The 57671-nt window shown below is 46.0% G+C and carries 42 protein-coding genes and 1 riboswitch (1 of these 43 running past the window's edge); of the genes, 26 read left to right on the forward strand and 16 right to left on the reverse strand.

Going from position 1 to position 57671, the window contains the following annotated elements:
- Nucleotides 1-289: 289 nt before the first annotated feature.
- The 7 genes from QUA36_RS15625 to QUA36_RS15655 all read left to right on the forward strand — a co-directional run bounded on the left by QUA36_RS15625 (nucleotide 290) and on the right by QUA36_RS15655 (nucleotide 8604).
- Nucleotides 290-427, forward strand: a complete 138-nt coding sequence (locus tag QUA36_RS15625; RefSeq protein WP_333458310.1) for a hypothetical protein — start codon at nucleotides 290-292, stop codon at nucleotides 425-427.
- 558 nt (nucleotides 428-985) lie between these two features.
- Nucleotides 986-1267, forward strand: a complete 282-nt coding sequence (locus QUA36_RS15630; RefSeq protein ID WP_333160977.1) for a 4a-hydroxytetrahydrobiopterin dehydratase — start codon at nucleotides 986-988, stop codon at nucleotides 1265-1267.
- A gap of 141 nt (nucleotides 1268-1408) precedes the next feature.
- Nucleotides 1409-3058 (forward strand): HD domain-containing phosphohydrolase, encoded by a 1650-nt coding sequence (locus QUA36_RS15635; RefSeq protein WP_333160975.1) that lies wholly within the window; start codon nucleotides 1409-1411, stop codon nucleotides 3056-3058.
- Nucleotides 3059-3351: 293 nt separating this feature from the next.
- On the forward strand, nucleotides 3352-5622 hold the full coding sequence (locus tag QUA36_RS15640) for an iron uptake porin (protein WP_333160973.1): 2271 nt from the start codon (nucleotides 3352-3354) through the stop codon (nucleotides 5620-5622).
- Between the two features lie 393 nt (nucleotides 5623-6015).
- Complete coding sequence (locus QUA36_RS15645; protein ID WP_015176708.1) at nucleotides 6016-6456, forward strand: RrF2 family transcriptional regulator; 441 nt, start codon at nucleotides 6016-6018, stop codon at nucleotides 6454-6456.
- 58 nt (nucleotides 6457-6514) lie between these two features.
- Nucleotides 6515-7477 (forward strand): cysteine synthase A, encoded by a 963-nt coding sequence (cysK, locus tag QUA36_RS15650; protein ID WP_333458311.1) that lies wholly within the window; start codon nucleotides 6515-6517, stop codon nucleotides 7475-7477.
- 446 nt (nucleotides 7478-7923) lie between these two features.
- A complete protein-coding gene (locus QUA36_RS15655) occupies nucleotides 7924-8604 on the forward strand; it encodes a J domain-containing protein (RefSeq protein WP_333458312.1) in 681 nt (226 codons plus the stop codon).
- Between the two features lie 181 nt (nucleotides 8605-8785).
- Here QUA36_RS15655 and QUA36_RS15660 read toward each other — a convergent pair whose 3' ends face one another.
- Nucleotides 8786-10285, reverse strand: coding sequence for a cyclic nucleotide-binding domain-containing protein (locus QUA36_RS15660; RefSeq protein WP_333458313.1), 1500 nt, complete (start codon nucleotides 10283-10285; stop codon nucleotides 8786-8788).
- 439 nt (nucleotides 10286-10724) lie between these two features.
- Between QUA36_RS15660 and QUA36_RS15665 the strand changes: the two genes are divergently transcribed.
- From QUA36_RS15665 to thiC, 7 genes are all read left to right on the forward strand, one after another.
- Nucleotides 10725-11597: a 6-carboxytetrahydropterin synthase gene (locus QUA36_RS15665; RefSeq protein ID WP_333458314.1), complete on the forward strand. Its 873-nt coding sequence runs from the start codon at nucleotides 10725-10727 to the stop codon at nucleotides 11595-11597.
- Between the two features lie 213 nt (nucleotides 11598-11810).
- A complete protein-coding gene (locus QUA36_RS15670) occupies nucleotides 11811-14048 on the forward strand; it encodes a tetratricopeptide repeat protein (RefSeq protein ID WP_333458315.1) in 2238 nt (745 codons plus the stop codon).
- A gap of 291 nt (nucleotides 14049-14339) precedes the next feature.
- Nucleotides 14340-14900: a Uma2 family endonuclease gene (locus tag QUA36_RS15675; protein ID WP_333458316.1), complete on the forward strand. Its 561-nt coding sequence runs from the start codon at nucleotides 14340-14342 to the stop codon at nucleotides 14898-14900.
- 304 nt (nucleotides 14901-15204) lie between these two features.
- A complete protein-coding gene (locus QUA36_RS15680) occupies nucleotides 15205-18135 on the forward strand; it encodes a dynamin family protein (protein WP_333458317.1) in 2931 nt (976 codons plus the stop codon).
- A 79-nt stretch (nucleotides 18136-18214) separates the two neighbouring features.
- Entirely contained in the window at nucleotides 18215-18469 is a 255-nt protein-coding gene (locus QUA36_RS15685) for an HNH endonuclease (protein WP_333458318.1), read from the forward strand.
- A 12-nt stretch (nucleotides 18470-18481) separates the two neighbouring features.
- Complete coding sequence (locus QUA36_RS15690; RefSeq protein ID WP_333458319.1) at nucleotides 18482-19165, forward strand: hypothetical protein; 684 nt, start codon at nucleotides 18482-18484, stop codon at nucleotides 19163-19165.
- A gap of 266 nt (nucleotides 19166-19431) precedes the next feature.
- A riboswitch (TPP riboswitch) is annotated at nucleotides 19432-19528 on the forward strand.
- A gap of 7 nt (nucleotides 19529-19535) precedes the next feature.
- A complete protein-coding gene (gene thiC / locus QUA36_RS15695) occupies nucleotides 19536-20909 on the forward strand; it encodes a phosphomethylpyrimidine synthase ThiC (RefSeq protein ID WP_333458320.1) in 1374 nt (457 codons plus the stop codon).
- A gap of 396 nt (nucleotides 20910-21305) precedes the next feature.
- Here thiC and QUA36_RS15700 read toward each other — a convergent pair whose 3' ends face one another.
- The 4 genes from QUA36_RS15700 to pyrE all read right to left on the reverse strand — a co-directional run bounded on the left by QUA36_RS15700 (nucleotide 21306) and on the right by pyrE (nucleotide 24419).
- Nucleotides 21306-21467, reverse strand: a complete 162-nt coding sequence (locus QUA36_RS15700; RefSeq protein ID WP_333055191.1) for a DNA cytosine methyltransferase — start codon at nucleotides 21465-21467, stop codon at nucleotides 21306-21308.
- 172 nt (nucleotides 21468-21639) lie between these two features.
- Nucleotides 21640-22092, reverse strand: coding sequence for a hypothetical protein (locus QUA36_RS15705; protein WP_333458321.1), 453 nt, complete (start codon nucleotides 22090-22092; stop codon nucleotides 21640-21642).
- Between the two features lie 350 nt (nucleotides 22093-22442).
- Entirely contained in the window at nucleotides 22443-23729 is a 1287-nt protein-coding gene (gene dcm, locus QUA36_RS15710; RefSeq protein WP_333458322.1) for a DNA (cytosine-5-)-methyltransferase, read from the reverse strand.
- Between the two features lie 114 nt (nucleotides 23730-23843).
- A complete protein-coding gene (pyrE, locus tag QUA36_RS15715) occupies nucleotides 23844-24419 on the reverse strand; it encodes an orotate phosphoribosyltransferase (protein ID WP_333458323.1) in 576 nt (191 codons plus the stop codon).
- 84 nt (nucleotides 24420-24503) lie between these two features.
- Here pyrE and QUA36_RS15720 point away from each other — a divergent pair, with 84 nt between their 5' ends.
- Entirely contained in the window at nucleotides 24504-25031 is a 528-nt protein-coding gene (locus QUA36_RS15720) for a hypothetical protein (RefSeq protein ID WP_333160948.1), read from the forward strand.
- A 181-nt stretch (nucleotides 25032-25212) separates the two neighbouring features.
- On the opposite strand, the gene QUA36_RS15725 is transcribed toward QUA36_RS15720, so the two are convergent.
- Nucleotides 25213-25956, reverse strand: a complete 744-nt coding sequence (locus QUA36_RS15725; RefSeq protein WP_333453728.1) for a pentapeptide repeat-containing protein — start codon at nucleotides 25954-25956, stop codon at nucleotides 25213-25215.
- Nucleotides 25957-25976: 20 nt separating this feature from the next.
- On the reverse strand, nucleotides 25977-26621 hold the full coding sequence (locus QUA36_RS15730) for a hypothetical protein (protein ID WP_333160944.1): 645 nt from the start codon (nucleotides 26619-26621) through the stop codon (nucleotides 25977-25979).
- Between the two features lie 322 nt (nucleotides 26622-26943).
- Here QUA36_RS15730 and QUA36_RS15735 point away from each other — a divergent pair, with 322 nt between their 5' ends.
- On the forward strand, nucleotides 26944-27255 hold the full coding sequence (locus QUA36_RS15735; RefSeq protein ID WP_333160942.1) for a WGxxGxxG family protein: 312 nt from the start codon (nucleotides 26944-26946) through the stop codon (nucleotides 27253-27255).
- Nucleotides 27256-27642: 387 nt separating this feature from the next.
- Here QUA36_RS15735 and QUA36_RS15740 read toward each other — a convergent pair whose 3' ends face one another.
- The 3 genes from QUA36_RS15740 to QUA36_RS15750 form a co-directional block, all read right to left on the reverse strand.
- Complete coding sequence (locus QUA36_RS15740) at nucleotides 27643-33000, reverse strand: PAS domain S-box protein (protein WP_333458324.1); 5358 nt, start codon at nucleotides 32998-33000, stop codon at nucleotides 27643-27645.
- A 438-nt stretch (nucleotides 33001-33438) separates the two neighbouring features.
- On the reverse strand, nucleotides 33439-34068 hold the full coding sequence (locus QUA36_RS15745) for a DUF4276 family protein (protein WP_333458325.1): 630 nt from the start codon (nucleotides 34066-34068) through the stop codon (nucleotides 33439-33441).
- Complete coding sequence (locus QUA36_RS15750) at nucleotides 34035-35189, reverse strand: AAA family ATPase (RefSeq protein ID WP_333458326.1); 1155 nt, start codon at nucleotides 35187-35189, stop codon at nucleotides 34035-34037. Before QUA36_RS15750 ends, QUA36_RS15745 begins: the two co-directional genes overlap by 34 nt.
- Before the next feature lie 32 nt (nucleotides 35190-35221).
- Here QUA36_RS15750 and QUA36_RS15755 point away from each other — a divergent pair, with 32 nt between their 5' ends.
- Nucleotides 35222-36025 (forward strand): creatininase family protein, encoded by an 804-nt coding sequence (locus QUA36_RS15755; protein ID WP_333160933.1) that lies wholly within the window; start codon nucleotides 35222-35224, stop codon nucleotides 36023-36025.
- A gap of 81 nt (nucleotides 36026-36106) precedes the next feature.
- Entirely contained in the window at nucleotides 36107-36862 is a 756-nt protein-coding gene (locus QUA36_RS15760) for a DUF561 domain-containing protein (RefSeq protein WP_333149087.1), read from the forward strand.
- A 212-nt stretch (nucleotides 36863-37074) separates the two neighbouring features.
- Here the strand turns inward: QUA36_RS15760 and QUA36_RS15765 are convergent, their stop codons facing one another.
- Nucleotides 37075-37752 (reverse strand): calcium-binding protein, encoded by a 678-nt coding sequence (locus QUA36_RS15765; protein ID WP_333458327.1) that lies wholly within the window; start codon nucleotides 37750-37752, stop codon nucleotides 37075-37077.
- 80 nt (nucleotides 37753-37832) lie between these two features.
- Here QUA36_RS15765 and QUA36_RS15770 point away from each other — a divergent pair, with 80 nt between their 5' ends.
- The 3 genes from QUA36_RS15770 to dprA all read left to right on the forward strand — a co-directional run bounded on the left by QUA36_RS15770 (nucleotide 37833) and on the right by dprA (nucleotide 40677).
- The gene (locus QUA36_RS15770) at nucleotides 37833-38480 is read left to right on the forward strand and encodes a DUF2301 domain-containing membrane protein (protein WP_333458328.1); all 648 of its coding nucleotides are present in this window, start codon (nucleotides 37833-37835) and stop codon (nucleotides 38478-38480) included.
- A 127-nt stretch (nucleotides 38481-38607) separates the two neighbouring features.
- Entirely contained in the window at nucleotides 38608-39261 is a 654-nt protein-coding gene (locus QUA36_RS15775; protein WP_333458329.1) for a YdcF family protein, read from the forward strand.
- 264 nt (nucleotides 39262-39525) lie between these two features.
- On the forward strand, nucleotides 39526-40677 hold the full coding sequence (dprA, locus tag QUA36_RS15780) for a DNA-processing protein DprA (RefSeq protein ID WP_333458330.1): 1152 nt from the start codon (nucleotides 39526-39528) through the stop codon (nucleotides 40675-40677).
- Between the two features lie 271 nt (nucleotides 40678-40948).
- Here dprA and QUA36_RS15785 read toward each other — a convergent pair whose 3' ends face one another.
- From QUA36_RS15785 to QUA36_RS15800, 4 genes are all read right to left on the reverse strand, one after another.
- A complete protein-coding gene (locus QUA36_RS15785) occupies nucleotides 40949-48637 on the reverse strand; it encodes a S8 family serine peptidase (protein WP_333458331.1) in 7689 nt (2562 codons plus the stop codon).
- Between the two features lie 455 nt (nucleotides 48638-49092).
- Nucleotides 49093-49971 (reverse strand): inositol monophosphatase family protein, encoded by an 879-nt coding sequence (locus QUA36_RS15790; protein ID WP_333458332.1) that lies wholly within the window; start codon nucleotides 49969-49971, stop codon nucleotides 49093-49095.
- Between the two features lie 98 nt (nucleotides 49972-50069).
- Nucleotides 50070-51194 carry a cupin-like domain-containing protein gene (locus tag QUA36_RS15795; protein WP_333458333.1) on the reverse strand — a complete coding sequence of 375 codons (1125 nt, stop codon included), beginning with the start codon at nucleotides 51192-51194 and terminating at the stop codon, nucleotides 50070-50072.
- 232 nt (nucleotides 51195-51426) lie between these two features.
- Nucleotides 51427-52284, reverse strand: a complete 858-nt coding sequence (locus QUA36_RS15800) for a PfkB family carbohydrate kinase (RefSeq protein ID WP_333458334.1) — start codon at nucleotides 52282-52284, stop codon at nucleotides 51427-51429.
- A gap of 49 nt (nucleotides 52285-52333) precedes the next feature.
- On the opposite strand from QUA36_RS15800, the gene rsmI reads away from it, so the two are divergent.
- Together rsmI and QUA36_RS15810 are read left to right on the forward strand one after the other, a co-directional pair.
- Nucleotides 52334-53215, forward strand: a complete 882-nt coding sequence (gene rsmI / locus QUA36_RS15805) for a 16S rRNA (cytidine(1402)-2'-O)-methyltransferase (RefSeq protein ID WP_333458335.1) — start codon at nucleotides 52334-52336, stop codon at nucleotides 53213-53215.
- A 77-nt stretch (nucleotides 53216-53292) separates the two neighbouring features.
- Nucleotides 53293-54510, forward strand: a complete 1218-nt coding sequence (locus QUA36_RS15810) for a glycosyltransferase (protein WP_333458336.1) — start codon at nucleotides 53293-53295, stop codon at nucleotides 54508-54510.
- A gap of 175 nt (nucleotides 54511-54685) precedes the next feature.
- Here the strand turns inward: QUA36_RS15810 and QUA36_RS15815 are convergent, their stop codons facing one another.
- Complete coding sequence (locus QUA36_RS15815) at nucleotides 54686-55678, reverse strand: DNA cytosine methyltransferase (RefSeq protein WP_333458337.1); 993 nt, start codon at nucleotides 55676-55678, stop codon at nucleotides 54686-54688.
- A 151-nt stretch (nucleotides 55679-55829) separates the two neighbouring features.
- Between QUA36_RS15815 and QUA36_RS15820 the strand changes: the two genes are divergently transcribed.
- From QUA36_RS15820 to QUA36_RS15830, 3 genes are all read left to right on the forward strand, one after another.
- Entirely contained in the window at nucleotides 55830-57095 is a 1266-nt protein-coding gene (locus QUA36_RS15820) for a folylpolyglutamate synthase/dihydrofolate synthase family protein (protein ID WP_333458338.1), read from the forward strand.
- A 235-nt stretch (nucleotides 57096-57330) separates the two neighbouring features.
- A complete protein-coding gene (locus tag QUA36_RS15825) occupies nucleotides 57331-57618 on the forward strand; it encodes a hypothetical protein (protein WP_333458339.1) in 288 nt (95 codons plus the stop codon).
- Nucleotides 57618-57671, forward strand: the 5' end (the start) of a protein-coding gene (locus QUA36_RS15830; RefSeq protein WP_333454734.1) for an Imm30 family immunity protein. It continues 399 nt past the right edge of the window; the window shows 54 of its 453 coding nt (coding positions 1-54); the start codon lies at nucleotides 57618-57620; its stop codon lies off the right edge, out of view. The genes QUA36_RS15825 and QUA36_RS15830 overlap by 1 nt, the downstream gene beginning before the upstream one ends.

The raw sequence follows: 57671 nt of genomic DNA on the forward strand, positions 1-57671 counted from the left end.
CGTGCTTGGATGGCTCCGACAGACCAACCCCACGAAAACTTCATCTTCCCTGAAGAAGTTCTGCCTCGCGGTAACGCTCTGTAATTAGCGCGAAACATCAAAATTTCCAACATTTTAAAAGGGTAAGATAAAGCAGTTTAGGCTTTACCCTTAATGCTTAAAAAGCTCCCGCCACCAGGCAGGAGCTTTTTGTTTCCAGGAGTTGAGCGAATTAGCGCCCTAAAAAAAGTTGATTTTGTACAAAAACCAACTCTGCCTGTAGCTAGAAAAACTTGTGTCTTTATATCTCGTGAACTCTCCTATCTGGCAAGAAATCGATCTGCCTTTCCCAGCCGCCAGAGTTGCAATGAACCTGATAGCCACACAGCGCGGATTTTGGAGAACATATCCGCAAATGGCTGAAACTTCGATCGCCCGATTGCTGTAGAGATCGATCAAAGACCTTGCAGCAGCAGTAATTTGCCCTCATCTTACAAAAATCTCAATTTGCATCCCCCACTTCTAATTCCTTGTGTTATTCTAATAATTGTGAATACTAGAATGATACTCAGAACGCAAGTTCTTCTGGTAACGCTGGCAATGGCTAGCGCACAAATCATCACCTTAAATCTTGTATTTAGGTGATGTGCGTTCCAATATTAAGCCATTTAGCTAAATCTGGAGGTGATGCCCATGATAGAAAGTAGTAAACGCATGGGTCATCAGATTGGAAACTACCGGCTGTGCGCCGGGGCCGCTCACTAGCAGTCAGCCGTCGTCTCCAACGGGAAACGACTTCCACGGGGAACCAGGCTGAGCTAGGGATTCTCCCGGCAGTCAGGTTCTAATCTGAAGACCCGCTAGACCGCTCTCACCTCAAATAGTGTTAAATCTTGAGTATTAAAACTTGAGACTAAACGCTATTGGTGAGAGCGGATAGTTTTTGGTCAGGGTTTCTACACGTTGGCAGTTAATCTGCCATTCCTAATCCCAAAGAAAAAAAATTATGGCTGAGCTAATTAACAATACTGAAATTCAAGAGCGCGCCAGTCAATTGTCAGGCTGGACGGTTGAAGGTAAACAACTGCGGTGTACCCGTTTATTTAAAGATTTTATCGAAGCGATCACCTTTGTCAATAAGTTGGTAGCCCCCTCAGAAGCCGCAGCACATCACCCCGATATAGAAATTTCCTACAACAAAGTTACACTTAACTTGACAACTCACGATGCCGGAGGGTTAACTGAGAAAGACTTTGCGCTAGCCCAAGAAATTTCTACGCTAGATTAAAAGAGTGCCCGCTGGCCCAACAAGAGTCCCCGCTAGAGAAAAGCTCGCAAATAAAAAATCGACTTGGGGTTAGAATCGGGTGCTAAAAAGTCGAGAGGCCAAACGTTCAATGTATAAAAGGCTATTCCCCATCATCCGACCATGATCGTATTTGAAAAGCCAGAGTTCAAGAACGAGTCTGCTGCCGAAAAAACCGATCTGATAGAAAAGCTTTTAGATATTGGCGCGGCTCTGTCGAGCGCCCAAGATTTGGGCGACTTGTTAAACTTAATTTTATCCAAAAGTAGGGAAATTACATACAGCGATGCTGGCAGCGTTTACTTAGTAGATCACAGCGACGAAAAATCTAAGCTGCTGTTCAAGGTAGCCCAAAACGCTTCTAAACCGAGACTGTCGTTTAAAGAGTTTGCCCTGCCACTGACAGATAAAAGCTTGGCGGGATACGTGGCAATTACAGGTCAAAGTTTGAACCTGTCTGATGCCTACGACTTACCCGTCGGCGTACCCTATCGGCTAGATACCAGTTTTGACAGGGATATTGATTACCGCACTTGCTCGGTAATGGTACTGCCGATGCAAAACCGACAGGGAGAGACAATAGGTGTACTGCAACTGATCAACCGGAAAACAAAGGCAGATACGGTGCTGACAGCAGACAATGCCTGGGAATCGACGCAGCAGTATTCGGAGTGGGAAGAAAGGATAGTTCGATCGCTCGCTTCTCAAGCAGCAATCTCGATCGAGCGCAATCAACTCCAAGACAGCATAGAAAATTTGTTCGAGGGCTTCGTCAAAGCCTCGGTGCAAGTCATAGAAGCCAGAGACCCCTGTACCTACGGCCATTCAGAACGAGTAGCAGCCCTCACAGTACGCCTGTCAGAAGAAGTAAACACTGTCACCAGCGGACGGCTGCGCTCTATTTACTTTAACAACCGCCAAATTCAAGAACTTCGCTACGCCGCCCTGCTGCACGATTTTGGCAAAATAGGAGTGCCCGAAGCAGTTTTGACCAAACAGAAAAAGCTTTACCCCGCACAGCTAGAAATCATTCGCCACCGCTTTGGCTTAGCTCTGCGGACGATGGAAATGGAATGCGTCCAGTCTAAGTATAAATACTTGCTGGAGCATTCTGCCTACCGAAAACACCCGAGCCAGGAGCCAGAGTGCGCTCACTGCCAGGACATCGAACAGCTAGACACTAAGCTAGCAGAAGCGAAAACCAGATTAGCAGAATACTGGGAAGTGCTGCTAGAGGCAAACGAGCCTCACATTTTGGCAGCAGAACCCCTAGCTCAACTGCAAGAGATTGCTCGACAAACTTATAGAGATATAGATGGGGCAAGGAAACCCCTGCTGAACTCAGACGAGATCGTGCAATTGATGGTGTCGAGGGGCAACCTGACGCCGGAAGAACGATCGGAAATAGAATCTCATGTAATTCACACTTACGAGTTTCTCAAACAAATTCCTTGGACAAAGGATTTAAAAAATGTTCCAGACATTGCCTACGGACATCACGAAAAACTCGACGGTACAGGCTATCCGCGAGGTTTAAACAAGTCAGAAATTCCAATTCAAGCGCAATTGATGACGATCGCCGATATCTACGACGCCCTGACAGCAGGCGATCGCCCCTACAAGCGAGCTCTGCGGACAGAGGCAGCGATGAAAATTTTGCGACAAGAAGCAGCTCACAATAAAATAAACGCCGATTTGTTAGAACTGTTCGATCATCGCCAAGTCTTTAGCGTCCTCGGACACAACTTGGATGTTAAAGTCGAATCAGCCTAGACGAGTCGGTCGTGCTGTGCTAAAAAGTAAATAAGGCGATCAGGTGCTATCTAGTGTCAGCCGTCAAATCAATCCCAAACCCAGTCCTGGTATGGTTTTGACGCAGTTGAGTAGAGGTTAAAAAACAGGCTCTATGCAGCCGTCAGTCACATCTATATACTCGGTCAGCCCGAAAGAATCAAAAGAAAAAGTGAATTTTAGGTCTCTTTTTAGAGTATGCTAGTTGAGCAACAACTGACCACATAGAAGACTAGAAAAGTTTCTCTGTAATCGGTGTGAGGATGAGAGTGAATATGTCGAAATTTTTGTGGAGTTACCTATTAATCAGCCCAGCAGTCTTAGGAGCTACCCTAGTAGTTTCTTCGAGCGCGATGGCAGCAGACGCTCAGCAGGCTGCTGATGCGCTCCAGCCAGCGGCAGCCAAAGCTGAAACCGCTGAAACCTCAGAAGCGAAACTAAATGCTTTAGCTGCTGTTTCCGAAACAACTGCCGCCAAAGCTGAAACCGCTGAAACCTCAGAAGCGAAACTAAATGCTTTAGCTGCTGTTTCCGAAACAACTGCCGCCTCCGAGCCAGTAGAAGAAATTTCCCAAGTCGCTGGCAGCGAAACTCCGGCAGCGATGGCAGATTTGGCCACGGCTGCAACTGAAAGTGCGATCGTCGGAGCCAACACAGCCCCTGCTGAGGCAGTGCCCCAAGCGGCATCACAACCTACAAGTGAATCTTTAGCTGCAGTTGAGCCAACAGTTGCTCAACCAGTAGAAAATTCGGCCCCTGCAGCGCAACTAGAAATTCCAGCCCCGGCAGCTACCGCTCTCCCAGAGCAAATCGGTGCAGTTCAATTAGAAACTCCAGCCCCGGCAGTGGCAGAGTCGATCGAACAAAGTTTGCCACAACCGGCTGAATCTTTAGCTCAAACTGCCACACCACAAGAGCAAAACCCAGCCGCCACATTAGAACAGCTCAACGAGTACAGCAGCGAAGGTGCTGCCGGCGGCGAAACTCAAGGTCAAGTCACCTCTGTTTCCCAACTTTCCGACGTGCGGCCTACAGACTGGGCCTTCCAAGCATTGCAATCCCTAGTCGAGCGCTACGGCTGTATTGCTGGTTATCCTGACGGCACCTTCCGTGGCAACCGGGCAATGACTCGCTACGAATTTGCAGCCGGTTTAAATGCTTGCTTAGACAAGGTGAGCGAGCTAATTAGAGGCGGCACGGGCAACTTCGCTACGAGAGATGACTTGGCAGCCCTCCAACGGCTCCAAGAAGAATTTGCAGCGGAACTGGCAACCCTGCGCGGTCGCGTCGATGCTCTGGAAGCTCGGACATCCGAACTCGAAGCCAACCAATTCTCCACCACTACCAAGCTGACTGGGGAAGCTATTTTCGCTCTCAGCGACGACTTTAGTAGCGACATTAGCGTTTTTGGCAGAGACGGCGAAAGAATCGGCAGCAACAATAACGAAACTGTCTTCCAACAACGGGTGCGTCTCAATTTAAATACGAGCTTCACCGGCAGAGACTTGCTGCTGACCAGGCTTCAAGTCGGCAACGGTCAAAGATTCAACCTTGGGGCTACCAGCGAAGGCACTCAAACTTGGAACGTAGTCGGCAGAACCGACAACGTTGTTGCCCTCGACACCTTGCTATACAAGTTCCCCGTCGGTCAGCGACTGAACGTTAGCCTGATAGCCAACGCTGGCGTTTGGGACGACATTATGCCGACTGTCAACCCTTATTTTGAAGACTTTGACGGTGGTAACGGATCACTGAGCGCCTTTGGACAGCGCAACCCAATCTACCGCTTGGGCGGTGGTGCAGGTATCGGCTTTGACTATGCCTTCGGCGGCAGGGGCTTACTGGGCGGCGTGTTCGGCCCAACTTCTCTGTCATTTGGTTATTTGGCGTCAAATGCAGCCAGTCCGGTTAAGGGTGCTGGCTTGTTGAACGGCGACTACGCGGCGATGGGTCAGTTGACTTTTACTCCTGGACGCAACTTGCAAGTTGCTTTCAACTATAACCACGGTTACTTTAATCGAGGTAACTTTGGCTTTGACAACGGTTTGGGAAATGGAATCGACAACCTCGGCGGTTTCACAGGTACCGGCGTGGCTAATTCTCTCAACGGTTTGAGCGAAGGCTTTGATGGCTTCAATGCTCGCAAAGTTGTCACCAACTCCTACGGGGCTCAGGCTTCGTTGCGACTGAGCCCGAGATTTATCCTTGGCGGCTGGGCTGGTTTAACCAATGCCCGCATTCTCGGCATCGGCGATGCGAGAATCTGGAACTACGCTGTTACCTTGGCTTTGCCCGATTTAGGGAAAGAAGGCAACTTGCTAGGGCTCGTGGTAGGTCGTGAGCCTTACTTGGATAAACTTGAAGCTGCAAGCAGTTTGCGGAGCTTCCGCAACGATGATTCGTATCACGTTGAAGGGTTCTACAAGTTTCAGCTCTCGGACAACATTTCTGTTACTCCGGGCGTGATTTGGGTGACAAATCCTAATCAAGATGACCGTAATGATGACATCATCATTGGTACTCTGAGAACTACTTTCACTTTCTAAGAGCGGGTTAGAGGAGGCAGGGAGGTTATACCCTCTCTGCTGGCCACTCTAAAGGCCAAGTTTAGCCCTGCCTAGCGCAGGGCTTTTTTGTTTGCGGGACGAAGGGGGCGTCAAGAATATATTAAAAATTAAAAATTATCAGTCATAAAGGCAGACAACCAATTTCTTGAGATCAGGCTGTGGTGGAAGGGGAGGGAGTCGAAACGAGAAACTGGGTTGGTTGGGTTCAGATTGCCGATCGTTCCAAGGATGAAGTGATGAAAGTCGATTAAGTTCAGTGGAAAACCGGGGTATAATAAAAGGTAAAGTTAGAAGTTAGAATTGGGAACTCAACATTGAGGAGAATTTTAACATCTGACTTCGGAGTTGATAATTCTGGTATTGGAAGCAATTATGGTAGAACTCTCCTGTAAAAGCGAATACGCAATCTTAGCTTTGCTGGAGCTTGCCGATTGCTACGATGAAGGCGAGCCTCTGCAAATTCGCCAGATAGCGGCTCAGCAAAATATTCCAGATCGATATTTAGAGCAGTTGCTGGCTACCATGAGACGCTGCGGGCTGATTCGTAGCCAGCGAGGAGCTAAGGGAGGTTATATCTTGGCGAGGGAACCCTGGAAAATTACACTCCTAGAAATTATCAACTGTCTCGAAGGCTCAGAGTTTGATCGCTCTGAAAAAGACTCGCCTGCTCAAACTGTAGAAAGTGCGGTGATTTGGGAAGTTTGGCAAGAAGCTCGATCAATTGCCAACTCAGTTTTGCAAAAATATACGCTACAGGATCTGTGCGAAAAGCGCAATGGCAGACGGCAGCTCGATATCATGTATTACATCTAGTTAAAATATTGCCAACTAGGAATTAACATTTACTTTCAACCACAAACTGACAAAGATTATGCGTATTGCTGGCGACATTACAGAATTGGTAGGGCGGACGCCTCTGGTGCAACTCAACCGCATTCCCCAAGCCGAAGGCTGCTTGGCTCGGATTGTGGTAAAACTTGAAGGCATGAATCCGGCAGCATCGGTGAAAGACCGCATCGGTGTCAGTATGATCAATCAAGCCGAGGCAGAAGGCCTGATTACTCCAGGCAAAACGGTTTTAGTTGAACCGACTTCTGGCAATACCGGAATTGCTCTGGCAATGGTGGCTGCGGCTAAGGGCTACCAGTTGATTTTGACGATGCCGGATACGATGAGCACGGAACGCCGATCGATGCTGCGAGCTTACGGGGCCCAACTAGAACTGACTCCCGGAATTGAGGGCATGAGCGGCTGCATCCGCCGTGCTCAAGAGATTGTGGACAAAACTCCCAATGCGTATATGTTGCAGCAGTTTCGGAATCCAGCGAACCCCCAGGTTCACCGTTCGACAACGGCTGAGGAAATTTGGGAAGATACAGATGGCGAGGTGGATTTCCTGATTTCCGGAGTCGGAACGGGCGGTACGATTACGGGTGTCGCAGAGGTGATTAAGTCGCGGAAACCCGGGTTTAAGGCGATCGCCGTTGAGCCAGCTAACAGTCAGGTACTCTCTGGCGGAAAGCCAGGGCCTCACAAAATTCAAGGTATCGGTGCTGGTTTTGTGCCGCCGGTGCTGAATGTGAATTCGATCGACGAAATTATAGTTGTTACGGATGACGAGTCGATCGCCTACAGCCGCCGCTTGGCCAGAGAAGAAGGACTGTTGTCCGGTATTTCCAGCGGTGCGGCCCTATGTGCGGCCGTGAAAGTCGGCAAGCGTCCCGAAAATGCAGGGAAATTGATTGTGATGATTCAGCCTAGCTTTGGCGAACGCTATCTGAGCACTCCCTTGTTCCAAGATCCAGAACTCAATATGGCGATGGCCCTCAACTAGGCTAGCCTCCGGTCCAAGTAGCAGAAACTGAGAGCAGGGCGTACACTGTACGCCCTGCTTGGCTTTTGAGTTTAAAGAATTGTGATAGGTTGTAGCTCCCTCGATCGCGAATGATGCCGAATTTCTGAATACGCTTTTTTTTTGAACCGCTTTGGGCACGTTAACGAAGTGGGCGCTGAGGGTTCTGGTGGCGAACCAAGAGAAAAGAAAAGAAGGAGCTAACTGTTGGCGGGAGGAGCGCTATAGGAGTCCTCAATGTCGATCGGCTTACCGCTTCCAAAGCCTCAATGTTTTTCTAAAATAGATTTATGATAAGTTGAAAACTGAGGTTTTTTACTGACAATTTTTGACATTTATATCATATAAATACTTAAAAAATTAGCAAATAATGATATTTTTGTCAAGCACTTTTTCACATATAATCCAGATTTCAAGGAAATAACAGCGTGTCTTCCGTTATCAATCACTACAAAACCCTAAAGATTAGCCCAACCGCAACACAAGCCGAGATTAAACAAGCATACCGCCGTTTAGTCAAATTATTTCATCCAGACAGCCGCAGCGACACAGCGGGTCACGAAGAAATTGTCCGCCTCAATGCAGCCTATGAAATATTAGGAGACGCCCAGCACAGACAATCTTACGATCGCCAATTTTCCGAGCAAACCGAACAGCAATCACCAGCCGCACCAAACGTCAGCCGCCAGCAAACACAAACAGCACGGGACGCTGACGAACAAATGGAACAGTGGCTTATTAAAGTATACAAACCCGTCAATAGAATGCTCAACAGCATCTTGAAGCCACTTAAAAAAGAAATAGACGAATTGTCAGCAGATCCGTTTGATGACGAACTGATAGAAAAGTTTCAACTTTATATCGAAACCAGCCGCGAGTTCCTCAAAAAAGCTCATAACTTTCTTACCTCAATGCCCAATCCATCTAATGTAGCCGGAGTTGCGGCCCATCTCTACTACTGTATCAATCAAGTCGGAGACGGCATAGAAGAATTGTATTTATTTACCCTCAATTATGACGATCGCCACTTGCACACAGGTCAAGAACTATTTAGAATTGCCGCTAGACTGCGGCGGGAAGCGCAGGAGGAATTAAAAATTAAAAGTTAAAAAAGCAGATTGTTCCGGGAGCCTCTCACTTTTGCAGGCAAGCTAGAAATTGGAGTGAGGAGCCACGAGCCACGAGCCAGGAGGAAAGAGCAAGAAGGAAGAAGAAAGGAGCCAGAAAAAGTGTTTTTACAAATATGAGATGCTCCCATTGTTCCCTCTTCCCTCTTCCTTCTTCCTTCTTTCAAATTCCAAAAAGAACTTGAATGCGCTTGCGAATTTTAATAAAAGGAGTTTGTCCCAGAGAGTCGCCATATAACAATCCCAAATCTCTCAAAGCTTGCTGGCGTTCCGACAATTTTTGAGCAATCTGATCGGCTAAATTGGGTTGTTCTCTTAAAAGTTTTTGCAAATCGTGACGTTCCACCACAAACAAAATTGCATCTTCGCTAGTTTTAACAGTCGCCGTTCTCGGAGTACCCAACAGCAAAGATATTTCCCCAAAAAACTCGCCCTCATGAAGCGTAGCAATATACTGACCAGCTTTTTGAGAAAGAACTTCTACAGCACCCGAAAGAATAATATAAAAAGAATCGCCAGGATCATTTTCTTTACATATAATCTGTCCCGCTGGAAACAGTTGTCGGTAGCCGTATTCAATTAACTGTCGCAGTTCTAAATCCGTACACTGTTCAAAATAAGTTACTCGCCGCAACAAATCTCGCAGCGTCCAATTATTAGGGGATTTAGATCCTGGATTTTTAGGTTCAGAAACGGTGGAATTAGATTTCAACTCGGCTGAATGTTTGGCATTATGTGGAAAAAGTTTGCCGTTGGAATTATCGTCTTTGTTAGGGTGAAAAAGTTTAGTTAATTCTTGCGGGTTTCGCAGCCACAAATCCCGCTGGGGAAAGGGAATTTCTATCTTTCGGTGACGCAATTCGTAATCAATTAAAAAATTGACCGCGCTTTTAATAGCATCGCTTTCCTGCGGCTTATCAATCCAAACTAAAAGCTCAAAATTTAAAGCGTTATCTCCAAAACCGTGAAACCCTACTTTAGGAGAAGGGTGGGATAAGACATTTGATTCCATCCGCGCCGCAATTAGCAGCGCTTCCGTAACTATTACTGGGTCAGAGCCGTAAGCAACGCCGACGGGGATGTGGAGGCGACATCGGGCGTCTCTGTAACTCCAGTTAATAATGTTTGTTTCGACAAACTTAATATTTGGTATTATTACAAATAATCCGTCAATTGTTTTAATAACTGTGGAACGAATAGAAATCGTTTCAACTGTTCCTAATAAATTGTCTATTTCAATAAAGTCTCCGACTCTAATTTGGTTTTCAAATAGCAGGGTGAGACCGCTGATAAAGTTGCTGGCGAGATTTTGCAAGCCGAAGCCGAAACCAATGCCGACAACGCCAGCTAAGACGGTGAGAGAAGTGAGGTTGATGCCGGCACTTTGCAGGACGAATATACAGCCAAGAGTTGCTAAGATATAGCTAATGATGGTGGAAATTGCTTCTCGACTGCCACGATCTAATCCCATCCGAACTAGCAAGCTGCGCTTGATTCCTTCACTAATAATCTTAGCTATAATCAAGGCAAATATAGCTAAAATTATCAGTTTAACGATCGCACTGATGGACAGATGAGCGTCCCCGATATAGAAGAGGGGGGTTGTCATCGCACCCGACCAATTTTCAAAAAAGTGATCGGCTCGTGCAGTAATCCTATTCATTAATATTTGGTAATGGGTAATGGGTGATTAGTTTTGAGCGCAACTGAACCGCAAACTGTTAACTATTGCAGAGCTTAGGCGAAAAACTCGAACTGTGGAGTGCCCTGTGTGGCAAAAAGGTCGATTCCCTACCCTTGGGGAACGCTTCGCGAACGGAATAGCTCAGCTTCACCCACTCTCTCAAAGACTCGTAACTGATGGGTTAGTAACAGATGGCGAGAAACTGTTTTGTAGCGGTATTTTCTGCCGGATATCTGTGTTGTGACGTAAAATAGGTTCGGTGGCTCGACCGATCGGCGACGTGTTGCCAATATTTGGAAAATTGGTAGAAATTCATTTACAGCACCCTCTAATAATCGAAAAATTCCAGCAAAAATTAGTTTATCCTTAAGAGGTAAGTCCTTTACAGAACTTAACAAGCTTACCCTACTTGACTTTTATGCAGTGCATCATCAATCGTCGGGCACAGTTTTCGGCGAGTCACCGGTACTGGCTGCCGGAGTTAAGCGAAGCCGAGAACTTTGAGCGGTTTGGCCCAACTGCCCGCGCACCGGGACACGGACACAATTATGTCCTTTACGTTTCCATGATAGGAAAACTCGACGAGTACGGCATGGTTCTCAACCTGTCTGATGTCAAGCACGTCATCAAGCGGGAAGTTATCAAGGATCTCGATTTTTCCTTTCTCAACGAAGCGTGGCCGGAATTTGAGCAGACTCTGCCAACTACCGAAAACATAGCACGGCAAATTTGGCTGCGGCTAGCCCCTCATTTACCTGTGAGCAAAATTCAATTGTTTGAACATCCCGAACTTTGGGCTGAATATTTAGGAAACGGAATGGAAGCTTATTTAACTTTGTCCACTCATTTTAGCGCGGCCCATCGGTTGGCTCGTCCCGATTTGAGCTTTGAAGAAAACTCGGAAATTTACGGCAAATGTGCTCGTCCCAACGGTCACGGTCACAACTATCATTTAGAGGTGACGGTTAAAGGGGAAATTGATGCGCGGACTGGCATGATTGCTGATTTGGGAGCTTTACAAAAAGCCGTTGACGATTATGTTGTTGAACCGTTCGATCACACTTTTTTAAATAAGGATATAGCTTATTTTGAGAACGTTGTGCCGACGGCAGAGAATATTGCAGTTCGGATCGGGCAATTATTGCGATCGCCCGTTCGGGAATTGGGCGCCCAGTTGCACAAGATTAAGCTGATTGAAAGTCCGAATAATAGCTGTGAAATTTACGGCGCTGATTTAGAGGAAGTGGCGGCTGAACGTCAGCAGCCAGAAGCAATTGTAGCTAGGGTTTAAAGCTAAAAATTGGGTCTGTTGGGGCGGGTTCACCGGGATATTGGGCTAATTGTGCAGATTGGTAAACCCGCCCCGATGATTTCGAGGGTTATTCAACCGGATTAGGCGCGAGAATATATTTTTGGACAAAAGTTCCACAGCCAGAATTATTGGCACTTTTCCTGAAAAGTCAAGCTGCGCGCGTATTTTGGAGATAGTAAGTCAGCATTCCTCATGTCAGCTATTCTAACTGCTGAGAGTATGAGGTCGATCGCCCGATCGCTGACAACCAAGCACCAATTTCTCCTAAATGAGTTGACGTTTATGCGCGTCTCTAATCTAGCTCTCTTGACTCTGGCCGCCCTCGCATCCCAGAATTTAACTGCTAATACTAGCACCAATCCTGCTGCACCTCCTATTTCTCCTCAGACACCGCAAGCTAGCAACTTTGTTGATGCTGTAAATAATACTGAATCGCGTCGGGCTGAGTCAATTAGTGAGCCTGAGACGATCGCCTACGAACAATTTTCCCCAAATATTACCGTATCCCGTCGGGCTGAGCCAATTAGCGAGCCTGAGACGATCGCCCACGAACAATTTTCCCCGCGAATTGCTGTAAAATCGCCGACAGGTTTGTTGGTAGCGGCCGCTCAACCCGATTTATCTGCTAGTGCAAAAACCAAGGCGAATACTCCTGCTGCATCCGGCGATGAACTAACAAAATCTTTACAAGAAACCTGGCTGGCTAAATTAATCGAAACTGGGGCTGAAAGCAATCCTCAAGTTCGCGAGGTTTTCGCTTTTATCTCTCCGTCTAGTGGCAGTGCTGAATCTGGGTATGGTTTTAACAGTACCATAACTCTGCTCAATATTTTGCTGATTCTTGGTACGGTATTTCCACCGATGACAATTGCATTTTTTTGGATGATGCGACGGCTGATAATCAAACAGTTGGTTGCTGATGCCAATAAACGATTGCAAGGCATTGGTGTATTAGAATCAGAACTAAGAAATTCTAGCCAACTGAATCAAAAGTTGAGGGATGAATTAGAATCGCAAATGGGTGCCGCTAAACAATCCATTGATTTTTTAACTAGAGAAACTGAACTTTCCAAATCTTCCGTGGAGCAAATTGAGACTCTCAAATCTCAATTTATCATGCACCTGCAAGTTTTGCTGAGAGAAGTTGACGAGAAAAAATCTCAAATTGTTCAAGAAATTGCCCAAGTTCCCGCAGTTGTTGCCAAAGAAGCTCTTAAAATCGCACCTCAACCGGCCTTAGACAATTCCCAAAATTCGCAAACTGCACCCGCTAGCGACGAAAAATTGATTGCTGACGATTATATTAAGCAGGCCGAAGGGCTTTATTTTCAAGGCAATTATGATGAAGCATTAGTCTGTTTGGAAAAAGCTGTTTTAGCGAATAAATTTTTGAATGAGGCTTGGTATTGGCGCGCAAATGTGTTAGTAAAATTGCAGCGCCTGGAAGAAGCACTCGCCTGTTACGACCAAGCAATATTAATTAAACCGGATAACTACGAAGCATGGTATAATAAAGCGAGTTTGTTGGCCAAATTGCAGAAGTACGAAGAGGCGATAGCCTGTTACGAGCGAGCAAGTTCGAGCGAATCCAGAAAATACGCTTGTTGGCACAGTATAGCGGCTTTGTTGGCTAAATTGCAGCATTACGAAGAAGCGATCGCCAGTTACGATCGCGCCCTCGCTATCAAAGCAACCGACAGCGAAATTTGGCACAACAGAGGTGCGATGCTGGGCAAAATACAGCAGTACGCAGCAGCAGTCGATTCTTACGATCGCGCTCTGGCTTTCAATCCCAACAGATACGAAACTTGGTACAATCGAGGCAATATGCTGTGGAGACTCCTCCGCTACAGCGATGCTATTGATTCTTACGATCGGGCGATCGGCATCCGGCCCGATAAATACGAAGTTTGGTATAATAGAGCTGCTGTGCTCGGAAAATTGCAGCGATATCAAGAATCGATCGAATCCTACGACAAAGCAATCGCCCTTAAACCGGAGGATTTTGAAGTGTGGCACAACCGAGGGGTAGCTTTCGACAAACTGTCGCAGCACGAAGCAGCAATTGCCTCTTACGAATCAGCAATTACCATTAATTCCGAGTGTTACGAAGCTTGGTTTGGCAAAGGCGAATCATTGGCCAAATTACAGCGCAATGAAGAAGCGATCGCAGCTTATGAGAAAGCGATTGCTATTAAGCCAGACTCCTACGATGCTTGGCATCACTTGGGCACAGCTTTGTCAGAATTAAAGCGTTATGAGGAAGCAATGGCAGCTTACGATCAAGCTATTGCCATCAAACCCGAAAATGCCGAAGCTTGGCGCTATCGAGTCGCAATTATATCGGAATTAAAACAGGATACACACGGAAATGAATCCGGGGAAAAAGAGACTGAAGTTAAGCCTAATTCCGTTGTTCAAAATTCATAAGTGTCAGGTAATCGAGAAGCGCACCTTACTTTTAAGTTGGTAAGAGAAGAGAATATATTGGCTGTATATCGAGAGCAACTTTGGAAACAACAACCAATTTTCACTGTATTAATAGTTGGCGATGAACCACCCCTACAGTTATTGACCAGTCTTTAAACCGACTTGATAGCGGGCATTTAAAGGTTTTTGTCTACAGTTTGTAATCTAAAATGTTCCTCTTTTTTCCGCTCTGTTTGGGGCGGTTTTTTTTATGGTAAATTTAGGTAAGCTGCAAACAAGGAGAATAGTTATATGTCTGTTCAGCTTCAAAAACGGTTATTTACAGTAAAAGAATATCATTTGATGACTGAGGCGGGTATTCTCTCAGAGGGCGATCGGGTAGAACTCATAGAAGGAGAGATTGTTACAATGGCTGCAATTGGTACTCGTCACGCAAGTTCTGTTAAGCGTCTGATCGCTGTGTTCTCGGATTTGGAGAGAAGACGTGCGATTATAGGTGCTCAAGACCCTATCCAGTTGACTGAGCGCACTGAACCTCAACCGGATGTTGTATTGCTGCAACCTTGCGCTGATTACTACGCCACAGCCCATCCAATACCGTCTGAAGTTTTGCTGCTAGTGGAGGTTTCAGATAGTACGGTTGATTATGACAGAGATGTGAAAGTATCCATTTACGCGCGATCGCTCATTCAGGAAGTTTGGCTGGTAGATTTAGTTGAAAATTGTTTGGAAGTCTACCGTCAGCCAGGCCCGAACGGTTATAGTTTAATGCTCAAGTTTTGGCGCGGTCAAGAAGTTGCGCCGCTGGCTTTTCCCGATTTAGAAGTGAGCGTTGATTTTATATTGGGTTAGTATGAATAAGTAATGGCAGTTTACGATCGAGCGATCGCCATTAAGCCTGAGAATGCGGAAGCTTGGCGCGATCGCGGCGCAGTTGTATCCGAATTAAAACAGGATACAGACAAAATTTAATCGGGTGAAAAAGAGACTTAAATTCCGCTATACTGACTTAGGGGCAAATAAGGTGAGCGCGATCGCGATTAGTACGGTTGACCTGGCGAGACTAACTGGTGGTTAGAGAGGCCAGGGGGGCCTGAGTTGCTAATGGAGTCCGGCTCTTCTGATAATTGTCTGAAAATTAGAGTGCTTTTTCCACATGACCCAAAAACCACATCAATGTGAAAATTTAGAAGCCGATGTAAATCGTCTGTTGCGGCTGGTGGAAAAGGAACCATCTTTGAAAGGGCAGCACGATATTGCCGCAATTAAGGCTTGCCGTAATAAGGCAATTGCTCCCAGATTCGAGATTGTCTTTGCGGGGACGTACAGTGCTGGTAAGTCGATGCTGATCAATGCTTTGCTAGGGCAAGATTTGCTTTACAGCAGTACAGGTCATGCTACTGGCATCGAATGCTACATAGAGTATGCCAAGTCGTCAGAGGAAGAACGAGTTGATCTTACCTTTCTTAGCACCTCAGAAGTGCAGGAAGAGGTAAATGACAGGTGTAAGACTCTGAAACTACAGTCAGTTGACATTACTCAAGAGGGGGCAATTAAAAAGTTAAGGGAACAATGTGAAAAAATCACTCAAGAGCATAAGGGATCTGGCAAAACCGAGAAGGAAGGCGAAGCAGATGGACTGCTGGCATTACTTGAGGGATTTGAGGATAACCGCGAATATATCGACTCATCGAACAATAAAACCTATGGGATGGAAGAGTTAAATCTTTCCAACAAGAAGGCACATGATTATGCTTGTCGTGGCAAAAACAGTGCTGTTCTCAAGGGTATTAAATACTACTGCCATTATCCCCTGTTAGAGGATGGTAACGTCCTAGTTGACTTGCCAGGGATTGATGCCCCAGTGCGAAGAGATGCAGAATTAACCTATCGCAAGGTTGAAGATACTAACACCTCTGCTGTCATCTGTGTGATGAAGGCTGATCAAGAAGGGGAGGCAATGCAAGCAGAACAGAAACTAACAGAAGCAATACGGGAAAACTCAGGAATTGGCGATCGCGTCTTTTACGTCTTTAACCGCATCGACAAAACTTGGCGTGACCCCAAACTGAAACAAGAACTGGACGATCTGATTAGTGAAGATTTCAGTAATACACGAAGGGGAATTTATGAAACTAGCGCATTGCTGGGTTTCTGGGCTAGTCAACTCAAAAATATAAGTGAAAGCGATGATCGCTGGGGACTAGATACTATATTTGAAGCCGAAACCAGTAAAGGCTCAGATAAAGTTGAAGGAACCCCTTCATTTGTGTTGGAGTTCCTTGATTATTGTGATTCCGATAAACTACCCGCTAATAAATTTACTGATATTGTACGGCGTAAAACTCAAACTAAAAATGAGCAATATTTGGAAATTATTAATCGTTATAAAACCAGTATAATCGAGCAGTTAATTCAGGATAGCGGTATTCAGGAATTTAGTAATGCTATCACCCGCTATCTAACCGAAGAAAAGCGACCAGAATTATTTGCCAACCTAGCTAATGATATTAGTGAACTGTGTAACGACTTGTATCAATCTTACTCAGAAGAGCGCCGTCAGTGGAAAAAGAAACCTGCAAATATTGCAGAAATGACAGAACGAGATTTGCTACAGCTCGAAAAAGAAGTATGGGAGGTTGGCGAAGCTTTTTACCGACAAATAGAAGAACAAATTCAACTATTGGTGAGGGATACCTGCGAAGATTTTAAGCAAGATTTCAACAATCTTCACCAGAAGATGCAAGATAATCTTACCGACTTGATAGAAAACTTTTCTATATTAGATGCCTTCGCCAATACCTGCCGCAATCATCATCATGTCACAGCGCCATTAGTAGCCGTTTTGGGACAAGCCTTCTATGACATTGCTAATGGATTAGAAAATGTTCTGCTTAAGGAATCAGAAATTTTGATTGCTCGTTTTTTCCAACGCTTGATTAAGCGAGTACGCAAGCAACAATACTACCGTCAGCTTCGTAATTTGTTGGGTGATGATTGTGAAATAGTCCAAGAGTTACAGAATATAGAAAAAATAATTATTGAGGGGGTAAAGGTTTTGGCGAGTGCAGAATGTGTGTTTTATATCGTCGAAAGCCCCGATCTTTACGATTACGAAGATAGTGTTTGGCTCTATCAGTTTCGTGAAACTTTACAAGAAGCATCTAAAAGTCGAGATGTCAAACGTATGGTAGAAGCAGAAGCACCTATACGTCAACTCCTAGAAATTGATTTTCAAGCTAAATTCAAACAAACAATAGAAGTTGATTTGGGTTCAAAAATTATCAAAATGCTGAATAAATATCTGTTGTCAATGGCTGAAAATAAACGGCAATCGATTTGGCAGCAGTCCGCTCATGCTCGCGACAACAAACGGCAAACTATAGAAAAAGAGGCTCAAGTTAAAATCGACGAGCGTAACAGGAAGTTGAAAGAAATTGAGCTAAAGATTGCCGAATATAACCAAGCAGTTGCAGGCATCAATAGCTGCTTAGAGGCTATGAGATTAGACGACTGCAAGCTGCCTACAATACCTGAAGATAATTCGAGCCTAACATCAATTTTTATTGACACAAATTCTGTTGATTCAAATAACATCCCACCACAATCGGCTTCCAGTTTCGACTCAGAAAATGATTCGAGTGCTACACAAAGTTATAGTGAGACAAATCCTGTACAGTCAGATGACAGCCCCGAACCTGGAGCGAGTGCCAATCAGCTAGCGCGACCTAATTACCAGGCTGCTCAATCCGAAAGTTCCAAAAAATTAGAGAGGGGTGAACTTGTGGAGGGGAGAGTTACTAAAGTCACGCCAGATGTCGTAGTTGTCGATTTGGATGGTACAGTTGGGTTGCTCCACATAAAGAATGTTAGCGAGGGCTTTGTTAAATCTCTCCCGGATCTATTTGAGGAAGGTCAGCTAATCAAGGTAATGATTGTTACACTGGAGGATGATAAGGGTCGGATTTCTTTGTCTACTAAGGTTTTGGAAAATTATAAGGGCGAGATCCTGGAAAATAGGGAGCAGGTGATGGCTGATGCAAAGGGTCGTGTTCCTACAGCCCGGAAAAAACTGCCTAAGCCATAAGCATTTGTAGACTGGGTATTGGCAATATGCCCCCACATGACGAGCCTGGAAGTGTCTGATTTTATAATCTCTACCAAAAATGTCTTTGACGAGAAAAACTTCGCGAATTTTAATTCCACCCAAGGTGAGAAAACTTGTTTTTGAGCGCGATGGAAATTGCTGCAAAAGCTGCGGCAAGACTGACCAAGAGACTAATCTTACGATCGATCACATCATTCCCTTAGCTCTTAGAGGCTCAAATGACATCAGCAATCTGCAAACGCTTTGCTTCGATTGCAATAGACGAAAAAAAGACCGTATTGACCCCCGGTTCAAGCGTAGATTCAGCAAATGAAAAGGAAAAAGTATGCCTGAAACAACTCCTAACTATTGGTCTGCTATTTTGGGTACAAGCATAGCTGTTTTATGGTTTATTCATACAGGATTATCCAGTAGCAAAGAATATAATAATTATATATCAAAAGTGAGCGATTTTTTTAATAAAAAACCGATAATATTACCTTCATTAATAGTGTTAATATCTCCGTTTATATTGACTCGTCTTGCCCTGCCTGAGTATGAACTAACCGGAGCGTTTAAACAATTTTTATCAATATTTACTTTTGTTCTAGGTGTAGCGATTGCCAGGGGAAAAGAAAAATCCGACTCAAGAAAAAGAGATAAGATTTTAGCAAACTCTCTGTTGGTAGAATCCTTTGAGAACCTTGAGAGATTGAACAGAAATAAAACAAGAATTCAAGAGAAAGTCGATTCTCCCTTATTACCATTAAAACTCACCAAAGTAGAATCTATAGTTAATGTTATTGCTGAAACGCAAGAAGTTAATTCAATTAAATTGGTAACACTACATTTAAATATAAAAAGTTATATTAAGCCTCTAAAACGTCTCAACTCTAGAATTATAAAATACAACGAGCAACTAGATAAAAAACTTGCTAACTCTTCAGAAGACTCCCAACAATTACTACCTCAAATTTTGGAAATCAGAGAAAAAATATTGAAAATTATAAAGGCTTTAAGCAGCTTTTAGACTAATTAGTGACGACAGCAAGAGAAAAACAGCAGAGATTCGCGCAAAATATAACACGATTCGCCTAGCAGCCAAATTGCGCGAAATGGGGATTAATCCTGATGAGGTGTGATTGTTTTTAGATTGTTAAATGGGGTACAATCGCACTTTTTAAACAGCCGAAATATCAGAAGCCCCAAAAGGGCGATCGCTCCCCTCATCTATCTCTCAATATTAAGATTTCCTTAGTTGCTGCCGTGGCGCACAGAAATCGGTGATACAATCAACAGCTTAGCTAGGGGTGCCCGAATATCCGGGCTGAGAAAACACCCTTAGAACCTGAGTCTGGGTAATACCAGCGGAGGGAAGCTGTTTATCAAGGAAATTAAATATGCGTACCGAATGGATCGCTAAGCGTCAGGGCCAGAGCAATGTATCTCAAATGCACTACGCCCGCCAAGGTGTAATTACTGAGGAAATGCACTTTGTTGCTAAGCGAGAAAATCTCCCGCCAGAACTTATCCGCGCCGAAGTAGCGCGGGGACGGATGATTATTCCCGCTAATATCAATCACCCGAATTTGGAACCGATGGCGATCGGCATTGCGTCTAAATGCAAAGTCAATGCTAACATCGGTGCATCTCCCAACTCTTCCAATATGGAAGAAGAAGTTGACAAGCTTAAACTAGCAGTGAAATACGGCGCTGATACCGTGATGGACTTGTCCACTGGCGGCGGCAATTTGGATGAAATTCGCACTACGATTATCAAAGCTTCACCGGTGCCGATCGGTACTGTACCAATTTACCAAGCTTTAGAAAGCGTGCACGGTAATATGGAAAGTCTGACGCCCAATGACTTTCTTCACATCATTGACAAACACGCTCAACAAGGTGTTGATTACCAAACAATTCACGCCGGAATTTTGATTGAGCATTTGCCGTTGGTAAAAAATAGACTAACTGGAATCGTCTCTCGCGGCGGCGGCATTTTGGCGCGGTGGATGCTGCATCACCACAAACAAAATCCCCTCTACACTCACTTTAACGACATCATTGAAATCTTCAAAAAATACGATGTTTCGTTTAGTTTGGGAGATTCTCTGCGCCCCGGTTGCACTCACGATGCCTCGGATGATGCTCAATTAGCTGAACTCAAAACTTTGGGACAATTAACTCGCAAAGCTTGGGAACATGATGTGCAGGTAATGGTGGAAGGCCCGGGCCACGTACCGATGGATCAAATTGAGTTTAATGTCAGAAAACAAATGGAGGAGTGTTCGGAAGCACCTTTCTATGTTTTGGGGCCGTTGGTGACAGATATTGCGCCTGGGTACGACCACATTACCTCAGCAATTGGGGCGGCGATGGCTGGTTGGTACGGTACTGCAATGCTGTGTTACGTGACGCCGAAGGAACACTTAGGATTGCCGAATGCTGAGGATGTCCGAAACGGGCTGATTGCTTACAAAATCGCGGCTCACGCTGCGGATATTGCACGGGGCCGTCCGGGTGCGCGCGATCGCGATGATGAACTCTCGAAAGCGCGTTACAACTTCGATTGGAACCGTCAATTTGAGCTGTCATTAGATCCAGAACGGGCAAAGGAATATCACGACGAAACTTTGCCAGCGGATATCTATAAAACTGCTGAATTCTGTTCGATGTGCGGCCCTAAGTTCTGTCCGATGCAGACTAAGGTTGATGCCGATGCTTTGACGGAATTAGAGAAGTTTTTGGCTAAGGAACCTGTAGCCCAAAGCTAATTGGATTAATTCGTAGGGTGCTGATAGCGCACCTTACTTAATCCTAAAGCTGTTTCGTTTCTTGGGGGGCGGGCATCCTGCTCGCCCAAAACTATGGTGCTGATGGCGTACTTTACTTAAGGTTATATTAAAAGGAGTTTCCCAAAAAGAGAATTGCGAGGTTCCCTTGCAGGTACTTTTTTGTTGCCAAGGAATCCAGAATTTTATCAAGATTGGGATGAGCAAAAAAAGTCGCTATTTGCTCTTTAGTTAATAGGTTGCCATCTGGATCATGCCCAAATTCTTTATTTCACCTTTTCAATATAAAACTCTTCATCAACTTAATTTCGTCTAAACTGAACTCGCCTCGCCAACCCAGTTCGCAAGAATGAAGAGAGTTGCCACTGCGATAGTCAATTAGCCGCCTACCCTGTACTGGTAAACTAACTGAGCATCGCGATTGATTTCGCTGCTTAATACGCATTCCGTTTCCAGATTCAAGGAACGAGCGGCGGCCTCAAACGCTAATCTCATGCCGCCTATTCCTGAGAATAAGTCAATAAATCGAATTTTTTTCATAGCCATTAAGCCTGCGCTAAAAACTCATATTTTGTACGATTTTTCAATCGACGCAGAGCCTCTAGATATTCATTACCAGGTAGAGCCTGGTAACGAGAAATTTTCAATTCGTAGGCTGCGTTAAGGCAGTGTAACGCACCGCCTAATGCACCATTTGAGCTAAGTAAAAGATTTACCTGGATATGTTAACTTGCGCTGTCTGTTGGCACGTTGAAAGAATGCGTCGATCGTTTGAGCTAATTTTGCGAATAGAATGCAGATTTGTTAGCTGAGTATTGATTTCAATTGTTTGAATTTTTCCGGCTGAGATTGCCTTCCCGGACAGTGTATTTCCCTCAATTTTACCAGTGAAGCACGCAAAGTCCGATCGCGGCGCGTAGATTGCACCAACCACCCGATCGTCCTGGCGTTGAAACACTATATAGTTTTGAAGAACTTGGTTGGGCTGTGGCGAATCTCCGTACAGGTAAATACCATCTGGCAAAGCAGCAACATTAGTCTTAGATGGATTTTGTTGTGCTTGAAGCGGTTGTTGCTGAATGCCAACACCAATTAGTGTCAGAGGACAAATAAAGGCTGTTGCCAGTAGTTTCCATTTCCTTTTAATAGATGCAGGTAAAATCATTACTGCTTCTCCTTGCTGCGTCATGTAACATATTAAAACAGTTTTCTCTAGTTAATATCTCACTCAGGTTATAATTCCGATCTGCTAAAATCTGCCGATTGGTAGAGATTCTGAACCTGAAAGCTGGCGCTTGTTTAGCACCGACAACTTTATTTTCCTTTGTGATCCCAGTACCTGAGCTAATTTTGATAAAATTAGAGCGAGCAGAGTTTATAGTTCCCTTCAATAAAACACCGATCTAAGGTTGATGCCGATGCTTTGGCGGAATTAGAGAAGTTTTTGGCTAAGGAACCTGTAGCGCAAAGCTAATTGATCGGGTGGGCGTAAATACTCGGCTCACCCTTCCCAATTCACCACGAGCTAACTTTTTGTTTGGTAGAACACAAAACATTCTGAATAACTTCTAGAGCAACAGATTTAACTACATTAATACTTACACTATTACCCAGTTGATGATAAGCTTTATCATCATTAGGATGCAAAATAAAACTATCTGAAAAACCTTGTAACCGTGCTGCTTCGCGGGGAGTAATCCTGCGAACTCGGTTATGATAGTAAACTCCTAATCTATTAGAATCACTGGCAACAATTGTTACAGAAATTTTCTGCGGATCGAGAAATTTATAGACTTCAAAGGAAAAATTACCGGATACAGGTTTGTATTGATTGTTGTTCCGTTGCAGGTACTTTTTTGTTACCAAGGAATCTAGAATTTCATTAAGATTGGGATGAGCAAAAAAAGTAGCTATTTGCTCTTTAGTTAATAGCTTGCCATCTTGGTCAGCTCCAAATTCTTTATTGCGCCTTTTCAAGATAAAAAGATTCATTAATTCAATTTCATCTAAACTGCACTCGCCTCGCAAACCCAGTTCCCAAGAATGAATCGAATTGCCGCCGCGATAGTCAATTAGCCGCCTACCGTGCAGTCGGCTGAAATCATTGTTAACTATTTGTTTCAAGGCATTAACAAATTCTGGCGAACAATCATATTTTGGTTCGGGATTGTCTTCCAAAATATCTGCAACTGTGACAGGTTGACTTAACGGGGAAAAGAACGATAGCTGTTGATGACTAGAGGAATGCGAATCTTTTGGGCCTAAGTCAGAAATTAAGCCAAATTGGGGCGAAGCATTTAAAATTCCTACTAGGTAAACTCGGACACGGTTCTGAGGTAAGCTAAAGTTAGAGCTGTTAAGCAAAAAATAATCGAAGCTGTAACCTCGGCTTTTGATTTCGCCCTTAATAGTTTCGAGGGTTCTGCCGCCGTCGTGGCTGACAAGCCCCCGCACGTTCTCGAAAATAAATGCTTGAGGTTTAAAGGTATCAATTAACCTCGCAATCTCAAAAAATAGGGTGCCTCTGGTGTCTCCAAAGCCCTCTTTTTTGCCAGCATAGGAGAAAGACTGACAAGGAAATCCCGCTAGTAAAATTTCATGTTCAGGCAGTTTGTCAATTAATCGGATGTCGCCTAAAGGTGTGTCGGCAAAGTTTTTCTGGTAAACTAATTGAGCGTCGGAATTGATTTCGCTGCTTAATACGCATTCTGTTTCCAGATTCAAGGAACGAGCGGCGGATTCAAAGGCTAATCTCATGCCGCCTATTCCTGAGAATAAGTCAATAAAACGGATGGTTTTCATAGCCTTATTCTCGCTGGTTAAGATTGATATCTTGCACTATTGTTAACATGAGGCAGAGCGAAAATATCTCCGTTACCAAGTTCTACCTGGTAACGAAGGGAAGCGCACAAACTGCTATTTCTTGCTACTAATCCATTCCTTAAGATCCTGAATGGTAAAAATGGCTTGAAAATCCAATCCCGCCTCGCGATATAATTCCCCTCCACCTTGCTCTCTGTCAATCAGCGACAAAACACGATCGACTTTATAACCCGCACCCCGCAACCTTTCCACCGCCTGCATCGCCGACTTACCCGTCGTCACCACATCCTCCAAAACCGCCACATTCGTCCCCTCTGGCAACAGCGGCCCCTCAATATACGCCATTGTCCCGTGTCCCTTCGTCTCCTTTCTGACAATTAGCGCCGGAATCGATCGACCTTCCAGAGCCGAAACCACACTCACAGCAGTTACAATCGGGTCAGCACCCAAAGTCAAACCGCCCACAGCTTCCACATCCGACGACAGCATCGACAACAGCAAACGTCCCGTTGCCAAAGCACCTTCAGCGTGCAGCGTAACCGGTTTGCAGTTAATGTAATAAGAACTTTTCTGCCCCGAAGACAACACAAAATCACCTTCGCGATAGGCAAACTCGCACAACAAATCTAGAAATCGATCGCGCAACACCTTTAAATCCGCAGCATTCATAACTCACACCGTGTAAAAAACACAAATAATCCGTCGATAATCAGTTTATATTGGAATCGGAATTAATTAAGGAGGCCCAAATATATGAGTCAAAAGTTAAAAAGCCTGAGCGGCGCGTTGATTCTCGCTGTCGCCTCTGCCGCAATGGCATACGTCAAACCAGCTCAAGCACAAACAGAGCGATTTCACCCGATTGCCGACGACTTCAACCGACAATACTTTGAAGCTTCAGGAGACTTTTACCACAACGTCAGCTTGCAAGGTTACTTGGGCGACTATTTAGGCATCGGTTCCCCCAGCGGCGTCGTTGCCTTTCCCGAAAAAGAAATCGAGCGGGATGCCAGTCGCATCAACGGCTTTTACCGACGAGTCATGCAGCGGCAAGTTTCCAGCGACCCGATTCTCCGCGTCCCAGATGCCGTCAATCCCTTCGATGCCTCAATCATGGCACTGCCTGCAGCTTGCCAGCTAGGACCTCAACCAAGCGGCTGTTTCCCCACTCCCGCCGGACTCCAAGATCAGTTTACACTTCCAACACAGCAGGAAGGTTCACCGACTGATCCAGGACCAGTTAGAGGACTTTATCAAGTATCGCCGGCTGGCCAGAATTAGTCGATCGACAGTTGCGAGTTTTGAGCCGAGGCGGGTTTACTCAATCTTGGATTTGTATTAGAGAGAAAGCCTCAACCCGCCCCAGAAGCTCATGTTTTGGCAATCGTTTCGGTAAACGCGCCACTGACTTTTTTTTCACAATCGCAGTTATTTTACAATAATAAATATTATCCAATATTTATCAAACAATGCTGCCATCAGGCATGATTGTTCTTTTCAAAATAGCTTCGCCCAGATTAGCTCCCGCCAAGTTCGCTCCTCTGAGATTTGCCCCGGTCAAATTAGCCCCTCTCAAATCAGCTTTGCCAAGGTTTGTCCACCGGAAATCTGCCGCGCTCAACTGTGCAAAACAGAGATTTGCCCGGAAAAGATATGCTCCAGTGAAGTGAGCTTCCCCGAGGTTAGCTTTAGAGAAATTAGCTGCATAGCAATGTGCTTCAATCAATTCGGCTTGAGTCAGATTGGCTTGACTGAGATTAGCAAAGTTGAGGTTTGCGCCCATCGCATTAACTCGAGACATCACCGCACCGATTAAATTCGCCTCTCCAAAATCGGTTTGTTGGAGATTGGCACCGCTAATGTCAGCCCCAATTAAATTAGCACCGCTCAAATCAGCTCCTCTGAAATCAGCCGCTTGGAGGTTGGTTCCCGTTAAATTAGCTTTAATTAAATTAGTTTCGAGCAGTTGCGATCCAGCAAGATTTGCTAAACTGAGGTTGGATTCGGCGAGGTTTGCCGCAATTAATTTAGCCTTAAACAAATCAGTCTTAAAAAGGTTAGACCGCCAAAGATACGCACCTCTGAGATTTGCTTCGGCGAGGTTAGCTTCACTGAGATCCGGTTCTATATTTGGGTTGAGACTTCTCCATTCAATCCAACTAACTGCACCTTTTTTTAACAGCGCTAAATGCTGTGTGTTTGCCATAATTGCATCTCCTTTAACGGCTATTCCTTGCGACCAACAATTGCTGGATTTTCTCGACCCGTCACGTTTTCCACCGCCGCAATTGCTGCCTGGGAACCTGCTATAATATCTCGTTCTGCGCCGCCGAGGTAAAGCCGTCCGAAACTTCCTACAGCCTGAACCTCTAAGATGTTAATAGATGCGCCTTTTTCTGCTTCATTAGCCGCAAGCGCTGCATAGGCTGCAGGTTCTACTTCTAAGACGTAAAGCGTTTGTCCCGCCAGCAGCAACTGTCCGCGGCGGGTGCGGTTGATTAATTGTGTTTGGTGGGGGTCAATGTTGCGAATAATTTGACTGGAAATCACTCGCGGTTTGATACCTTCTTCTCTGCGGACTCCCATGAATTCTAGAATTGCTTTGCCTGCGGCCCGCGTTTCCCCCTGCAGGCCCGAGTGTACTTCCAGAAGGCCGTACAAGCGTTCGACTATCTGCACTCCTGGACGCACGGAGGCTGATTTGAGAGCGACATCGGTAATTCGGTTAATTTCGATACCGGGCGAGATTTCTATCCACAGCGACGCATCCCCCGGCAGTGGCAAGAATCCGGCGGCGATGGTGCCGATGTATGCTGCGTGCTGTGGTTGCAAGTTGTCTAGAAATACGTAGCTGCGTAGCTCTATACCCAAAAGTTTCTATCTCCGTCGATCGAGTTCCAACACTTGTCTGTGCAATATCTGAGTTTACCTTTTTTTGTCAACAACACCTTGTCTATTGTCGGGACTGCCGCACTGCCTCACAACCGGGTGAGGTGCCAGACCCGCTATTTCTGGTGCCGGAGTGCCTCCGCGAGCAATATTTAATTTCGTGTGGCTGCTAAAAATTTGATATCAATCTGTAGTAATACGTGGAACTTAGCAATGTTTACCGCTAGAGATGGATTTAACTTTAATAGCCCCTCGATATAGTTTTGATAGTTAAAGATTTTAGCCAACAGAGAGCATTTGAATTATGAAACGTTCTGATTTATCCAAAGCAATCGGTGCAGGTATTATAGCTGCTGGTTTAGCCATAGCACCAGCTCATCTGCCTGCTTCTGCTCAGACAGATACAACTCCTGGTACTAACAACACTACCACCACCACAACTCCTCGCTCCGATGTCTACACTGCTGAAACCGATCGCGATTTTGATTGGGGATGGTTGGGATTGCTCGGCTTGTCTGGCTTGTTGGGTTTGATTCCCCGCAAACGTGAAGAAAATGTCCGCTATACAAATACAACGAGTGATCGCGAGCCCGCCGTGCGTAGTGACTACCGCTAAGAATTGAGTATTAGGGCTGTGGGCATTATGCAGGGACAGGATGTTTTAACCTGTCCGACTAGCACCAATAATCATCAAAAAACCTCCATCAGTGAGGTTTTTTTGTTTGAGATGATGCGCGAGCAAACGACAATAAAATTGGTTACATCTGACCTATTGCACCATTTTCATGAACAGGCTTTCCGCCCTGTTCCACAAAGAGTGAATTTTCTTGCATACCGTTGCTCCAGGCCAATCAATAAAATCATTATTGAGAATGGTGCAATATTTCAGATATAACCGGACTTGAGATTATTAACTTATTCCTTTTTTATTTCCTTTTTTTCCTTCAAGTTCTTAACGTCTTCGCGGTTCGTTAAATAAAGACTTTTCCGACACAAAAACACTTTAAATAAGGTTTTTGCCCGATCGATCGAGTACCTCCCAAATCGCCTGCACCAACTTTTCGGGGTCTAAAGGCTTACAGATGTGTCGCTGGAACCCCGCAGCCAGGGCCTGCTGATAGTCAATCTCTCCAGCATAAGCCGTGAGGGCGATCGCCGGAATCCGTCCCCCTTGGTCGGGCGCCAGAGCCCGAACCTGTCGCATCAACATATAACCGTCCGTGTCGGGCATTCCAATATCGCTCAACAGCAAATCCGGCACAGACTGAGTTAAAACCGCCAAGGCATCGGCGGCGTTAGCAACTGCTGTAACACTTGCCCCACAATCCTCAAGCAGAAAAACCACTAAATCTCGCGCATCGGCATCATCATCCACCGCTAACACCTTGACACCGCTCAAATTGAAGGATTGATCCGGCGCCGCAGTTCCCGCAGGACTTGTCTGAGATTGGATCGGCATCAGAGGTATCCTGACAGTCAAGGTTGCACCTTGTCCTTCGCCGGGACTGTCAGATTTCACTGTACCGCCGTGGAGTTCGACGAGATGGCGGACGATCGCCAATCCTAAACCCAATCCGCCAAACTTGCGCGTCATCGAGCTGTCAGCTTGCTGGAAGTAGTCGAATACATAGGGCAGAAAATCAGGTTCGATACCTTTTCCCGTATCAGTTACAGTAATTTGGGCCAAGGTGTCCACCCGATCGAGAACGACTTCGATTTTGCCGGACGGCGGGGTGAACTTGACGGCATTCGACAGCAAATTCCAGACTACCTGCTGAAGTCTGCCCGCATCGCCCAACACCGGGCCGAGATTCGGTGCAAATTGAGTGCTGATTTGAATCGACTTGGCTTCCGCAGCCAGACGCATCGTTTCAATGGCGGCGCTGATTACCCCAGCTAAATCCACAGGTGCAATATTCAAGCTAACCTTACCTTGCAGAATCCCCGACACATCGAGCAAATCTTCGATAAGCTGGGTTTGCAGTTTGGCGTTGCGCTCGATCGTCTCTAAGGCGTAACGCTGCTTTTCCGGTGTCAGAATGTTCGATTGAAGCAGCTTCGCCCAGCCCATAATCGGGTTTAAGGGAGTCCGCAATTCGTGGGACAAAACAGCCAAAAATTCGTCTTTGACGCGGTTAGCCTGTTCTGCCTCTTCCCGCGCTGCCTTTTCCCGTGCTAGAAGGCGTTCCCGTTCCGCTTCTGCAACTTTGCGATCGGTAATGTCGGTGTTGGTGCCACACCAGCGCAGCACCTTGCCTTGATCGTCGCGAATCGGCACGGCGCGGGAGAGAAACCAGCGGTACGATCCGTCTTTGCCGCGCAAAGGGAAAGTATCTTCCCAGAGTTCGCCTGTTTCAATGCAGCGCCTAAATTTTGCGACAACGCGATCGACGTGTTCCGGGTGCTGCACCTGCTGCCAGCCCCAGCCTTGCATTTCCTCTAGGGTGGTGCCGGTGTAGTCAAACCAGCGCTGGTTGTACCAGAAAATCCAGCCGGTGGCATCTGTCATCCAGGCCAACTGAGCGATGTTGTCAGCTAGAGCGCGGAACCGAGCCTCGCTTTCGTGCAGATCCTGGACGGTTCGCGCGTGCAGGATGACTGTCCAGAGGCGAGCCACCACTTCTTGCATCAGCCAAACTTCATCGGGCCGCCAGTGACGAACTACCTTTGATGTCACCACCAAAAGAGCCACCCAGCGCCCTTCCTGAAGGCAGGGAACATCGACCAAAGCGCGAACCGACACGGCACCGTAGTTATCAAATAAATGCGCTGTATGGGGGGAATTAGCGAGATCTGAGATGACAAGTGTTTGACCTGCCATAGAGAGAGCTTTCAGTTCTGGCGTCTTAAAGTCTGAGATTTGATATATGCCGACGGCGCTGGCAAGGTCGGACTGGTGCCAGTCTTGCCGGACAATTGCCCGATCGGCTTCTACATCAATTTCGTGCCATATGCAGCGATCGACCTTTAAATATTCTCCCAAACTGTTCATGGCTTCCCCCAACATTTCTGCGGGGTTGAAGCGCTGCCGCAAGCGGACTTCGAGATCAGAGAGAAACTGCTCGTTGAGTTGGGCTTGTTTGCGATCGTGAATATCGGTGTTGGTGCCTATCCACTCGACAATTTCGCCCCCCTCGCCGCGAATTGGCACGGCGCGGGACAAATGCCAGCGTTCCATCTGGTCTACTGCCCGCCGCAGGCGCAGCTCAACTTGATAAACTTCTCCGCTGATTAGACATTCTTGCCAGCGGGCCCAAGATTCTGCCAAATCCGAGGGCGGGACTAGGGATTCCCAATTGCTTTGAACGGCTTCCTCGTAAGACATCCCCAGATATTCCAACCATTGTTGTTGATTGGTAAAGCGAATTTGTCCGCCGGAACTTACGTTCCAAATCAGGTGGGGCAGCGACTCAGCCAGGAAGCGGAAGCGGCGATCGCTTTCTGCTAAGCTTTCTTCGGCTCGTTTGCGATCGTCAATATCAATGCCGATACCAGCCCATTGCAACACCTTTCCCTTCCTGTCTTTGACGGGCACAATTCGCGCTAGATGCCAGCGGTAGATGCTGTCAAACCGGCGCACCCGGCACTCGAATTCGTAGGATTCCCCTGCTTGAATCGCCTTGGTGCGCGTGGCGTCAACTGTTGGCAGATCCTCATGATGAAATAATTGCAGCACCGGTCCAGCCAGGGGCAATTGTGCTGGGTTCATGCCCGTATAGGTTTTCCAATGTTGGTTGCAAAACTCTAACCTGCCGTCGGCGGTGTTGATCCACATTAATTCCGGGACACCATCGGCGAGGGTGCGATAGAGATTTTCGCTGTGCCGCAGTGCTTCTTCTATTTGCCGGCGCTCGGTTTTGTCCTGCATAATTTTCAGCAAACCTTGCACCTCGCCGGCTGCGTCGCGCAGGGGCATCACCAGCCCGCTGCCCCAAAAGCGGCTGCCGTCTTTGCGGAGGTGCCAGCGCTCGTTTTCTGCCTTTCCCTGAGTCAGGGCGATGTGCATTTCTGCTTCCGGCTTTCTAGCAGCAGAGTCTTCTGGGGTGAAGATGATGCGTCCGTGCTGCCCGACGATTTCAGCTTCGGAATAGCCCAGCAATCTCTCGGCGCCTGCGTTCCAACTGGTAACGTGTCCGTCGGTGTCGATGGTGAAGATGGCGTAGTCTTTGGCGCTGTCGAGAATCAACTGCAGGTGGGTTTCACGCTCGCGCAGTGCTGCTTCTGCTTGTTTGCGCTTGGTAATGTTGCTGGTGAAGCCGACTATTTTGGTCAGTTCACCTTGCTGGTTGCGGATCGAACAGCCGCGCTCCCAAACATCGATCCAGCGCCCGTCTTCGTGCCGGACTCGGTACTCGACTTCGTAGCGATCCGGAATATTCAAGATTGATTGCCCCCCGGCCTGGAGGCTTGCCAAATCGGCGGGATGGATGCGTTCTCTCCACCACTCTGGTGTTGCGGGTGCATCCTCTGGGCAGATACCGACGATCGAGCACAGTCCCTCGGAACGGTAAACTGAGTTTGCTGCCAAATCCCACTCAAACACCAGGCCGTCGATCGCCCTTGTAGCTAATTGGAAACGGTTGTAGCTTTCTTGCAAGGCGAGTTCGGCCATTTTGCGAGTGGTAATTTCCTGTACCACGATATGAATCCCGACAATCTCCCCGCCCCTGTCTCTGAGCGGCCACCAATTCTGGAGCCAAGTGCGAACCACAGTGGGTTGAGCCCTAGTTTTACCCGTGAGTTCAAAATTCCTGATCGGTTCTCCGGTGTCTAGAAGGTTGCCCAACAAAGGTTCGGCTGTGTCTGCCCAGTCGGGGACTATTTCGCGCAGGGTGCGGCCGATGTGCATTTCTACGGCCAAGCCGTTCATTTGGGCAAACCGCTGGTTGAGCCGCACGAACCGCAAATCTGTGTCTAAAACGGCTAAACCCACGGGAGTTGTTTGGTAGAGCGACTCTATCTCTACAAGTTGACGGCGCACGGTTTGTTCGCTTTCTTGTAGGGCGAGTTCGGCCTTTTTGCGATCGGTAGCATCAAATAATACTCCGATAAACCGCACTGCTTCGCCTGCGGCGTCGTAGAGATAGCGCCCGAACGCTCTCAACCAGCGGATTTCTCGTGTGTCGGCCCGGATGATGCGGTATTCGGGGGAGTAGAGCGATCGGGTTTGCCGAGCTGTTTTTATTTCCTGCAGGACTTGCTTTAAGTCGTCTGGATGCACGCAGTTTCGCCACAAAGCCGCGCTTGCTTCGCCGTCTGGTACTGGTTCGCAGCCCAAAATGCTGAAATGGGTCGCCGACCAAATTAGTCGATTTGTTCGCACGTCTAAATCCCAGGTTGCCATGCCTGAACCTTCGATGGCCACGCTCAAACGTTCTTCGCTTTGTTTTAAGGCAATTTCAGTTTGTTTGCGATCGGTGATATCTGTCAGGGAACCCACAGCCCGCAAGGGATTGCCTGACTCGTCCCAAATTGCTCGCCCTCTGGCTAAAATCCATTTGTAGCGCCCGTCGGGACAGCGAACGCGGTACTCGCAGCAGTAATGTGAGGTTTCTCGATCCAAGTGTTGCTGCCAATTGCTTTGCATTATCTCCAAATCATCGGGATGAATGTAGCTCAAAAATTGGCTGAATTCCTTGACTTCTTCAGGCCGACGTTCCAAAATCTCTAAACAGCGATCGCTCAGGATCTGGCAATTGGTTTGCAGGTTGTGATCCCAAATGCCATCGTTGTTGCCCTGCAAGGCTAGCTGCCACCGTTCTTCGCTTTCTCGCCAAGCTTCTTTGGTTTGATTGGCGCGATCGATTTGTACGGCGGCAACGGCAAAGTCTGCTAGGACGATCGCGATCCGCAAGTCTTCGGCATCGAATTGGCGATCGGAATCGTGAGATACAATCCATATTGCCCCCAGCGGTTGATTTTCTGCTTGCAGTGGCACGACTAACGCTTCGGCGATCGGCAATTCTAGCTGCTGTAAGTCGGTGAAGTATTGTTCAGGAGCGAAGTAAAGCTGGGGAGTTTGGCGATCGAACCCGGCTCCCGACAAACGCAATTTGCGGGGTGTGTTTGTGTGTTCTGCGGCTTCCCACGCGCCCGCCAATGCCTCCCAGCGAAAGATTTGTTCGGAACGGGCATTTTCTTCTAGTAAGCATACTCCGACGCTTCCTGCGCCGCACAAATCTTTAGCAATCGCCACCAGTGTTTTGAGCAGCCTGTGCGGTGAGGTTGCCAATTGTCTAGCCAGCGTTTGCAGCGCTCGGTTTTCTGCTTTGTGATCGTGCGATCGAGGGATGCGGCGCGACAGTTCCTCGGCGATCGGAATGTCGGTTAAATTAGTTTGTGGGGTTTGCCAAGCTTCCATCAATTAGTGGTCTCTACGTCTTTCGGTCTGAGCTGGCGAGCGTATATCAGCGCCTTCTTAAAAGCATTTGCTATAAATTGTAGCATCTAGCGAGATACAGAATATGTGAGCTATATTGGAAATTACTTTTTAGTTTTCAGGCTAGTTGATTGGGAGCAGTCCAATTTTGTAAAAAGCGTTTTTTCGGACTGCGAGCATCCCCATCGCTTTATATATTTTTAGCGATGGGATGCTCGCACGAAGAGTGAAAGCTTGCACGCTTGATGATAGGAGGAACTCTTGGGAAAGTAAAAAGCGTTGTTTAGGACTGCTTGCGTGACCGCACAGCACAGTATATAAATATAGCGAGCAAGGTGTGAAACCCGCGCCAGAGCTTGGTCTAAAATCTCGCTTTTTCCACAACAGGAATCGCGGGTTCGTATCCGTTTTTGGGCGGGGTCAAGGAATCAATTCGCCCCCACAAAGAGATAAAATAGTATTCAGAAAAGCCTTTAATTCTGGACAGACTGCGGCAGCCTCCATGAGATTTTGTCCCTCTAATATTCTTTTGGCATCCCGTGCTTTATCATAACTGCGACGTTTTCCCTGTTCAAATATTTCTTTAATCCGATAAGAAGGTGGATTATTGTGATTGACCAGTTCAGGAGAACCGCTAGGAATGGCTCTATTGCCTCCTGATATTTGCTGAATTTTTGACCAAAAAGGTAACAGCCAAGCTTCAAAGTCATGGGAAGCTGCATGGGGATAAAATTTAGGATTTTCCCCCACCCATTTTTTCATTTGAGCCTTAGCGTCTCCTGCATCTTTAAAATCTTTAGTTCCTGTATAAACATCTGTTAATGCAATTACAGCATCATAACCATCTTTTCCTAAAAAATTTTCAACTACACGCTTTAGCTTGTCTTCTTTAGGAATGCGACCGTGTTGAGGTTTAGTATCGAGTTTTGGCATTTGCTGCAAACGCGATTCCAAAAATTTTCGCAATATAGGCATAAAAGCTGTTTCTGTTTTTCCTTCTACTATTATGGCAATCTTCACGGTCTGCCTCCAATGATATTCATTGCCCAAAGCTGATCCAAGCTATAATCTTTTAACCAGTGTTCTAATTCTATAGAGTCAGCCCAAGTTAGAGTTGTTAATCCATCTTCAGTATTGCAGACAAGCACCTCTTTAGGCTCTAAAAATCCGATCAGTCTATCTGAATGAGTTGCTACAATTAGTTGAGTTTTTTGAGAAGCTTCTCTCATAGCATGAGCTAGTTGTTGTAACAACTCTGGATGTAAACTAACTTCCGGCTCATCAATCAGCGTGACAGCGGTCAAATCTCGACTTTGCAGTAAGGTGATTAACCAGAGAAATCGCAGCGTTCCCTCGGATAGTTGGTGCATATAAAAAGGATCAGAAAAATTTCGCTCCTTCCAAGTCATTGCTAAAGTTCCGGCTGCTACTGGCGGAAAGCTTAATCGTTCAAAATTAGGAAAGGCCGCAGCAAGCGTATCTTGGATAATTTCAAATCGATTTGGATCTGTTTCTCGCAGGTAATAGAGGCATGAAACTAAATCTTCTCCCTTGGTACCGGGCAAAGTTGCAGGCCGCATAGATTGAGGTAAACGTATAGGACTTTGAGGAGAAAGATTCAACTCCCAAGCCTTATAAAAGCTACATGAAGCTAAGTGCTGCCTCAATGTTTCAGGTTCCCGATACATCTTAGGAACCTGAGCGAGTGAGCTTTCAAAAGGATTGTACTGCCAGTTTGGACGTAGTAGCTTTTCATCGTCTGGACTGTAATATTTGACATCTAAACCGCGAGATTCAATATACTTAAAAGGTTGAGAAGCATTAAGATCGCGCCGTTGGGTTAGAGTTTCTGAACCAATTTCATAGAATGGACCTTTGGTTGCAAGTTTCAGAGAATATTTAAGGGGTTCCTGATTCTCTATAGGCATTGATAAGGAGATTGACACGCTATCAGCCCGGTCTAATGTTACCATCTGATTTAGACCGCTCAACTCTGAAATTTTGGACTGTAACTGACCGTTGGCTGATGCTGCTAAAAGTGAGAATATTTCTAAGAAAGAACTTTTCCCAACACCGTTAGCACCAATCATCACTGTCAGAGGTCGCATTTCCACCTCTGCCGAAAACAAACGGCGAAACCCCTCGATCTTTAGGCGCTCAAATGTGTTCATAACTTTTGCCCTTGAGCTTGTAGAATCGTAATATGCACAATTTTATTCCAGAATCGCGCTTTTTTCCCTATCTAACTTGGACAGAAATTCAGTCTATGCTGGATAAGGAAAATACTGTGATAATTCTGCCGCTAGGTGCGATCGAACAGCACGGCCCCCATTTGCCTTTAATTGTAGATGTGGCAATTAGCACAGCGGTGACAGGCAAAGCCCTGGCAAAGTTAGAGGCAAATATTCCCGCCTATGCTTTGCCACCTTTGTACTATGGCAAGTCGAACGAACACTGCCATTTTCCCGGTACCATTATGCTCAGTGCTCAGACACTTTTAGCAGTCATCAGTGAAATTGCAGACAGTATTTATCAGGCTGGATTTCGTAAATTAGTGTTAATGAATGGCCACGGCGGACAGCCACAGATAATGGAAATTGCGGCGCGGGATATTCATCAAAAATATCAAGATTTCTCAGTTTTTCCGCTGTTTGTTTGGCGCGTTCCTAATGTGGCTGCTGAATTATTAACTGCGAAGGAGTTGGAGTTTGGGATTCACGCTGGTGATGCAGAAACGAGTTTGATGTTGGCAATTTTGCCATCGCAGGTAAAAATGGAACTGGCTGTTACAGAATATCCGCAGGGTTTACCAAGAGACAGTTTGCTGAGTATGGAAGGAAATTTGCCTTTTGCTTGGCTGACGCGAGAGTTGACTGAAAGTGGTGTGTTGGGCGATGCGACGGTGGCGACGAAAGAAAAGGGAGCTCGTATTCTCGAATCTCTCTCGGACGGCTGGGCACAAGTTATCAAAGATGTTTACAAATTTCGCCAGCCGCGTAGTAATTAAAAATTAAGAATTAAAAATCAAAAATTGTTCTAATCCGTGTCAAAATGAGTCTAAGAAATTTTTTGAGTTGGAAAACTAACGATGAGTGTAAATTCTAAATTGCAGCGCGCTTTTGAGCAAGGTCGCGCCCTGAAAATTATCAGCGGTTTAAATAATTTTGATGCGGCGAATGTTGCGGCTGTCGTCAAAGCAGCGGATCTCGGCGGTGCTTCCTTTGTCGATATTGCTGCCGATCGCGATTTGGTATTGATGGCAAAACAGTTGACAAATTTGCCAATTTGTGTATCTGCTGTGGAACCGGAAAAGTTTGTGCCTGCGGTAGAAGCTGGCGCTGATTTGATTGAAATTGGTAACTTTGATGCTTTCTACGCAGTAGGCCGCCGCTTTGAAGCTGAGGAAGTTTTGCAATTGACTCGCGAAACTCGATCGCTGTTTCCAAACATCACTCTTTCTGTAACAGTTCCCCACATTTTGGCACTCGACAAACAAGTGCAGTTAGCAATTGAATTAGTCAAAGCTGGCGCTAACATCATCCAAACCGAAGGTGGCACCAGCGCCCAACCAATTCACGCTGGCACATTGGGATTGATTGAAAAAGCAGCGCCTACTTTGGCTGCAGCCTTTGAAATTTCCCGCGCCGTATCCGTCCCCGTACTCTGCGCTTCCGGTATCTCCAGCGTCACCGCACCCCTCGCTATTGGAGCCGGTGCTGCGGGTGTTGGTGTCGGTTCTGCTGTCAGCCAACTTAACAGCGAAGTGGCGATGATTGCGGCTGTTCGCAGTTTGGTTGAAGCTTTGGCTTTGGTTTCGCGATCGCACTTGCCAGCTTCAATTTAATTAAGAAGGAAGAAGGAAGTTCGGCAACGGATTCTGTAACGGATGTAACGGATGTACCGGATGTCAGGGAGAAGGAAGAAGGAAGTTCGGCAACGGATTCTGTAACGGATGTCAGGAAGAAGGAAGAAGGAAGATTTTTTCCATCCTCACTCTCCCCTTCTCCCACTCTTCCTCTCTTCCCATCCCCCACTCTTCCACTTTTCCACTCTTCCTTAATAATTGATAAACCACACGGCATAATCATCTAATAACTGATTGTTGCGGGAGATTACATCAACTGACTCTAACTCGAATAAAGGCAACATAAACTTTTGGCGATCGCTGACGCGCTGCACTTCCACAAATATGCCTTCTTCCTGAACCACCAAATCCTCCAACCGATTAATTGTGAATCTATCAGTATAAGAAGGTTGAGTTTTTTTGAGCCGTGCATATTCTTTTTTGCGGCCGGAACCCATTGTATATTCTTCTTCCCATTCAAACTCTTCTATGCCAGTAACGTGGCAGGGAAGTTGAATATTTTGCTTGATGTAGTCTAGATATTTGACTGTATTTTTTAGAGTACAATCAATATTTTTAGAACCCAAAATCTTACTGATTTTAGTTTCAAATTGCTTGTTATTAAATGGCATATTTTTATCGAGATGCGCTAACGTTTCTGGATCGAACCCCGCTCTCAATTCGGATAATTCCTCCAGCAGGCTCTGAAAGTCGTTGACCGGTTTCGGTCTTCTGCCTGCTACAATGGTTTCATCAAGCTGAACTGGAGGAAGTTCGGATTGTGAAGAAAGGGATTTGCTTTGATCGGGGCGATCGTCCACTTTAGACTTGTTAACTTTAGACTTGTTAACTTTAGGCTGGTTAAGTTTAGGCTTGTTAAATTTAGGCATCGCTCGGTCTCGCTGGATCGGTTTATCAATAAAGTATATCTTGGCAGAAGTACATTCGTGTCTGATAGGAGGAAGCTGTAATGCAACTACTGAAATCACCTGATGAATCGCCAGTCTATCAAGGACAATTCGGCGAATTTACGATTACTCAAAACGATCGCACGGGAGTGTTGATTTACCGCGCTGGATTGGGGGTGGCGGCGCTGTGTTTTGCGATCGGCGCTACTCTGGTGCTACAACAGGGCGACAACCCGATTGCAATCCAAGCTGTAACGCCTGTTTTTGCTTGTTTCTGGATAGCTTTAGGCGTCAGCTTGGCAACTATTCACATTTACATGATTGCGCTACACCGAACACTACAGGCGTTTTGGGCGATCGGCGGCGCGGCAGCATTGTTTGTCGCCCTACAAAGTAGCCAACCTCTAGCTTTAGCAGTGTACGAACATCCCGCCACTTTGTGGGGAATTGGCTTTACTTTTGCCGCATTAAATGGCATTTATTTTAAGGAAGCATTCTGCTTTAATCGCCTCGAAACTAAGTTTTTGACTCCGGGAGTTCCTCTGTTAATTTTAGGACATATTTTCGGTTTTTTGTCAGCCGAAAATGAACAATTTTTGCTGGCTATTTGGGCGGCTTTGTTTATCATCTTTGCTGTACGCAAGTTTTTTCAACCAATGCCGCAGGATATCGGGGATAAAAGCGTTTTTGAGTATCTGAAACACCAATAATTTGGGAATGGGGCATTGGAAATGGGGCATTGGGCATTGGGAAATTCTATCACTTTCCCAGTATTTCCCTCTTCCCCAGTCTCGCCGAATCTGCCTCCATACCCGAAAACATCTAGATCGAGTTAAAATGAGAATTCCTCTAATCCGCCGCCGAGAAATGTGGGCAGTTACCAAGGAAGGTTGGGTAATTGCTCTGATGGGATTAATAATTGCAATGATCTTAATTCTCACAAATATCCATCCGTTTTTGGCGGTAAATGCGCCGATTAAAGCAGATATATTGGTTGTCGAAGGCTGGTTGCCCGATTATGCGATCGAAAGTGCGATCGCCGAATTCAAAAAAGGCGAATACCGCCAATTAATTACCACAGGAGTTCCTTTAAGTAAAGGCTACTATCTTGCTGAATATAAAAATTATGCCACACTAACTGCCGCGACTTGTATTGCGCTAGGATTTGATAAAAACAAAGTAGTAGCAGTACCAGCAGCGAGTGTTGTGAAACACCGTACTGCTGCTTCTGCGATCGCACTTCGCGATTGGCTGGCTGCTTCTGCCATAAAAGTTGACTCAATTAATCTTTATTCCTTTGGCCCTCACGCCCGCAGAAGTTGGATTGTATTTAAAGAAGTGTTGAATCCTGACATTAAAGTCGGGATTATAGCGGCGGAACCGCAAGATTACAACTCACATGAATGGTGGAAATCGAGCGAAGGTTTTCGGACTGTGATCGGAGAAATTATTGCTTATATTTACGCCCGTTTCGTTGATTGGAAAACCTAGCCAGTAATTGTCAACTTCCCTCTTAATTCTCTTCGCTTTATTAGCGCCTTCGCGGTTCGCAAAAAAAATATATAACACTTTTAAATCTGTGGAAATACAGAACACAGCAGTGCCCTTTCTTTACCCGGATATCTGTGAAAATACAGGCCACGGTAGTGCCATTTCCCTAGCCAAGGAATACAGGAAATGGCAATGCCGTTTCCCTACTATATTCATTCCACCGAAGATGATAAAATTATTCTCAGATAAGTTGAGGGTAACTCGTTGCTAGAAGAACGCGCTTACTGGTTAGCATGGTCGCAAATTAACGGTATCGGGCCGATTTTGTTGCAAAGATTGCACCAAAATTTTAAGAGTTTGGCAGAAGCTTGGGCGGCAAAACCAGTAGATTTAATGCGAATCGAAGGGTTCGGCAAGCAGATAATTGAAACCGTTGTGCAAGAACGCACTAAACTCAATCCCGAAGAATTTATCGAAAAACATCTTATAAAAAATCCCTGTTTTTGGACGCCTGCAGATTCAGATTACCCTCGCTTATTATTGGAAATTCCCAATCCGCCACCAGTGTTGTATTATCGTGGTAATGTCGATCGCAAAGAGAATCACGGAATTACGCCGACGGTGGCAATTGTTGGTACTCGCAGCCCTTCGGAATACGGCAGAAGGTGGAGTCGCAAAATTAGTACGGCTTTGGCTAAAAGCGGTTTTACTGTGGTTTCGGGATTGGCAGCGGGCATTGATACAGAGGCTCATACAGGCTGTTTGGAGGCGGGAGGAAGGACTTTCGCAGTAGTGGGGACGGGAGTAGATATTGTATATCCTAAACAAAATGAGAGGTTGTGCGATCGCATTTTGCAGCAGGGATTGGTAATTAGCGAATATCCGGCGGGGACTCAACCGAATAGAACTAATTTTCCGCGCCGAAATCGCATAATTGCTGGCTTAAGTCGCGCTACAATCGTGATAGAAGCTCCGCATAAATCGGGTGCTTTAATTACTGCTTATCAAGCCAATGATTTTTGCCGGGATGTGTATGTTTTGACGGGCAGATTGGATGATGAGCGTTCTTTTGGTTGTTTGGAGTTGCTGAGTAAAGGTGCTCATCCGATTCTGCCGAGTAGCGATCGGCTGTTAAGCGAAGACAGGTTGTTGGAAATGCTCGGAGCTATGCCAAAATTGGATAGAGCCGAGCAGTTGTCGCTATTTCCTCCAAATCCGACGGTTGAGAAGCAAGGGCCGCCGTTGGAGCCGGAATTGGCTAAGGTGTTAAGTGCGATCGAATCTGGGCCGATTTCTTTTGATGTAATTGTAGAAGCAGCGGGATTAGAAGCGGGCACAGTTTCTAGTATACTTTTGCAGTTGGAATTGTTGGGATTAGTTTCGCAGTTACCAGGAATGCGATATCAGCGCTGCTGATTTGTAAGTAATACGGTTTAGGCTATTGGTGTCAACTTAAGTCTAAAACCCTCTTTATCTCTCGTTTACCGCCGAGGCCAGATCCCCCTAAATCCCCCTTAAGAAGGGGGACTTTGAGAAGATTCTTGTCCCACCCCCTACTCCCCTTTTTAAGGGGGGTTAGGGGGGATCAAGGCCTTGATAGTCAGCGGTTGAAACCGCATATATAGAAACGAAGTCCGTCTCTAAGAGACTGAAGAATAATAAGGACTAAAGTCCTCATTACGAACCTTTAAATCAATCCGAAATTAGCAGCACTAATACTGTTAGCAGAAACTCCGGCTAGAGAAGCTAAAATCTCCCCTGTTTGTGCAAACCGGATTAAAGTTGCACCGCTATCTTGAGCAATCGCCAATTGCGAGAAACTCAACCCGTTACCCAATACTAACAAGTCCTTACCGACTTCAAAATCAGTAATCGTATCAGTACCGGAATTGGTAGAGAGTAGGAACTTATCTACTCCCATTCCTCCTATCAAACTATCCATTCCCAAACCACCCGCCAGTAAATCATCGCCCTTACCTCCGTAAAGCATATCATTGCCATCATCGCCGTTCAAAATGTCAGCACCACGGTTGCCAAATAAGATATCATCACCGCTACTTCCGAGGATTGTATCGCTACCTTTGCCACCGAAAATAGTGTCATTCCCCAGAACTCCATCGAGGGAATCATTGCCCCTCATCCCCATCAACACATTATTCGCGCTGTCGCCAGTCAGGATATCGTCGCCATTTGTACCGAGAATTGCATCCGGAGAATTGCTGCCCAAATCAGCATCGCCGCTGACAACAGGAGTTGCAATCCCAGTCGGCAATACTACAGCTTCAATTCTGCTATCTAAAGCAGTACCAGTGTTGTCAGCAACTAGCTGGGAAATAGGTTTATTTCCGGTACCAACTTCTTTGAAGTCTTGAGTAGTTGGGCCCAAGGCTACTTGTTGGAGGCGGGCAAGTGATTCAGGAATTGATGTTCCTGTTGGGTTGGAGACAGCCGCATCAATGCGCTGATTGGCTGTTGCCATTACTGTCGCGGATTGCGATGTAATTTGGCTGACTTGTTGAGTGTTGAAACTGGGGTCTATTTGCTGGATTTTCGCGGCTGCTTGCTGAATGATTGGTTCTAAGGCTGCTGCATTGCTGAGGTTTAAGACTGTACCGGATTGAATTTGATTGGTAATTGAACTGACAACAGCCTTGACAATATCGGTATTGACTGCACTGGAAGCACCGTCAATCAAACCGCTAGTTTGAGTGATGAAGTTTTGGACTTTCACCATTTCTGCTAAGACTTGGACTCCCCCTGGTTGGTTGTTGTTGGTTGCTAAGATAGGATCTAAGCTAGTTAGGTCAACTTCAGCGGGGAGAGAAAGGGCAGCTTTGACTAAAGATTGGGCTTCTTCTGGTTCAATTCCTTTGTCGGTTAAGTCGGCGATTAAGGTGGTTAGGAGGGTGACTACACTAGCATCTGGGGGTGCGGTGACTGGTGTTTCTAGGGGTAAGCCGGTGGCGGTGTCAATGCCTCCTATGGCTACTAAATGCCCTTCTTCTGGGTCGATTTCTCCGTTGTTGTTGGTGTCGAATGTCTCGAAGGGGATGTTGAGATTGAATTTACCGCCTGAATCGGTTGTGGTGGATGGTTCGTTGGTGTCTTTGATGCCGTTTTTGTTGGCATCTAAGAACACAGTTGCACCGTCTATGTAACCGTCAATGACAGTACCTCCAAAGCTGCTGTCATTCATAATCAGTCTGATCGTATCGCTGGCAGTTGCACCGGCTCTGTCTGTTGCTGTTAACTTAATATTGAAATCTTGAGGTTGAGAATTTGTGCCATTGAAAGTGCGAGTATCTGGATCGAAAATGAGCCAATCAGGTAAAGGATCGCCATTTTCAAGAGTTGCTGTGTAGGTAAGCGTGTCACCTAGATCGGGATCTGTGAAAGTGTTCGACGGAAATTGGTAGTTGAATGTGGAGGGGTCGTTGCTTACAGTTTTGAACTCGTAATGCCAAGGGGTTGTATCGGGGCCGTAGTTGAGGACAGGCGGACGGTTGAGGGCTTTCCAGACATTTAAACGCCCTCCGCTGACCGTTTTTCCATTCAGAGAAGTAAGCGGGTCTGTAGTCTTCATTAAGATATCTTTTAGCTGTGCAGGTGTCCGGCTAGGATCTTGAGCTAAAAGCAGGGCTGCTGCTCCCGCTACGTGGGGAGCCGCCATTGAAGTTCCATCATTGAAACCGTACTGATTACCAGGAATAGTGCTAAAAATTCTCTGCCCTGGAGCCCCTAAGTCTACTGAAGTTTTTCCATAGTGGGAGAACGAAGCTAACCCGTCATTGCGAGTTGTGGCTGCTACCGCAATGATATTAGGGAGATCGTAACTGGCAGGGTACAGTGGGTAAGAATCATTGTCCAATTGACCATTATTGCCTGCTGCTGCTACGAACAAAATACCCTTCTTGTTGGCATCGCTGATCGCATCAAACATTGTTTGGGTGTACTCAGGAAGACGAAAGCTGGCATTAATAACATTTGCCCCATTTTTTGTGGCGTAGTCAACTGCTTTGGCTGCATCGCTAATCCACGCAGTATCATCTTTTGAGATCCACTTTAATGGCATAATACTAACATTTGGACTCACCCCCACTACACCCATGTTGTTGTTATCAACAGCTCCGATTGTTCCCGCCACGTGGGTACCATGATTATTGTCATCCATCGGGTCTGTGTCTTCGTTAAAAAAGTCATAACCCCGCACATCATCAATGTAGCCGTTCCTATCATCATCTATATTGTCCAGGCCTGTTATTTCTACTGAGTTCGTCCACATATTAGCAGCAAGGTCTTGGTGCTTGTAGTCCACGCCGGTGTCAAGGACCGCCACTACCACATTTTTGCTACCCCTTTGAATATCCCAGGCTTCCGGTGCATCAATATCGGCATCTGGCGTTCCACCAGTCTGTCCAGTATTATCCAAACCCCAGAGTTGATTGAATTGTGGATCGTTGGGTACTGAGTTGATAAAAGCCCGATAGTTAAGTTCAACGGTCTCGACCCTGGAATCTTGAGCTAAGCTAGTTCGAGCCGTTAGCAAATCTGCATTTGAAGCCAACTTTACTACTCGCCATTGCTCCAATTCATCCGGCTCCGATACTGAGTTGATCAATAAGCTTCTTGGCGGTACTAGGTCTTCGACTGCTGCGATCTCGCCATTAATTTGAAAAACACTCTGGATGGCAGCATCGCTTACATTAGGTCTCAACTTAACCAGAAGCTCACCTGGCTTATATTCCACCCCAGTTGAGGGATCGACTGCGACTCGCGCATTGCTAGCAGTCTCGTCATCCCTGTTAACAACAGTGGCATCCGGTGCGTCGATGCCGTTGTAGTTACTATCCGCACTCACAGCAGGGGCAGTCACAATCTGATAAGTCTTATCGCCGTCAAATACTCGATCGTTGACACCCGTTACTGTAATAGTCTGCGGTTGATTCCAATTAGCAGAATTGAAGGTAATCGATTCCGTTGAATTTACTCCCTCTGCCTCATTGCTGCTACGCAGATCAATTCTCACATCAGCAGTCGGTTGGCTGTTGAGTCTGATGGTGAATTGGTCTGTGCCACCTGCTTCTGTAGTTACTAATCCCGATGCCGGACTAATAACAATGCCGGGACTTCCAAGTATTGGCGTGGGTGTCGGTGTTGGAGTACCAGTTGTCGGCGTCGGTGTTGGAGTACCAGTTGTCGGCGTTGGTGTTGGAGTACCAGTTGTCGGCGTTGGTGTTGGAGTACCAGTTGTCGGCGTTGGTGTCGGAGTACCAGTTGTCGGCGTTGGTGTCGGAGTACCAGTTGCCGGTGTCGGAGTTGGAGTACCAGTTGCCGGTGTCGGAGTTGGAGTACCAGTTGCCGGCGTTGGCGTCGGAGTACCAGTTGTCGGCGTCGGAGTTGGAGTACCAGTTGTCGGCGTCGGAGTTGGAGTGCCCGTTGTCGGCGTCGGCGTTGGAGTACCCGTTGTCGGCGTCGGAGTTGGAGTGCCCGTTGTCGGCGTCGGAGTTGGAGTGCCCGTTGTCGGCGTCGGAGTTGGAGTGCCCGTTGTCGGCGTCGGCGTCGGAGTACCAGTTGTCGGCGTCGGCGTCGGCGTTGGCACTGGTGGTGTCGGTGTCGGAGTTGGAGTACCAGTTGTCGGCGTCGGCGTTGGCACTGGTAGTGTCGGCGTCGGAGTTGGAGTGCCAGTTGTCGGTGTCGGCGTCGGTGTCGGTGTCGGCGGCGGTGGCGGTGGTGCTACATCGTTATCCGTAATCGCAACTGTCACCCCTGGCACCACAACCACATTATACTTAGCATCACCGCCGCTCACACTGTGAGTAATAGTACCGCTGTGAACTCCTTCGACAACCGTATCATCAACAGCTTTCACCGTAACGGTTTGAACACTATCCCAATTAAGGGTAGTGAAAGTGATAGGCGCGATCGCCTCAATCTGATTACCTGTTGTGAGAGTAATGGTAACAGGGGCGGAAGGCTGCGACGTTAACTTGATCCCATAACTGCCATTCGCCCCGCCTTCAGTAGCACTCGTGCTCGTAGGTGTAATGCTGACACCTACTGTGTCGTTGTCGGTAATCGCTACATTTACATCCGCAATGGTCTGAGCGCTATACTTAGTGTCGGTACTGGTAACAGTGTGAGTGATCGTACCGCTGTGCGTGCCTTCGGCTTTGCTATCGTCGGTAGCAATAACTGTGACTGTTTTGGCAACATTCCAATTCGTGCTATCAAAGATAACAGGGGCGATCGCATTTATTTCACTTCCGGCATTAAAGTTAATGGTAACAGGGGCGATCGGCTGCGAGGTTAATTTGAAGGCATAACTGCCCGTCGCCCCGCCTTCTGTCGCAGTTGTTGCCGTGGGAGTAATAGAAATACCAGCCGTATCATCGTCCTTATTGCTGAGGCTAACATCCGTTACATCTTTGTTGTTGTAAATCGGATCTGTACTAACAGTAGCCGCCGTGATAATCTTGTAGTCAATATCGCCGTCACCCATGCTATCGTTAACCCCTGTTACTGTCACCGGCTGGGGTGTATCCCAGTTAGCCGGAGTGAAAGTTAAGCTATTAGTCGAAACTGTTCCTTCGGCAACATTATCACTGGTCAAACCGATAGTCACATCAGCAGTCGGCTGAGTATTTAGAACCACAGTAAAGTTAGCCTTAGTGCCATCTTCACCTGTAGTTAATCCCGCCGTCGGATTCACCGTAATTCCCGGAGTTTCATTGTCACTGTTGGTCACGGTGACATCATCAGGATCGAGGTTATTGTAATTAGGATCGGTGCTTACAGCAGCAGCCGTGACAATTTTGTAAGGTATAGGGCCATCAGCTACTAAATCGTCAACACCACTGATTGTTATTGGTTGCGGTTGATCGTAGTTAGCAGAAGTGAATGTTAAGCTATTAGTTGAAACGATTCCTTCTGCAAGATTGTCACTCCTCAAACCGAAAGTAACGTCAGCAGTTGGTTGAGAGTTGAGTTTGACTGTGAAGGTAGCAGTGCCACCGACTTCACTTGTAGTTAATGCTGTTGGGTTAATAGTAAAGCCAGCTTTGTCATCATTAGTAATCGTTGTGCTAGCGGTAGCAGTGGTAATTGTCGGTGTTACGCCTGGGCTTGTGGGACTTGAAAGGGTGACGGCAATGGTTTCGTCGGGTTCAGCTAGGGTGTCGCCTAATACATCCAGAGTAATGGTTTTGGATGTTTCATCAGCGGCAAAATTAATTGTGCCGGTAGGGGTAGTTGCCCCTGAAGTGCCACCGATGTTGTTGTAATCGCTGACGTTTGTAGCTGTGCCGGCGATCGTATAATTGACGCTACTTGCCCCGCCTGTGTTGCCACTGCGAGTCGCGGTGAAAGTCAGAGGAGTTGTGCCGCTATTGCCTTCAAGAATGCTAGCAGTAGCGGCGGCGATGGCATAAGAAACAGTACCGTTGGCTGCAATATTTAATGTTGTTTGTTTGGTTGTACCTGCAATGCCTCCGGTGATTGTTCCCAAGTTAAGAATTGCGGTTTCGGCGTTTTCAGGGAGATTGTCTGGTTTGATAGTAACTGCAATATTTTGGGTGAGTGCGGAACCTGTTGCACCAGCGGGGAATATAATCGAGGTAGGGGAAAAGTTGTAGTCTAAATTCTCGGTGGCTGTGCTGCTGGGGTCGATGACAATGGGTACAGTTACATCGGTGAAGGGAGTGCCGCCACTGAGAGTGACGGGAATACTAACTACTGTGTCTGTTGTTCCTTCTGTGTCGCTGTAAGTTGCAGTACCAAAATTCACTGTATTGGGTGTATTTAGCAGCACCGAAACGTTGTCTGAACCATTGTTCGCTACGGCCAAATCCGGGAGAGTGTCAGCATTAAAGTTGCCTGAAATAAGGGAACTTGGACTTGTCCCCGCAGCAAAGTTAATGGGAGCACTAAAGCCGCCAGTACCGTTTCCTACTAAAATTGCAGCGCCGCTGGTTCCTGTTACTGCTAAGTCAAGTCTGCCATCTCCGCTAAAGTCATTCGCAACAATGCCTTGCAGCCCTGTCCCTGCGCTAACATCAGTGGCTGCGCCAAAGCCGCCTGTGCCATTTCCTAATCGAATTGACACACTGTTAGAGCCACCGTTAACTACGGCTAAGTCGAGGAAAGTGTCTCCGTTAAAGTCCCCATTGGCGATCGAATTTGGATTTGTCCCTGCTGCAAAATTAGTAGCTGCAGCAAAGTCGCCAGTGCCATTCGCTAAAAAAATAGAAATGGTGTTAGAGAAACTGTTCGGTACAGCTAAATCGGAAAAAGTATCTCCGTTAAAGTCCCCCACTGTCATGAAACCGGGAATGGACTGCGCGCTCAAGTTGGTGTTGAAATTTAATGCCCCGCTGCCACTGCTATTTGCCAGCAAAATTGTGACAGTACCAGAGGTACTGCCAGGGCTTGCATTGACTACTGCTACGTCTGAAAAGTTGTCGTCGTTAAACTTCCCAACTGCAACCGAGATAGGGGATACTCCTGTAGGATATGGAGTCGGGCTGCCAAAACCGCCCGTAACATTTCCTAAGAAAATTGAGAGGGCGCCGCCAGTGCCGCTACCTACTACTGCTAAGTCGGGGAAAGAATCACTGTTAAAGTTGCCGATCGCGATCGATGTGGGACTTGACACCGCCAAGGTAGGAATAGGCGCAGGATCGAAGCCACCAGTGCCATTGCCTAACAGGATAGAAACGGTGTCAGATCCTTGGTTTGTTACAGCTAGATCGGGTTGGCCATCGACGTTAAAATCACCCGTAGCAATACCGTAGGGATTTGTCCCCGCGCCAATATTTGTCGCCGCACCGAAGGTGTTCAAAACGTACTCGTAACCCGCTAATACTTCGGGTTCAAATACCAGCGGCGTTTCTATTTTCCCGGTTCTCACTTCCAGTTCCCAGTCGCCGCCTTTGGCTACACTTCCCGTGAGGTTTTGGGAAGCTACAACCGACGCCCCGGTTAACTCACTCAAGCGTTTGACAAATGCTTTTCCTGTCTCGCCTGCTGCTACACAGCACCCGTACAGCAGGATATTCGGTCGATTTTTGCTCCTTGAGTCGGTTTGTGGCGAAAACCATTGCTGTAGATCATGCCGATCGCACTCTATATCATCTAAACTCAAGCTACCCTCGCCCAATTGCAAGCTACCCGGAGCACCGTGAGAAACGATGTGAATGCTGTCAATATGGGTACGAAGAGCTAAAATTTGAGTAATTTGGTCGATCGCATCCCGGTTCCCATCCAAAACGACTACTTCTGTACCCGGTTTTACCCCAGCGACTAAACTTTGATAATTTTCTACTTTCGGATCTATAAAGGCGATCGCACTTGGTGAAACTTGATTATTTAAATTTGGCATACTGCACCTACTAATAACTAAAAAAAGACAATGATTCACCTGTTTCGGGACTTACGCCCGAAACACTTTCTGAAGGTTGTAGTAACAATAACTGTTTTTTCTAAAAATCTATATAAAGTTTTCTTTATAAAGACTTTTTTAATTAAAGTTTTGATAAAGATGGGGAATTTTATTAAGTAATATTACGGATGAGCCATCGCGAGGTGGATGATATAACACAAAAACACTTCAATAGCAAGTGTGATTAGACTGAAATATTAAGAACGGGATTTTTGATAGATATCTGCGATGCGGTTGGGCCGTTCGTTTCAACCTTTGGTGGACTTTCGGGCAAGGGTGGGGGCGGGTTTACGAGATAATTGGTATTAGGCAATTATCTCGTAAACCCGCCCCTAAAACTTATTCATTACCATCTTTACGGGCGATTCCCTACGGGATAACTTCGCTTCACGTACTTACTTTAAACTCGCATCTATCCCCGCTAAAATGTGCTCAGCTTGCCCGCACAAAGCAGCGTGACAGCAACCATTACTCGCCAACAATCCCCCCCACTGACTCACATCTCCCCGGTTATACTGCAAAGTAGAACCGTCAAAACGAGTAAATTGACCGCCCGCTTCAGTCAAAATTAATTCCGGTGCAGCTAAATCCCAATCTTTAGGCGCAGACTTTCCCGAAAGAGCAATATAAACATCAGCTTTTTGTTCGACAATTGTGGCAATTTTGCAGCCGATACTGCCGACAGCTATTTGATTTTGACAAGGCAGTTTTTGTAACAATTGATTAAAGCGATCGCCCCGGTGACTGCGGCTGGTTACTATAGATAAATCTGCCAGTATATTTCGCGCCGAAACCTGCAATTTGACCGCATAACCGTCCCGACTTTCCATAAAAGCGCCAGCATTTTGCACCGCGTAATAAATCTTTTGCTGTTCGGGCCAAGCCACAACTGCCAATACCGGTCTTCCCTCGAAGGCTAAAGCAATGTGAACTGCAAATTCACCTGTCCTGTCAATAAAATCTCGCGTTCCATCCAAAGGGTCAATAATCCAAACCCAACTTTGAGGTAAGGGAATTTGACCGTTAGTTTCTAAATAAGATTTGTAAGTTTCTTCGCTGAGATAGCCAAATTCTGCATTCCCTAAAGCCGATTGCAATTCGTCTAGGATGTAAGAATTGACAGCGACATCGGCGGCGGTGACGGGGCCATCTTTTTTCTCTTGGATGTCGAGGTTAGGAGTGTTGGAATCCTGGCGATAATAGGATTGTAGGATATCTGATGCACTCCAGGCGATCGATCGGGCAATTTCGCTGATTTCTTCGAGAGTTTTCATGAATTTCTTGTTTGTAAACCGCAGATGAACGCCGATTAACGCAGATTTCTGTAGGGGCGGTGTCCCCGTGCCCGCCCCGGGGAACCATACATTAGCAATTACCAATTAATATGAGGATATTTCCATTCATAATAATTAGGAAACACAAAATTAGTAAAAGAAACCGAAATACTAACTTCCAATGATTTTACATGATGCCACCAACCGACAGGAATAAAGATAGCTTCTCCCGGTTCCAAAATCACTTCAATAATTTTCGCATCTCTGTAAAGCGGGTATTTGTCATAATCCGGATTTTCTCCGTCCACCTTGCTGAAAACCCCGACGTGATTATAAAGCAGAGGTGTTTGTTGCGGAGAAATCAATTTAATTAGTTTGCGACCAGACACTTGAGCTAAAATTAAATTAACTGGGTCATGGTGCAGCGGTGTAATCGTGCCTTTCGGCCCAAACCAAAAGAAAACTCTGCCTTTTGTATCCGTTGGATTGAGGTATTCAGGGAAAATTTCAATGTCGTTGAATAAGGGTTTAAATTCCTCTCTTTCCAGAGTTTGGTTGTTAGCAACCATGTAGTAGTCGTTGCTAGGCCCACCTTTGACCACCATGTCTACATATTTGCGGAACAAAACAATTTTTTTGTGATTTTCTATCTTAATTTCGTAATTCGGGTCAGAGTTGCGGTTGGCTTGAATTTGTACCTCTGCATCGCCGTATTTTTGCTGCAAATACTCCGGCGTCCACAACTGCAACGCTTTCCAGTTGTGCATAATATTGGTAATAATTACTGGAGTATTTTTGGCGTAGTAATTTTCGAGAAAATACTCTCTAGAAAGGCTGCTTTTGCGTTCGATTGTGCCAAACTTGGAAGACAATGCAGCTAATTGATTGCTAATCCTGAGATGCGATTCTAATTTCTGCAATAACTGCACGTACTGACTACCTGCTTGAAAGTAGGGATGAGATGATATTTCCCTAACTTCTGCGGTGGCTGTTTCCGCATCTATGCCGGTATTTATTAGTCCTTGAATGATTTCTGCATCGGGTTGATTTAATAATTTGTTAGCCGCCACCCACTGTTTCATATTGTCGGGAAGTTCTTGTTTGCTTGGGGTGAGTAGATTGGGCAAATTTTGTGTCAGCCATTCTAGGTTAACTTGCTGCTGTTCTGTTAGGGTAATCCGCAAAGGGGGAAGGGTGATAGTTAGGGGTTGGGTGTCAGACATGATTCAGGTATGTTGTTTTGGGAGTTTTTTGTGTGACTTTAACTTGTCTTACTAATATAGCAATTTTGTTAACGAACCGCGAAGGCGCTAAGGGCGCGAAGGAAGAGAAGAGAGAATTTCACAAATTTTGTCGAGGTTGCTGTCAGGATTTTAACTCAACAAGTGTTGCCAGTTCAAGTTTTCTAGCTTTGAGCGGTTTTAACCGGATAGTTTGGTTAATTTTAATTTAAAATTAACTCTTATTCATCCAGGCGCGGGTTCCGAAGCTTTTGCAGGAATGGGAAGCGATTTTAGATGCAGCGGTGAGAGTATCGGTAAAGTTATTTTGCAAAATGTAGTGACAGAAAGCCCCGTGAAAGATGTCGCCAGCGCCTAAAGTGTCTGTGGCTTGAATTTGAGGTACTTCTATAGTGCCGTAACTGCCATTGCTGAGGTATGAAATTGATTTGTCGCCGCGAGTGATGGCAATATTGGGAATTCCTGCGGCTGACAAGTAAGCAAAGACTTGTTCGGAATTGTCGCAGTCTGGTGGATGAAAGTTATCCGAACATACCGCCCATTCAATAAAAGGTAAGATTTCTTCTAATCCGGGTTTCCAACTGCCACCGTCGAGGACAATGGGAATGTTTTTTGACTTGGCAAGTTGAGCAATTTCTTTGCTGGCTGCGATTTGATGTCCGTCAAGCAGTACAATACTAACTGATGTTAAAATATCCTGGTTAATTGTTTGACTGTCAACTTGCGATTTCGTAGCATTGATGGAAATTACCGATCGATCGCCCGTTGCTTCAGTTACAATAATCGAGGAAACTGGTGGCGAGTGCGATCGCCCCGGTTCCAAATCAATTATCCTGACATTATACTCCGCTAAGTCTGCACGAATTAATTGGGCGATCGCGTGAGTGCCCAAAACGCCCGCTAATACCGCCGCATTCCCCAAATAGCTAAAAGTGACCGCAGCATTTGCCGCCGGCCCGCCCGCAGCAATGGTACAATCAGAAGCAACAACTTTCTGATTTTCACCTGGAGGCTTCCCGGCCAAATAAACTAAATCTAAAGTCGCCAATCCCAAGAATAATCCCGTTTTCATATCTGCGTTAATCCGCGTTCATCTGCGGTTAAAAAATCCCAATCTTAAAATGCAAGCAAATCCCACCACAGGAACATTTTACATCGTAGGAACCCCGATCGGCAACCTGGAAGACATGACATTTCGCGCCATCAAAATCTTGCAAAAAGTAGACTTCATCGCCGCCGAAGATACCCGCCATACAGGCAAACTTTTGCACCATTTTCAAATCAAAACTCCCCAAATCAGCTATCACGAACACAACCAAAACCAGCGACTCCCCGAACTCATCGACAAACTGCTTTTAGGCAAAGATATCGCCCTCGTCACCGATGCCGGAATGCCGGGAATTTCTGACCCCGGATACGAGTTAGTCAAAGCCTGCGCCGATGCTAATATTAACATTATTCCGATTCCCGGCCCGACCGCCTGCATTGTTGGCATAACTGCATCAGGATTACCCACAGAAAGATTTGTATTTGAAGGTTTCTTACCCGTGAAAGGTCAAGAACGCCAACAGAGTTTAGAAGCTTTACAAATAGAATCCCGCACTATAATATTATATGAATCTCCGCACCGATTGCGGCAAACTTTACAAGATTTAGCAACTACTTTGGGAAGCGACAGACAGATTGTGCTGGCGAGAGAGTTAACTAAAATGCACGAAGAGTTTTGGCGTGGTAGTATAGAAAGTGCGATCGAGCTTTACAGCAATCGCGAACCCCAGGGAGAATTTACCCTCCTAATTGCCGGCATCCAAACAGCCGCACCAATATTTTCTGAAGACGCCATCAAAGCAGAATTGCAAACATTAATTGCAGAAGGCATAAGTCGTTCCCAAGCCAGCCGCCAGCTAGCGCAACAAACATCCCTCCCCCGCCGCCAAATCTACCAACTCGCCCTCACAATTGGCGACAATGAATCATTAGAAAAACCCGTGGATGACTTGTGAAATCTCTCTTCTTCTCTGCGCCCTCTGCGCCCTCTGCGGTTAAATAAAAAAAGCTAGATACTCACACTCAGAATTATATGGTACGCGGAAACTACGATCGACAAAAACCATATTTACGCAACCCCCACATCAACAAACCAATCGCCGAAATTTATGAAGACTTAGACGCCTTTACCTGGGAGATATTTGAAGACCAACCCCACCGCTTCGATACCGTCAGTTTCTACGTCTTGCTTCCCCCACTGTTTTATGAAGGGCGTTTCATCAAAGGAATTTACTTCAGCGAAGCAGTCGAACTCATAAACAAACTATTTCCCCAACTTTCATCAGTATTTTTCTCCTTCACCTATTCCCCCGGAATCTCCTACTCCTGGGCCCCCATAGCTGACGCCTACTCCAGCTTATACAAAAACCCGCAGCGGGATAAATGGTTTCGCGAAACTTATCCCGATCGCGCCCACAAACCAATCATACCACTGCAAGACACCGACTTCATCAACGAATACTTAATTTCCCCCCGAAACGTCCCCGCAAAAGACATCGACCTCCTCGCCGTCGCCCGAATTTCCGAAGAAAAAAATTTGCCAATTATTGCCAAAGCCTTAAAAGTTTACCGCCAAAAATATCCGCAAAAACCGATTAAATTAACAGTAGTCACCGGTCACGAATTTGATGCTAGCAACCTAAAAACTCTCGACGAGTACGCCTTACAAGAATGGCAACAAGTCGAGGAAATTTTAGACAATCCCTCCGACTACATTAACTTAGTACCAAGAGTAGACTACTACAGCGAAATCCCCACATATTATTCGCGAGCCCAAGCATTCGTCCTCGGTTCCCTCCTCGAAGGAAAAAACCGGGGAATTACCGAAGCAATGAGTTGCAACGTACCAGTAATTTGTTTTGAAGAATTCAACCAATACGCCAGAGGAAACTCGCCAGTTTTCCCCGAAGGTGCGGGTCTTTACGCCAAATTTGACCCAGAATCTCTCGCAGATACTATATATACAGTATTGGAAAATCAGGCAGAATTTAAGCCGCGATATCAGTATTTAAAGCATTGCGGGCGCAAGAACTTTTTCAATACTTGTATAGACAGTTTTCCTTACTATCAGCACAACATTCCCGACTACAAACCGGGAGATGCTATTAACAATTTGTGGTTGGATTTAGCTGTTCAGCAAAATTATCAAGTTAGTTTGAATAGCTTTTTGTACGGAGGTTCTCCCTTGTCTCATATTCGCGGGACAAATGCGATTCAGCACAATCTCGGTCAGTTAACCAAGTTTCAATGACAGATAATTCGGAATGATGAAACCACAGAGGACACAGAGGACACAGAGGAGGAGAAGAGAGAGATGAATAATTCTGATGTCAACGGATTTGAGATTAGTCTTCATAGCGAGGACTTTCGCAAGCCCCGTGGAATTCATTCCCTGGCGACTGGTAGATGGCCTGCTTAATTTGACACTAATGCCCTATGACAATATCCGCACAAATCTTACTTGCCAAAACTCTAGCCAAATTCACAGGAACAGCATTGCCGACCATTTTGTATCCATCAGCAATATACTTGTACTTAAAAATAAAATCATCTGGAAAAGTCTGAACTCTCGCGCACTCTCGCACAGAAAGCCGACGGTAAGGCTGAGGCGAATTGGCGTCAAAAATGCGTTTGTCTTTACCAACCAAAATCATTTTACTAGCTTGAGGATGGAGAGGTGCGTGTCTGCCACTTGCCTGAATTGTAAAAGAAGGTTCTGACCAACTTCTAACTCGATTGCGCGACATATAAATGCTCGAAAACCCCAAATCCGCACATTCGTGATTTTTGACATAATCGTGATAATTATCTAATTTACCCTTAACTGACATAGGGGCGATCGCCTGCAAATCAAAAATCGCATCTTTCAGCGTCAAAACCTCGATTCCAGGTTCGGGAAACTCAAAACCAAAACCCAGAGTTTCCCGATAGCCAACAACAATCACCCTTTGCCTATCTTGCGGAACACCAAAATGTCTAGCATTCAACAACTTGTACGAAACCCGATATCCGATGTCCTCAAACTGCGATAATATATAATTGAAAGCATCCTTGTTTCTGCCAGCCAAAATACCGCTAACATTCTCAGCTAAAAAAAACAGAGGCTGCTTGTCCCGCACAATTCTGATATACTCCCAAAAAAGTTGACCCCGACTGTCATCAATCCCCCGTTTCGCCCCGGCTTCACTCCAACTTTGACAAGGAGGCCCGCCAATTATCCCAATACATTTGGGAATTTCATCAGATTTGATTTTTCTGATATCTCTGCGATCTAAAATAGTTTCAGGATGATTAAACTCGTAGGTATCCCAAATAGACTTATCATATTCATTCGCCCAAACCGCATTAAAGCCAGCGAACCGAAAACCCAAATCCAACCCCCCACAACCAGAAAACAGAGAGATAATATCTAAAGCCACCTTTTTTCATCCGCAACAAATACACTAAATCAATTATAAACCTCTCTTTTCTTAGATATCTATCTCTTTCTTCTCTCACTCTGCGCCCTCTGCGCCCTCTGCGGTTAATAAAAAAATATAATTCACACACAAACAGAACTTATCATCCTCAATGAATGCAGAATCCATCCTCCAATCCTACCAACATTTCGGCGTCCATCTCGGCTTAGAAAGAATTCACCAACTTCTCCAAAAACTAGACAACCCCCACCAACAAGTACCCATTATCCACATTGCCGGCACCAATGGCAAAGGTTCCGTTTGCGCTTATCTCTCTTCCGTACTAACAGAAGCAGGCTATCGAGTTGGACGCTACACATCCCCGCACCTAATCGATTGGACAGAAAGAATTTGCATCAACCAAAAACCGATTTCCCCAACAGAATTGCAACAGTGTCTAGAACGAGTTGTCGCCGCTACCGAAAACAACACCGAAACTCCCACTCAATTTGAAATAATCACCGCAGCAGCTTGGCTGTATTTCGCCGAACAAAAAACAGACATCGCAGTCATAGAAACTGGATTGGGCGGTAGATTAGACGCGACTAACGTTTGCGAAAAACCTCTCGCGAGCGTCATTACTTCTATCAGTCTTGAACACTGGCAAATACTCGGCCCCACCGTCGCCGATATTGCTGGGGAAAAAGCGGGAATTCTTAAAGAAAAATGTCCGGCAGTTATCGGAGAATTGCCAGAATCAGCTAGAATAGTAGTAGAAAAACGCATTCAAGAATTAGACTGTCCGGCAACTTGGGTAAAACCAGCAATAGATTTAGGACAAGGATTCGCAGAATATCAGTTAAATCAAAATGCGGTTAAAATAAAATATCAATTGCCGCTGCTGGGAAAAATTCAACTAATGAATTCAGCAATTGCGATCGCAACTTTGCAAATTCTCCAAAACCAAGGATGGCAAATTTCCCCAACCGCCATTGAAAACGGTATCGCCAAAACCCAATGGCCCGGAAGACTCCAGCAGACAACTTGGAAAAACCGCAATATATTAATTGATGGCGCGCACAACCCCGCCGCCGCGATCGCCCTGCGTGAATATGTCGATCGCCTGAACAATCACCCGTCACCGATTAGCTGGGTAATCGGCATTCTTGCGACTAAAGACTGCGATGATATTTTGAAAGCATTACTCAAAAAGGGCGATCGGCTTTACCTAGTACCCGTACCCGATCAAAACTCATCATCCCCCGCAGAATTAGCCGCCCTAGCTCAAATTATCTGTCCCGAATTAACTCTCTGTCAAGCCTTCCCCGACTTAACAACAGCTTTAGATGCTGCTGTTACAGGTGACAACCTAACAATCCTTTGCGGTTCCCTTTATCTCGTCGGCTATTTTCTGCAACAACAACAATCCCAAGCTTAAACGCATTCTGCCTTAAGATGAATTGTTCGGGTAAACTGGTAATAGGTGCTTCATAGACACTGGGTTTCTTGTCGTAAGATCATGTCCGTTAGCAGCGAATAGGAGAATAGAAATAGCTAATTATACAAACAGACTTCTCCCAGGGGAAGGCGCAGTTGGATGTTACGGAGACCTGCTTAAAGCTGGACGAAGAGGCGATAATCTGACACCACATCACATTCCTTCTAATGGATTCATGGCAGCAAAGGTTCTTGGTTACAGCAGAGAAATGGGTATTGCTATAATGATGGAACACCCTTTGCCCGGTAAAGGAGGTCGTCATCGCCAGACTATCTCTTACGGACAATCTCCGAATCTCAGCTTGTTACCAAGGGAAGCACTAGCTAAAGAAATTAGCGATGCGCGAGCAATTTATCGCCGTCAGGGACTTTACACGCCACAAATTAGGCGTAGCTTACAGCAAGTTATCCAGTCAAATAAGTTAGCTTGGTTGGGCGTTTTTGAAAAGGGAGTAAATAGCTGATGAATGAAAATAGCTGGATTACCATTTTGGCCGCTAATAAATTAATGCGATCG

This window comes from Microcoleus sp. Pol10D4 (assembly GCF_036701555.1).
Classification (GTDB): Bacteria; Cyanobacteriota; Cyanobacteriia; order Cyanobacteriales; family Microcoleaceae; genus Microcoleus.

Bases quoted from the DNA above. Each gene is read 5' to 3' on its own strand.
- QUA36_RS15760 (WP_333149087.1), top strand. From the start codon at position 36,107: ATGAGTGTAAATTCTAAATTGCAGCGCGCTTTTGAGCAAGGTCGCGCC.
- QUA36_RS15740 (WP_333458324.1), bottom strand. From the start codon at position 33,000: ATGGAAGCTTGGCAAACCCCACAAACTAATTTAACCGACATTCCGATC.
- QUA36_RS15725 (WP_333453728.1), bottom strand. From the start codon at position 25,956: ATGGCAAACACACAGCATTTAGCGCTGTTAAAAAAAGGTGCAGTTAGT.
- QUA36_RS15640 (WP_333160973.1), top strand. From the start codon at position 3,352: ATGTCGAAATTTTTGTGGAGTTACCTATTAATCAGCCCAGCAGTCTTA.
- QUA36_RS15800 (WP_333458334.1), bottom strand. From the start codon at position 52,284: ATGAAAACGGGATTATTCTTGGGATTGGCGACTTTAGATTTAGTTTAT.
- QUA36_RS15755 (WP_333160933.1), top strand. From the start codon at position 35,222: ATGCACAATTTTATTCCAGAATCGCGCTTTTTTCCCTATCTAACTTGG.
- QUA36_RS15775 (WP_333458329.1), top strand. From the start codon at position 38,608: ATGAGAATTCCTCTAATCCGCCGCCGAGAAATGTGGGCAGTTACCAAG.
- QUA36_RS15820 (WP_333458338.1), top strand. From the start codon at position 55,830: ATGAATGCAGAATCCATCCTCCAATCCTACCAACATTTCGGCGTCCAT.
- thiC (WP_333458320.1), top strand. From the start codon at position 19,536: ATGCGTACCGAATGGATCGCTAAGCGTCAGGGCCAGAGCAATGTATCT.
- dcm (WP_333458322.1), bottom strand. From the start codon at position 23,729: ATGAAAACCATCCGTTTTATTGACTTATTCTCAGGAATAGGCGGCATG.
- cysK (WP_333458311.1), top strand. From the start codon at position 6,515: ATGCGTATTGCTGGCGACATTACAGAATTGGTAGGGCGGACGCCTCTG.
- QUA36_RS15670 (WP_333458315.1), top strand. From the start codon at position 11,811: ATGTCAGCTATTCTAACTGCTGAGAGTATGAGGTCGATCGCCCGATCG.
- QUA36_RS15665 (WP_333458314.1), top strand. From the start codon at position 10,725: ATGCAGTGCATCATCAATCGTCGGGCACAGTTTTCGGCGAGTCACCGG.
- QUA36_RS15735 (WP_333160942.1), top strand. From the start codon at position 26,944: ATGAAACGTTCTGATTTATCCAAAGCAATCGGTGCAGGTATTATAGCT.
- QUA36_RS15825 (WP_333458339.1), top strand. From the start codon at position 57,331: ATGGCAGCAAAGGTTCTTGGTTACAGCAGAGAAATGGGTATTGCTATA.
- QUA36_RS15785 (WP_333458331.1), bottom strand. From the start codon at position 48,637: ATGCCAAATTTAAATAATCAAGTTTCACCAAGTGCGATCGCCTTTATA.
- QUA36_RS15635 (WP_333160975.1), top strand. From the start codon at position 1,409: ATGATCGTATTTGAAAAGCCAGAGTTCAAGAACGAGTCTGCTGCCGAA.
- pyrE (WP_333458323.1), bottom strand. From the start codon at position 24,419: ATGAATGCTGCGGATTTAAAGGTGTTGCGCGATCGATTTCTAGATTTG.
- rsmI (WP_333458335.1), top strand. From the start codon at position 52,334: ATGCAAGCAAATCCCACCACAGGAACATTTTACATCGTAGGAACCCCG.
- QUA36_RS15680 (WP_333458317.1), top strand. From the start codon at position 15,205: ATGACCCAAAAACCACATCAATGTGAAAATTTAGAAGCCGATGTAAAT.
- QUA36_RS15685 (WP_333458318.1), top strand. From the start codon at position 18,215: ATGTCTTTGACGAGAAAAACTTCGCGAATTTTAATTCCACCCAAGGTG.
- QUA36_RS15770 (WP_333458328.1), top strand. From the start codon at position 37,833: ATGCAACTACTGAAATCACCTGATGAATCGCCAGTCTATCAAGGACAA.
- QUA36_RS15660 (WP_333458313.1), bottom strand. From the start codon at position 10,285: ATGAATAGGATTACTGCACGAGCCGATCACTTTTTTGAAAATTGGTCG.
- QUA36_RS15790 (WP_333458332.1), bottom strand. From the start codon at position 49,971: ATGAAAACTCTCGAAGAAATCAGCGAAATTGCCCGATCGATCGCCTGG.
- QUA36_RS15705 (WP_333458321.1), bottom strand. From the start codon at position 22,092: ATGATTTTACCTGCATCTATTAAAAGGAAATGGAAACTACTGGCAACA.
- QUA36_RS15645 (WP_015176708.1), top strand. From the start codon at position 6,016: ATGGTAGAACTCTCCTGTAAAAGCGAATACGCAATCTTAGCTTTGCTG.
- QUA36_RS15630 (WP_333160977.1), top strand. From the start codon at position 986: ATGGCTGAGCTAATTAACAATACTGAAATTCAAGAGCGCGCCAGTCAA.
- QUA36_RS15700 (WP_333055191.1), bottom strand. From the start codon at position 21,467: ATGAAAAAAATTCGATTTATTGACTTATTCTCAGGAATAGGCGGCATG.
- QUA36_RS15690 (WP_333458319.1), top strand. From the start codon at position 18,482: ATGCCTGAAACAACTCCTAACTATTGGTCTGCTATTTTGGGTACAAGC.
- QUA36_RS15675 (WP_333458316.1), top strand. From the start codon at position 14,340: ATGTCTGTTCAGCTTCAAAAACGGTTATTTACAGTAAAAGAATATCAT.
- QUA36_RS15750 (WP_333458326.1), bottom strand. From the start codon at position 35,189: ATGAACACATTTGAGCGCCTAAAGATCGAGGGGTTTCGCCGTTTGTTT.
- QUA36_RS15810 (WP_333458336.1), top strand. From the start codon at position 53,293: ATGGTACGCGGAAACTACGATCGACAAAAACCATATTTACGCAACCCC.
- QUA36_RS15720 (WP_333160948.1), top strand. From the start codon at position 24,504: ATGAGTCAAAAGTTAAAAAGCCTGAGCGGCGCGTTGATTCTCGCTGTC.
- QUA36_RS15795 (WP_333458333.1), bottom strand. From the start codon at position 51,194: ATGTCTGACACCCAACCCCTAACTATCACCCTTCCCCCTTTGCGGATT.
- QUA36_RS15765 (WP_333458327.1), bottom strand. From the start codon at position 37,752: ATGCCTAAATTTAACAAGCCTAAACTTAACCAGCCTAAAGTTAACAAG.